The organism is Devosia sp. T2-14 (assembly GCF_055397495.1).
In genome coordinates this window covers 728,455-783,300 of record NZ_AP027921.1, presented here as the reverse complement: position 1 = coordinate 783,300, position 54,846 = coordinate 728,455, and the positions used below count along the sequence as shown (strand labels likewise).

The window sequence follows — 54,846 nt, the reverse complement described above, 5'->3', positions numbered from 1 at the left end:
GCGACGCAACAACAGCTGGCCGTCTTCGTCATGGGCGGCAAACTGCAACCCATTGGGATGGCCAGGCAGGGCGTTCTTCTTGTCGAAGACCAGATCGACCGCCGGGCGGAAGCGATAGGGCGAATGGCCGGGCGGCTGCACCATGCCGCGGCCCTCGACCTCGGCAATCATGCCATCCATCGCGTCGGGATCGACCGTCTTGGGGTCCTGCCCGCACAGGCCCAGGATGACGGCACGGCCGCTGCCATGGCCGATGCCGGTAAAGGCTAGCGAGCCATGCAGGCTGGCGCTCAGCGCTGCGGGACGCGCGCTATGGGCACGGGGCCAGTTATTGGTTTGTAGCTCGTCGAGAAAGCGCCGCGCCGCGGTCATCGGCCCCATCGTGTGGGAACTCGAAGGTCCGATCCCGATCTTGAAGACGTCGAAAACCGATAGAAACATGGGCGTATTCTGCATGAAAGCAGCCGGTCAGCAATCGCAATCGACTGGGCCATTGTTGCCGATTTGGCAACAGTGCGTGGCTGTAGGGTCGATTGTGCGGGGTGGTCGGGTGGCCCTATGTATGGGTAACAAATTCAGGAGACTTCCATGGCCAGCTATCACTATCGCGAGGCACCGGGCGCCGATCCCTCGGCACCGCTCTTTGTGGTCTTCCACGGCACCGGCGGCGACGAAAACCAGTTTTTCGACCTGGCGGGGCAATTGCTGCCCGGCGCGCGGGTTATCGCCCCGCGGGGTGGTATCAGCGAGGGCGGGGCGCTGCGCTATTTCCGGCGTACCGGCGAGGGCGTCTATGACATGGACGATCTGGCCCTGCGCACAAGGCAGATGGTCGATTTCGTCGCCGAGCGCAAAGCCGAAGGCCAGCCGCGCCGCGTTGTTGGTCTGGGCTATTCCAATGGGGCCAACATTCTGGCCTCGATGCAGTTTGCTGCCCCGGACCTGTTCGATGCGACGGTGCTTATGCACCCGCTGATCCCCTTTGCGCCGCCGGCCACCGATTTCTCCGGCCGGCATGTGCTGATCACGGCGGGGCGGCGCGATCCCATCTGCCCGGCGCCCGCATCGCAGGCGCTCGGTGATTACTTCCAGGGCAACGGGGCCGCAACAACCCTGTTCTGGCACGACGGCGGTCATGAACTGCGGCCGGCCGAGTTGCAGGAAACCCAGCGCTTCCTCGCAACGCTGGGCTAGCCGTTTCAGAGCAGGCCGTGCTCCTGCATGGCCTGGTCTTCGTCCGGCGTCACATAGGCGAAGATCTTGGGCGTGCCCTGGGCGATGGTCACGAAGTAGAGGTTGGTGAAGGTGACATGGCCACTTTTGCCGGCCTTGTCGACATAGGCGAAATCCCAATCCACGTCGGCGACGCCATGCATGCGATCCAGTTCCGTCACTTTCAGACCCTTGATCGTCATGTGCTTGCCGCCCACGTCGCGATACCGGGCAAACCCCGAGGGGATCATGTTTCGGAACCGGTCATTGTTGGCGCCGCCCATTACCCCCTTGGGACTGGATTCAACGAAATAGGGTGCGAAGGCGCCGACCACGCCGTCGATATCCAGTTTTGGCGGGTCTTGCAGGGCATCGTCGGACCGTTTCCCATAGGCGTCGAAGAGGGCGCGGATCTTGGTTTCCAGCGGACTCATTGGTGACCTCCTTGCTCGTCGCTGAGACAACGCCCGGCGCGCCACAGAGTTCACCTGTCCGGGCGGATAAGCCCAGCTTTAACCAAACCTAGACTAGTAGCCGCTACATCTGGAGCTCCAGTCCCCACGGGGCAGACCGGATGGACGTTAGGCGCCAAATCACCGGGCTTCGAGCCAAGATCGCCAGCAGCCTGCGTGTTCGCGTGCTGATCCTGGTGGTTTTCGGCTTTGCGGTGGTGGCTGTGCCGGCCTATCTGGCCTTCAACTGGCTGGTTGCTTCTACCGTTGTGCAGCTGGGCACGCTGTTCGCTGAAAAACAGGTGCTCTACGACCGCTACCGGGGTCTGCAGGCACTGATGCGCGAAGTGTCGCTGGCCGAAACCCTGGCGGGATCGCAATCGATCCGCGATTGGGCCAATGACGAAACCAATCAGGATGCCAAGCGGCGCGGTCTCGCCGAGCTCGAGCATTTCCGCCAGTCCTTTGCCGATCACAGCTACTTCTTCGTCATCGGCGCCTCGGGCAATTACTACTTCAACGACGCCTCCAACGCCTATGCCGGCGCGCAATTCCGCTACACGGTCGATGCCGACAATCCGCGCGACAACTGGTATTTCGCCACTGCGGCGCTGGGCGATGGCTGTCACCTCAATGTCGATAACGACGCCAATCTGCGCGTCACCAAGGTGTGGATGAACTGCGTCATCCGCGAGGGCAGGCGGGTGCTGGGCGTGCTGGGTACCGGCATTGATCTCACCGCCTTCATTCAGGACGTGGTCAACGTTCCCCAGGTCGGCATTACCTCGATGTTCGTCGACCGGCAGGGCGCGGTGCAGGCCCATCGCGATCCCGACATGGTCGATCTGCGCAGCCTCACCCGGGAAATGAGCGCCAAGCGCACGGTCTTCTCGCTGGTCGATCGCCCCGAGGATCAGCAGGCCCTGCGCGAACTGATGGCCCAAGTGACTGGGGGCGACGTCATTGCGCAATCGCGCTTCATGCGGGTTGGCGGCAAGCAGACGCTTGTGGGCGTTGGCTATCTCGACCGGCTTGGCTGGTTCAACGTCACCATGATGGATATTGACGCCATCATCGACAAGCGCCTGTTTCTGCCCATCGGCCTGTTGCTGGGGTCGGTGATGGGGCTGGTGACCATCATGCTGGGGCTGGTCTTCAAGCGGCAGGTGCTCGATCGTCTTACCCGGCTCGAGTTCATGGTTCGCCGGGCCCGGGAAGGCGATTACGGCCCGGCGCTTTCGATGGGCGATCAGCCGCGCGACGAAGTGGGGCGGTTATCGACCGCCTTTGCCGAAATGGCGGTGGCGGTGACCGACAATACGCGGCTACTGGAGGCCCGCGTGCGCGAGCGCACCGAAGAGCTGCAAACCCTGGCTTTCCGCGATGGCCCGACGGGCCTCGCCAACCGGCGCGGCTTCATGGAGGCCTTCGTCGACAGCACCGGGGACCAGCGCAATGGCCTGCTGCTCATCGATATCGACCACTTCAAGGCAATCAACGACCGTTATGGCCACGCCGCCGGCGACAGCGTGATTGCCGAACTCGCCCGCCGCATCGCTGCCAGTATCGGCGATGGCAATGTCGCGGCGCGCTGGGGCGGCGACGAGTATCTGGTGCTGCTGCAGAACAGCGCCCCGCACCTGCTACGTTCCGCCGCGTTCGGCGTGATGGCGGCCATCAGCGACAAGCCGGTTATCCTGTCCGACGGGTGCCCGGTCGCGGTCAGCGTCAGCGTCGGCGCGTGCCTGCTCGACGCTGGCGACAGCATCGAGGTGGCGACTGAAATGGCCGACACCGCGCTCTACATGGCCAAGGACGATGGCCGCAACCGCGTCATCATTTTCGATGGCGATCGCCCCGATGGCGCGTCAGCCCGCGCGAACAGTTGATACCCAAAAGCAAGGAATCCACATGGTCATGATCCGCACTCTCGCGCCGGTTTTCGCGCTGGCCTTGCTGTCCGCGTCGGCCGCTGCCGCCAGCTTTGACTGCGCCAAGGCCAGCACGCCCTTCGAAAAGGCGATCTGCGACAATCCCGACCTGTCCAAGGCCGATGACCGCCTCGCCAAGACCTTTGCCACCGCGACTGGCGGGCTGTCGCCGGCGGCGCTCACCCTGGCACGCAACGATCAGCGCGGCTGGCTCGATTTTGCCCGGCGCACCTGCACCGACGACGCCAAGCCCTTGACCCGTGGCAGCTATGACGAGGATGGCGCGGCGTGCCTCGTCGCCACGTTCAACACCCGCAGCACGGCGCTCGAAAGCAGCCGCATGCTGGGCGGACTGCGCTTTTTCGTGCAATCGCATTACGACGTGCTGCCGGACCCCGATGAAGTGGGTAATCCCGATTCCTACTGGAAGCTGGCCAGCCATGTCGTGAACTACCCCCAGCTTGACGGCGACGATCCGCTGGCGGCTGGGTTCAACGCGGTGGTGCGCGCCAGCGCCGCAGAACTGGCGCCGTCGCTTGGCGAAGGCGGCAATAAGACCGATGTCGACGCCTCAGCGGATTCCACGGTCACCCTGGCAATCAAGGAAGTGGTCGGGGCCAACCGCATCACGCTCGATACCAGCACCTACTGGTATGGGCATGGCGCCGCGCATGGCAATTCGTCCGTCGGCTTCCTGCACTACTACGTGCCCGAGCAGCGCGCGCTGGAGGCCAGCGACGTGTTCGCGGGCAAAACCTGGAAGAAGGTGCTGACCGATGCGGCCTGGGACCAGCTGCAGGCCCAGCACGGCGAATGGCTGCAGGTTGATGATCGCAGCGAGATCGTCGAGGCGGTCACCGATCCCACCCGCTGGGACCTCTCCAATGCCTATGGTCTGGTGATCCAGTTCCAGCCCTACGAGGTGGCCGCCTATGCCTATGGCGCGCCCACCATCACCGTTCCCTGGGAAACGCTCGAAGCCATCAAGGCCGATAGCCAGGACAGCGTGCGCTATGGCTGGTAATCATGCGCGCAGGTCGGCCCATTCGGGGTGGCGGCGGAATTGCGCCACCACATAGGAGCAGACCGGGGTGATCTTGAAACCCTCGGCGCGGGCATCGGCGATGGCCTGATTGACCAGCCTGGCGGCGATGCCGCGGCCCTCATATTCGCGGGGCACGCCGGTATGGTCGATGATGATGGTGCCGTTCTCGCCCTTGCGGAACGTCATCTCGGCCTCGTATCCCGGCGCCAGATGGATGACGTAGCGGCCACGCGTGGCGCCATCTTCGCGCGTCACCGTGAGTTCAGTCTCGATCATGTGATTGCTCTCAAACTTGCTGCACCAGCCAATGTGGTCACAGCAGACCCCGCACGCAAGGCAGGGTCAAGGCTCAGATTGACTTGAAGCTTTCCAGCTCGGGGAACAGTGCCCGCTCGACGAGGAACGGATGGATGGCCAATGCCGCCACCATGTCCTTGAGCGCCAGATCGAGCTTGCCCTGGTTGCGGTAGATCACCGCGCGCCCCACCAGCGCACCGAAATGGCGCGGCTCCAGCGCGAGCACCTTGTCGATATCCTCCAGCGACTGCTCGTAGTTGGAGAGCAGGTAATTGATGGTGGCGCGCTGGTTCCAGCCTTCGGCATAATCGGGAAAGTCGGTGACAATGCCATCGAGCAGGGTCATTACGGCGGTGAAGTCGGCGCTCTGGCGCATCGCCATCACCTCGGCCATCCGGGCGGCGAGGGCGGCATCGGTCGGGGTGGTCCAGATCAGCCAGATTTCATTAGTGAGGGTTCGCGCAGTGGCGGCGTCGGGCGCCACGCGCAGCCGGGCAAACAGGGTATCGAGGGCGTCTTCGCGCGGTCCGCTCTGGGCAAAGGCTGGCCCTACGGTGACGGCATTGACCGCCAGCGGGCCCATCAGTGCAGCAGCTATGATCCCGGCAGATATCGAGCGGCGCATGATCGGGCGAGGTTGATCCTCTTTGCGCCGCTCCGCAAGCCCTCTTTCCGGCTTAGCGCGCGTGGTCCTGGTTGCCCCAGCGGGTCTGCAGCGAGCGGCCAAAGCCGCCCATCCAGGGTGCAAAGAACAGAAGGATGCGGCGGTGGTAGTGCAGCAGCACGAATAGCCCCGCCAGGATCAGCGTGCCGACCACGATGACCAGTTCGAGCGACAGGCCGATGGATTTCAGCCAGGCCGTCAGCAGCATGCCGGGCAGGATATGGGCTGCCGCCCAGGCAAAGGCCGAGGTGACGTTGATCAGGGTGAAATGGCCGTAACGCATGCCCATGATGCCGGCGACGCCGGGAATAACGGCTTTGACGCCCGGAATGAACCGGCCGATGAACACCGCCTTGCCGCCATGGCGGGCAAAGAACACCTCGCCCCGCGCGATCAGGTCCTTGTGGTGCTTGAAGGGCCAGACTTCCTTGATGGAATCCTTGAGGAAATGCCCGATCGTATAGGAGAGGGCGTCGCCGATAATGGCGCCGGTCACCGCGGCGAAATAGACCTCCCAGAAGGGCAGGCGCCCCTCGGCAATGATCCCGCCTGCCATCAGCAGCACAGGGGTCGAAGGCACGAACAGTCCGAGGATGAACACGGCCTCGCCGATGGCCACCGCGAAGATGAACCAGAAGGTCAGCCAGAAATTGCCCGAAATGGCGGCGAGAAAACTCTCGAGATAGGCAGAGACAGTATGGAAGACATCGAACATATCAGGCTCGGCCCCGGTCTGCTTGGGGCGTCATAAGCCACCAGCCGTTGACTTATGGCGTTCGGCACGACGATGCTCAAGCATTATCACGCAAGAGTTTTCGATGAGCCAGCTTCTCCACCACATGATCTCGGCCGGCCCGCGCCCGGTCGCCCCGTTTTCTCATGCCGTCGAAGCCGATGGCTTCGTGTTCGTCACGGGCCAGATGCCGACCAATCCGGCGGCCCCCGACGCACCGCTCCCGGCCGGCATCGAAGCGCAGACCCGGCGCGTGGTGGATAATCTGAAGCTGGTTCTGGGCGGCATCGGGCTGGGTCTTGAGCACGTCACCATGGCGCGCATCTACCTCACCGAATTCGAGCGCGATTATTCGGGTCTCAACGCGATCTGGCCAAGCTTCTTCGAGCCCGGAAAACTCCCCGCCCGCACCACAATCGGCGTCACCGCCCTCGCGGTGGGCGCCCTGGTCGAAATCGACCTGATCGCCCGGCGGCCGTAGCCCCAAGCTCGGTGTCACCCCGGCTCAAGGCCGGGATGACAGCGCGTATGCTTAGAGAGCTGTGCGTCCCGGGAATGTTGGGAGCCACCCTCCCTCCCCCTTGTGGGGAGGGAAGCGAGATAGGGCTTGGCGTCAGCCAAGTCCGTTCATCGAGCAGGGTGGGGGGTATGGGAGCCCCGATATCGCGACTGCGCGGGGTAAATTCTCGCCACCCACCGGCCGCTGCCCGCGGACTTGATCCGCGGGCCACTATCAGCACGGCACGGCGCTGCCCACGGATCAAGTCCGTGGGCAGCGCCGTGCGTGGCGGACCTTCGCGGTCCCAAGCGTCACTTAAGCCTGATAGGCCTTCACGTTCTGGGTCTGCTCGCCCATGCCCTCGATGCCGAGGCGCATGACGTTGCCGGGCTTGAGCCAGACCGGCTCGGGCTTGATGCCCATGCCGACGCCCGGCGGGGTGCCGGTGGAGATGATGTCGCCCGGCTGCAGGCTCATGAACTGGCTGACATAGCTTACCACATGGGCCACGCCGAAGATCATCGTCTTGGTCGAGCCGTTCTGGTAGCGCTTGCCGTCAACCTCGAGCCACATGCTCAGGTTCTGCGGGTCGGCAACTTCGTCGCGCGTCACCAGCCAGGGGCCGATCGGGCCGAAGGTGTCGCTGCCCTTGCCCTTGTCCCAGGTGCCGCCGCGCTCGATCTGGAAATGGCGCTCGCTGACGTCGTTGATGACGCAATAGCCGGCCACATAGTCCATGGCGTCGGCCTCGTCGACGTAGCGGGCTTCCTTGCCGATGACTACGCCCAGCTCGACTTCCCAGTCCGGCTTGATCGAGTTCTTGGGAATGATCACGTCGTCATTGGGGCCGATGATGGCGCTGGTGGCCTTCATGAAGATGATCGGCTCGGCCGGGATCGCAGCGCCGGTTTCGGCGGCATGGTCGGCATAGTTGAGGCCGATGCAGATGAACTTGCCGACATTGGCGACGCAGGGGCCGATGCGCTGGCCGGCATCGAGCTTGGGCAGCGCGTTGATGTCGGTTGCGGCGATCTTGGAGAGACCTTCGGCAGACAGCGTTGCGCCACCGATATCGGCAACCACGCCCGAAAGGTCGCGGATCGAGCCGTCTTCAGCCAGGATTGCGGGCTTTTCGGCGCCCTTGTTGCCAATACGAAGCAGTTTCATGTGGTGCGGTTCCCTCTTGCGGTTGCCCAAGGCCATAGAGCTAACATGTTAGCCTGTCGAGGGCGACGTTGGTCCCATGCGTTCGCCTGAAGCAATATTTAGGCGTCGGGGCGGATGACGCCCTTCTTCAGCAGGATATTGCCGTAGAGCCGCCGTTCGCCGGTCTGGATGATGGCGTAGCCGGTCTTGACGCGGGCGTAGAAGGCAAAGCGTTCCATCGAGGACAGGCCCATGGCCGGTTCATGCTGGCGGATAATGGCGTCGAAAGCATCCATCACCGGCTCGCGCTTGCCGGCGTCGCCCACCACCTGCATGCAGATGGCGGCCTCCTCGACGAAATCGTCGAGCGGCATCACGGTGAGGATCGCGTCGAGCACATCCGTGGCGCTGACACCGTCGAGCCGCACCAGCACCGGTCCGGCGGAATCGGCTGGATAGTTGGCGTCCACGATGGCGATTTCGTCGCCATGGCCCATGGCACGCAGAATGGCCAACAGGTCCGGGCCCAGAATGGGCGGGATATTCTTGAGCATGTTTCCTCCTCAGCTCGATCTTGGTGTGAAGGCGGTGGCCAGGCTAGCCGAAGGGGAAGGAATCGTCGTCCGAGCCCAGCGTAGCGCCGTCGGCAAAGGGGGCGGGATATTCGCGCGCAAACGCGAACAGCTCCACCATCACCGCGTCGATATGGGCACGGATGGCCCGCGCCGCCTGGTTCTGGTCGGCGGCCAGAATGCCGTCAAAGATCGCCTGGTGCTCGGCAATGGTCAGCGCCAGCCGGCGTGGGGTGATGATCAGCCGGCGTGCGCGATCGAGATTGGCGCGGGCGGAATCGATGATGCTCTTGATCCGGGTGAAGCCGAGCGAGCGATAGATGATGTCGTGGAATTCCACGTCGATGCGGTGGAAGTTTTCGGCGTCGTCGTGCTCGGCGGCTTCGCGCTGTGCGGCCAGGTTGGCGCGCAAGGCCTCGATCAAGTCAGCGTCGTGGCTGCCGATCAAGACGCGCAGGGCTTCCGATTCGAGCCCTTTGCGGATCAGCATATATTCGCGCACATCGGCGATGCGGATCAGCGAGACGGTCGAGCCGCGTTGCGGGGCGATGTCGACCAGCCCCTCGATCTGCAGGCGCGCCAGCGCCTCGCTCACTGGGAAGCGCGATACGCCGATTTCGGCGCAGATCAGCGACTTGTCGATGGCGCTGCCGGGGGGCAGGGCCAAGGTCACGATCGCATCGCGGATAATATTGGTCACTTCGGTCGTGACCGAGCCACGCGCCAGCGTCGCCGGGCGGACCATAAATGAATAGGGACTTGCTGCGGATGTCATGCTAACATGTTAGTTAGTGCCGTGCTGCTTTACAACGCCCGTCGCTGCCAATTGCGCGGCAATCTGGCGGCAAATGGGCTGGAGGTAAAGCGCCGGCCAGACCCGAGTTGCGAAAGTCCCCTGATCAATGTCCGAAACGATGACCCGCCCGCAGGCCAAGACCCTTGTGCTCAATGCAGCCGATAATATCGGAGTGGCCCTGGCCAACCTTGATGTCGGCACTGATACGCCGCAGGGCGTGGCCATTGTCCGGCGCGTGCCGCGCGGCCACAAGTTTGCCACTCGGCCGATCGCGGCGGGCGAGGCCATCATCAAGTTCGGGCAGATCATCGGCTTTGCCAAGGATGCGATCGTCCCCGGCGACTGGGTGCATGAGCACAATTGCGGCATGGGGGGCGCCGACGGATCGCTGACCCATGACTATGCCTTCACTGAGGGCGCCATCGCGCCCGACATGGTGCCGTTACCAGAGCGCGCCACCTTCGAGGGCTATCGCCGCGCCAATGGCAAGGTGGGCACCCGCAACTATATCGGCATCCTCACTTCGGTGAACTGCTCGGCCACCGTCGCCAAGTTCATGGCCGAGGCGATCACCCGCTCGGGCATTCTCGACGAATATCCCGACATCGATGGCGTCATTCCCTTCGTGCATGGCACGGGCTGCGCCATGGACCTGACCGGCGAAGGCTACCAGATTTTCCGCCGCACCCAGTGGGGCTATACCGCCAATCCCAATCTTGGCGCGGCATTGCTGGTGGGGCTGGGCTGCGAGGCCTTCCAGATCGACAAGATGAAGGAAACCTACGGCCTCAGCGAAACCGACACCTTCCAGACCATGACCATCCAGGAAATTGGCGGCACGCGGAAGATGATCGATTGGGGCGTCGAGCGCATCAAGGAGATGCTGCCGGTGGCCGCTCGCGCCCGCCGCGAAACCGTCGATGCGTCGGAACTGACGCTTGCGCTGCAATGCGGTGGCTCCGATGGCTATTCGGGCATCACCGCCAATCCGGCGCTCGGCGTCGCGGCCGATATTCTGGTGCGCCAGGGCGGCACGGCCGTCCTCAGCGAGACGCCCGAAGTCTATGGCGCCGAACACATGCTGACCCGCCGCGCCGTGTCGCGTGAAGTGGGCGAAAAGCTGATCGAGCGCATCCACTGGTGGGAAAACTACACCCAGCGCAACAACGGCGAGATGAACAACAATCCATCCCCCGGCAACAAGCTGGGCGGGCTGACCACCATTCTCGAAAAGTCGCTGGGCGCGACGGCCAAGGGCGGCACGACGCCGCTGACCGCCGTCTACGAATATGCAGAGCCGATCACCGAAAAGGGCTTCGTGTTCATGGACACGCCCGGCTTCGATCCGGTTTCGGCGACGGGGCAGGTGGCCGGCGGCGCCAATATCCTGGCCTTCACCACCGGGCGCGGCTCGGCCTATGGCTGCAAGCCCGTGCCCTCGATCAAGCTGGCCACCAATTCGGACATGTATGCGCGCATGTCCGAGGACATGGATATCAACTGCGGCGATATCGTCGAGGGCGTCTCCATCGAGGCCAAGGGCCAGGAGATTTTCGACCTGCTGCTGACCGTGGCCTCGGGCGCCCAGACCAAGTCGGAAGCGCTGGGCTATGGCGACAACGAATTCGTGCCGTGGCAGGTAGGGGCGGTGATGTGAGCACCCAGCAGGGCACAGTCGACTACATCCTTGAACAGAGCGCGGCGGCCGGCACGGTCACCGCGCGCAAGATGTTTGGCGAATTTGGCCTCTATTGCGACGGTAAGATCATGGCGCTGGTCTGCGACGACCAGCTGTTCATCAAGCCCACCGAGGCCGGCCACGCCTATCTCGGCACGGTCACCGAGGGCGAGCCCTATCCCGGCGCAAAACCCTATTTCCAGATCGATGGCGACCTTTGGGACGATGCCGACTGGCTGGCGGGCCTCGTGCGGGTAACGGCGGCGGAGCTGCCGCTGCCCAAGCCGAAAAAGCCGAAGAAGTGACGTCATGCGCGGCGCCCACGCCATCATAACCGGTCGGGTGCAGGGGGTGGGCTTCCGCTATTGGGTCGAGGCCGAAGCCGTTTCGCGCGGGCTCGGCGGCTGGGTGCGCAACCGGCGCGACGGGTCCGTCGAAGCGGTCTTTTCCGGTGAGCCTGCCGCCGTCGAGGCGATGCTCGAAGCATGCTGGGATGGCCCCGGTGCCGCGCTGGTCAGCGGCGTGCTGGTTTCGGACAGCGATGAAACCCACGGCGGCTTCGCAATCCGCGCCACTCTCTAGCCTGCGCGCAGCCGATAGACTGACCCCACCCGGCCCGCCTTTTCCCGCGCATCCCCCACGTCGCCCACGGGATAGGACGCCACCAGTTCCAGCCGCTCCAGCGGCAGGTCGCGCCGGTTGGGATCGCCGATCAGCACCGCGATCCCCGCTGCTCGGCACCGCTCGAGAAATGGCAGCATGCGCGCCGCCACTTCGGAATTGTAGAACACGTCGCCCGCCGCGATCAGCTCGATATCAGCCGGTGGTGGCCCGTCGATATCGACATCGACCAGCGCCACAGCTACATTATTGGCCGTCGCGTTGAGCATGATGGCCGCCCGCCCATTGGGGTCGATCTCCGCGGCTTCAACCATCGCTCCGGCTTTGGCCGCGACAATCCCCACCAGCCCTGATCCGGCGCCTAGATCGAGCAGACGCCGGCCCGCCACCAGCGCCGGATGGCTCTCGAAATGCCGCGCCAGCGCCATGCCGCCCGCCCACGGATAGGCCCAATACGGCGCCGGCGGATCGGGGTCATCCTCGCCCGCCAGCTGCGACAGCCGGCTGCCCGGATGGGCGGCATAGAGCACGGTGCCGGGCAGCCCGGGCACCGGGTCGAGCCGCAAATGCCGCCTGATGAAGTCGGATCGATCCAATATCTGCCTCCGCGCCCGGTTCGGGCGCTATCGTGATAACCACCAAAGGAGGGACAGTCACGTGTCCGCACCCGTCAACACAACCACACCCCGCTTCGTCATCCTTTCCGGTTGTTCGGGCGGCGGGAAGTCCACGCTCCTGGCCGAATTGGGCCGACGCGGCTATCCCAGCGTGCCCGAGCCCGGCCGCCGCATCGTGGCCGAAGAACTGGCCACAGGCGGCGCCGCCTTGCCGTGGGTGGATCCCGCCGCCTTCCTGCACCGCGCCATCGCCATGGCGCAAGCCGACTATACAGCCGCCGATCGTGCGGGTTGGGTGTTCTTCGATCGCGCCCTGGTCGATGCCGCTGCCGGGCTGGCCCATCTCGCCGGGCAACCCGTGCCCGCCGAATTGCCGCGGTATCATCACCAGGTGTTCCTGACCCCGCCCTGGCCCGAAATCTACGTTAGGGATGGCGAGCGCCAGCATGGGCTCGATGCCGCCATCGCCGAGTATGAGCGTCTGTTGCAGGACTATCCGGCGCTCGGTTACGCGGTCACCATCGTGCCGCGTCTGCCGGTAGCCGAACGCGCCGATTTCGTGCTGGCCGAGCTGGGCCTTTAGGGGCGTTGCAAGCCGGTCGCGTTGACATAGGTTGCCATCAGATACTCGCTGGCGGTGATGAACAGCCGGTTCCGCCGCGGTCCGCCAAACACCACATTGCTGGTCTTGGCCCCGGTCCTGATGCGGCCGAGCAGGTCTCCGGCCGGGTCGTAGACATTCACCCCCAGCCCGGCGCTGGTCCATACATTGCCCTCGGTATCGAGCCGGAAGCCGTCGGGCAGGCCGGAGTCGATATCAGCGAACACCGTACCATTGCGCAGCTGCGCTCCCGCCACGTCGAAGCGGCGGATATGAGCAGGCCAGTCCGGATCATGGCTTTGCCCGGTGTCGGAGACATAGAGCATGGATTCATCGGGCGAAAAGGCCAGCCCATTGGGCTTGGCGAAATCGTCGGCGACGACGCGCAGCGATCCGTCGGCCGGGTCAAATCGGTAGACGAAACACCCCGCCTGTTCCTGATCGGATTTGTAGCCTTCATAGTCCGACAGAATGCCGTAGCTGGGGTCGGTGAACCAGATCGTGCCGTCCGACTTGACCACAACGTCATTGGGCGAGTTGAGCCGCCGACCCTCGAAACGGTCGACCAGCGTGGTGACGCTGCCGTCCCATTCGGTACGCAGCACGGCCCGCGCACCATGCGAGCACGAAATCAGCCGCCCCTCCCGGTCGCGGGTATTGCCGTTGACATAGTTGGAGGGGCTGCGGAACACGGTAACGCCCAGCTCGGGCACCCATTTCAGCATGCGATTATTGGGAATATCGCTCCAGATCAGGTGGTTGGCGTCGCCAAACCACACCGGCCCTTCTGCCCAGCGGCACTGGTCATACAGCACTTCGAGTGCAGCATTGCCGATGGTCAGGGCATGGAATTTCCTGTCGATATACTCAAGCGCGTCGCCGCCAATAGCCATGTGCTCCTCCGTCGCCACGCATTGGAGATCATGCCCGCCCCCGTTGCAAGCGGCGCGCACCTATCCCGCCACCATGCTCACCGAGTCACCCGGCACCGAGCCGGGTGCAGCCCCCTGCTTATTCATCTTGTCCCCGCCCCAAACGCCCGTGCGACACTCCCCCCATCAGCCATGCGGGGATGGAGTTGCAACGATCAACTGCATGGCGACGGCCGGGAGGGCTGGGGATCGTTACCCGGCCTGGGTCCGCGGAAGGTGGCAAGCCACCAGAGAGTCCGCCCGCCAGAAATCCCGGCGCCCCGGGGCGAGTTGCGCCTCACTAAAATACCAAACCAGGGGCGAAACCCGCCTCGGGGCACCATCTCCTCGACCCGCAACCGCGTCCGGCGGCGCCTGCGCACGTCTCATTGACGACTAACATGTTAGTTGCTAGGCAGGCGTAAATCCGGAGTTTCAGCATGGCCGCGCTCGACAAGATCCTCACTGTTGATGAGATGAAGACCAAGGCGCGCCGCAGCGTGCCCAAGATGTTCTTCGAATATGCCGATAGCGGCAGCTATACCGAGGGCACCTATCGCGACAACGAGAGCGACTTTAACAAGATCAAGCTGCGCCAGAAGGTGGCGGTCAATCTGGAAGGGCGCAATCTCAAGACATCAATGCTGGGCAAGCAGATCACCATGCCGGTGGCCATTGCCCCGGCGGCAACCGGCGGCATGCAGGTGGCCGATGGAGAGATCAAGGCCGCCAAGGCCGCCGAGAAATACGGCATTCCCTTCACGCTTTCGACCATGGCCGTGTGTTCGATCGAGGATATTGCCGAGAACACCACGGCCCCATTCTGGTTCCAGCTCTACGTGATGCGCGATCGCGGCTTCATCGAGCGGCTGATCGACCGCGCCAAGGCGGCCAAGTGCTCGGCGCTGGTGCTCACCATGGATCTGCAGATCCTGGGCCAGCGCCACAAGGATATCCATAACGGGCTCTCCACTCCGCCCAAGTTCAACGCCTATTCAGTCTGGCAGATGATGCAGCACCCGCTGTGGTGCGCGCGCATGCTGGGCACCAAGCGCCACACCTTCCGCAACATTGTCGGCCATGTAAGCGGTGATCACGATCTGGCATCGCTGTCGGCCTGGACGGCCAGCCAGTTTGATCCCACGCTCAACTGGGCCGATATCGCCTGGGTCAAGAAGCGCTTTGGCGGCCCGGTCATCGTCAAGGGCGTGCTCGATCCCGACGATGCGCGCCTGGCGTTGCAGCACGGGGCCGATGCCATCATCGTGTCCAACCATGGCGGCCGCCAGCTCGATGGCGCCCCATCGACCATTCGCGTGCTGCCCGAGATCATTGATGCGGTGGGCGACAAGACCGAGGTCTATCTCGATAGCGGCATTCGCTCGGGGCAGGACGTGCTCAAGGCCATGGCCTATGGCGCCAAGGGCACCTTTATCGGCCGCCCCATGCTCTATGGCCTGGGGGCCGGGGGCGAAGCTGGGGTGACGCGCGTGCTCGATATCATCCGCAAGGAGCTCGACACCACGATGGCGCTGTGTGGCGAACGCGACATTCTCAATGTCGGCCTGCACAACATCTATTCCAACGACCTGCCGCCCCGGAACCCGCCGGTGGCGCGGGCCTAGTCCGGGCCAGCTGACTTATCCCCGATAGGGCCGGCTGGCGGTAACATCACCTTCGGTCAATTGCCGGTAGACGGCCTGCGACAGCACTTTCATCCGGTCAGCCGGCAGGGTGCCGACCACCGTGCAGGTGATGCGGGCATTGGCCCAGTAGAAGGCTTCGGCGCCGTCGTAATTGGTGAACTGATAGGCCGGCTGGCCATCGGGCAGGGCGGCGGTCACATAGATGGTGATGCGCTCCTTGGCCGGGCTTTCATACATCAGCTGGGCAGCGCGCCCCCCGGCATGTTCGGCCCCCGGCAGCAGGCGCCCGCCCAGCAGGGTAAAGCCTTCGGGCACGAGATCGGGCATGCCCAGCCGAGTATCGAGGCGGTTGGATAGCCAGGTGCTCAGATGCTCGGAATCGTCGCTCCCCACTTCGACGGCGTGGCGGTTCTCGGCGACATAGACATTGTGGGCGTTGACCGCATCGGCAATCAGCACGGCGCTGGCCGGCGGGGTATCGAACAGGGGGCGGACGAGCCACCCGGCGCCCAGCCCGAGCCCCACCAGCACGACGGCCGCAGCCCCCCAGCCCCAGGCGCGGTTGCGCCGCTGGCGCAGTTCGGCGGCGATGCGGCGGGGCCTCAGCCGGGCGGGCACGGCCTCGGCGCCGGCCGGGTCGAACAGCGCCTTGATCGCGCCGTTCTGGCGCGCAATCAGCGCGACCTCCGCTGCGGCTTCCGGATTTGACTGCAGATGGGCGTCGACGGCCTCACGCTCGGCATCGCTCAATTGCCCGTCGGCATAGGCCATCAGCATGTCGCGGGTGATGTCACTCATTTGACCGTCCTCAGATAGGGCTCGGAGGGGGTGCCGGTCAGCACCCTCAGGGCGGCGCGGGCCCGGCCGATGCGGCTCATCAGCGTACCCAGGGGAATGTTCAGAATGTCGGCAGCCTCCTTGTAGGCCAGCCCTTCCAGCGCCACGAGCAGCAGGGCTTCCTTCTGCTCCAGCGGCAGCGTGTCGATGGCGCGGGCCATTTCGGCAAGGGCAATGTGACCCGGCTGTGTCGCCGGGGTCGAGGGTTCGGGCACGAGGTCGATATCGACAATCTGCCCCCGCCGCTGCGAGCTGCGCAGCGCATTGCGGTGCAGATTGAGCAGAATCGTGAAGAGCCAGGCGCGGACCGGCCCGGTGGGACGAAACAGGCCGCGTCTGGAGATTGCGCGTTCCAGGCAATCCTGCACGAGGTCATCGGCCAGGTCGGCACTGCGCGTCAGGGCCCTGGCATAGCGCCGCAAGGCCGGCACGCAGGCTTCGATCTGGTCGATGAGGTCGTCCACGGATTGCCTCGGGTCTATTCGATGGCAAGATGCCAGACGCCGCCGACGCCGTCGCCGGTAATATCGCCGGGCGCCTTGTCGTCCTTCCACAGATAGAGCGGCAGGCCCTTATAGGCCCACATCTTGGTGCCGTCGGTGCGGTCCACCAGGGTGAACTCACCATCGGCCTTTGCAGAGGCATCGGCCATCAGCGGCGGCCAGTTGATGGCGCATTGCTCATAGCAATTGGTCACGCCGGGCGCGTCCTTGTCGAAGATATAGAGGGTCATGCCATTGGCATCGGTGAGCACCATCTTGCCGCCGATATCGGCGGATTTGACGGCTCCACCGACATAGTCCTCGGCCAGGGCAGGGGCGGCCAGCAAGGCGATGGCCGCTACACCGGCCAGGATCGAACGAAACTTCATACCATGTTCCCTTCCAAATTCGGGGCCGCCTCGCGGCCCGCAGAAGGGTAAACACCGCAGGCGCATGTTTAATCCCGATCATCACCGAACATTCGTCTCAAGTTGTCGGCAAGCGATCTACTTGCTGTTGCAGCAACCTGCTGGACAGAACTGTTGTGGACTGCTTGTTTACTTCACCGATTGGCGCTGGTCAGGGAGAGGCGGGAGCCGATCGGCATCGCATGCAGCGTGCATGCGACAAGGGAGAGAGTGTATGAAGAGACGTGAATTCTTCAAAACGGCTTCGGTTGCCACGATTGGCGCCGCTGCGGCCACCTCGCTGGCCGCACCCGCTATCGCACAGGGCACCATCAACTGGCGCATGGTCACCACGTGGCCCAAGAATTTCCCCGGCCTCGGCGTGGGTGCGCAGAATTTTGCCGATCGCGTGGGTCGCGCGTCCGGTGGGCGCCTGAATATCCAGGTCTATGCAGCTGGCGAGATGGTGCCCGGCCTGCAGGCGCTGGATGCAGTGATCGACGGCTCGGCCGAACTCAGCCACGGCACCCCCTATTACTGGCAGAACAAGAGCCAGGGCCTCAGCTTCTTCACCGGCGTGCCCTTCGGCATGACCAGCCGCGAACTAACCGCCTGGGTTCGCCACCTGGGCGGCCAGGAAATCTGGGACGAAATCTATGACGGATTTGGCCTGCAGGGGTTCCTGTCGGGCGATACCGGCACGCAGGCTGGCGGCTGGTTCCGCAATGAACTGACCGGCGTTGCCGACGTTCAGGGTCTGCGTTTCCGTACCCCCGGGCTTGGCGGGCAGGTCTGGGGCAAGCTCGGCGCCTCGGTGACCAACCTGGCCGCGGGCGAGATTTTCGCCGCGCTGCAGTCGGGCACGCTCGATGCCGCCGAATTCGTCGGCCCCTATAACGATCTGGCACTGGGCTTTTATCAGATCGCCAAGAACTACTATTTCCCGAGCTTCGTCGAGCCGGGTCTTGCGACTGAAATCGCGGTCGACAAGGCCAAGTTCCAGGAGCTGCCGGAAGACCTGCAGGAAGTCGTGCGCTACTGCGCCCAGGCGTCCTATGATGACGTCGCCGCCGACATGTATGCCAATGACCCGCGCTCGCTGCGGGTTCTGGCCAATGACCATGGCGTTGCCATCCGCCGTTTCCCCGAGGAAATTCTGGAGGCCGGTGCAAAGGCATCAATGGAACTGATCGCTGAAATCCGCGAAGGCGGCGATGCGATGACCAAAAAGACGGCCGAAAGCTTCGTTACAGCGTTCAACCTGTTGCGCGAACGCACCGAGGGCACCGACATGCCCTATCTGGCGGCCCGCGAAAAGTACGTGAAGTACACCTGATCGGGCCTGGCCTGAAAACAGGAAGCCCGGGTGTCATGCACCCGGGCTTTTTTGTTGGCTTGGCGATCCAGGCTTACTTGTAGATCAGGCTGGGCAGCCAGGTGACCAGTTCGGGGAAGATGAAGAGGATGGCCAGCCCCGTCAGCTGCAGCAGCACGAAGGGAATGACGCCCTTGTAGATCATGCCGGTGGTGATCGAAGCCGGCGCGACCCCGCGCAGGTAGAACAGCGAGAAGCCGAAGGGCGGCGTCAGGAAGCTGGTCTGCAGGTTCACGCCCACCGCCACGCCCAGCCAGACAGGGTCGACGCCCAGTGCGAGCAGGATCGGCGCGGTGATCGGGATCACGATGAAGATGATCTCGAACGTGTCGAGGATGAAGCCGAGCAGGAACATGATCGCCATGACGATGATCGTGGCGCCGATGGCCCCGCCCGGCATGTTCGAGAGCAGTTCATGCACGAGGTTGTCGCCGCCCATGACGCGGAACACCACCGAGAACACCGCCGCGCCAAACAGGATGATGAACACCATCGAGGTAATGGTGGCGGTGGAGATCACGGCTTCGCGCAGCACCCGGAAGTTGAGCTGGCGCGACAGCAGGGCCAGCAGCATGGCGCCCACCGAGCCGACCGAGGCGGCCTCGGTCGGGGTGGCGATGCCGCCCAGGATCGAACCGAGCACGGCAACGATCAGCAGCAGCGGCGGCACCAGGGCGACGGCGACTTCCTTGAGCAGGCCCTCTTTTTCCGCCTCGGGAACCGGCGTTGCCGGGCACGATTTGGGATCGGTCACCGCCTTGAAGATCACCCAGAGCGCATAGAGCGCGACCAGCACCATGCCTGGGATGAAGGCCCCGGCGAACAGCGACCCCACCGAAACCGGCTCGGGGGCGAAATTGCCCTTTTCCATCTGCACCTGGGCATTGATGCCCGAGAGCATGTCGCCCATGAAGATCAGCACGGTGGAGGGCGGAATGATTTGGCCCAGCGTGCCCGAGGCGCAGATGACGCCGGTGGCCAGCTTGGGATCATAGCCAGCGCGCATCATGGCCGGCAGGGAGATCAGCCCCATCGTGACCACTGTCGCGCCCACGACGCCCGTCGAAGCGGCCAGCAATGCGCCCACCAGAATGACCGAGAGGCCCAGCCCGCCGCGCATATTGCCGAACAGCTTGCCCATGGTCAGCAGCAGGCGCTCGGCAATGCCGGTGCGTTCCAGCATCACGCCCATGAAGATGAAGAGCGGCACGGCGACCAGCACTTCATTGGTCATGTTGCCGATGAAGCGCGAGGCCAGGAAGCCCAGGTTGGAGGGGTCGAAGACCCCCAGCATAAAGCCGACCAGGCCAAAGATCAGGGCGGTGCCGGCGAGGCTGAAGGCGACGGGAAAGCCCAGCATCAACACGCCGATGATGCCGAAGAACATCAGGCCGGAGAGGATTTCTCCGAGGAGTTTTGGATCCATCAGCCGTGCCCCTTCTCGGCTTCGTAGCGCAGGTTGGGTGGAAGCAGGTCTTGCTTGTTGTTCAGCACGAGAATGGACCGTGCTGCCATGGCCAGACCCTGCAAGGTGACCAGCGCGGCGAAGACGAGAATGAAGCTCTTGAGAACGAACAGGCCCGGCATGCCGCCGATATTGGCGGAGCCCTCCCAGATGCGCCACGAGCGCTGCACATAGGGCAGACCGAACGAGATCACGACATACATGAAGGGCAGTAGGAACAGCACGACGCCGATGAGGTCGGCGGTAGCCTTCCAGCGCAGCGATGCGGGCCTATAGAAAATGTCCACCCGGACGTGGTCCTGCCGCAGCAGGGCAAACCCGGCAACGCCGGTGAACATGGCGCCGTTCACCCACACATAGAGGTCCTGCATCCACAGGTGACTGGTGTGAAAGAAGTAGCGCTGGATGACGACGGTAAAGCACACAAGCACACAGGCAAGGGCCAGCCAGGACAGGGTTTCCCCCACAACCCTGTTCAGGGTGCTGACCCCTTTGATGAAGCCGACAAGCAATCTCAAGTGGTTCCTCCTTCTGACTGGCAGGCGGGGTATCCCCTTGTCCTTCCAATCAATCTCCCTGGCGTTGATTGAACAGGAACAATGGTCGACGTCAACAAAGACTGCGGAAATCCAAGGTGGATGAAGAGCCTTTATTGCAGGTCGACGGGTCTATACTCTGGCGGCGCGTCGGGTAGGTGCATTGGAGGAGTAAAGCCATGATTGATCCTGGCAAACAGGTCATTGTCGATATCGCGATCACCGCTCCGATGGAGGTTGTGTGGGCGGCGATCACCGATCCCGCGCAGATTGCCACCTGGTTTGGCTGGGATGCCCCTTCGCTGGCCGACGAGATCCAGTTCATCTTTGTCGATGGCAGCACCAGCGACCCCGCGGCCCATCGGGTACAGTTCGGCGAGTGGGAGGGGTCGTCCTATGCCATCGAGCTCAGCGCGGCCGGGGCGCAGACCCGCCTGCGTGTGCTGCGCTCGGCGCCAGAACCGCTCGACTGGGCCGGCACCTATGATGCGATCGCCGAAGGCTGGGTGACGTTCTTCCAGCAATTGAAGCTGGCGCTGGAGCAGCATCGCGGTGATACGCGCCGCACCATCTTTCTCTCCGGCGCGACCCGGCCGGGCGGGCAGGCGCCCTCGGTTGCGCTTGGCCTTGCCAATGCGACCAACCGGGCCGTCACCGCCGACTATGCCGCCGAGCTGGGCATGGGCGACACGATTTCGGGCGCGGTCTGGTACCGCACGCATTTCCAGACCGGGCTCACCGTGGCGCAATGGGGCAATGGCCTGCTGGCGGTCACCGATATGGGCGTCTCGCCCGAGCGTCCCGACGGCGGAGGATCGGTGGTGCTTACCACCTATGGCCTCAGCGACGCCGATTTTGCGGCGCTCGAGCAGCGCTGGACCGACTGGTGGACGGAGCGGTACGCGCCCAAGGGCTGAGCATTCGCTCGCGCCGCTGGCGAAAGCGGTACCAATAATGCTATGCCGCTGGCGCTTGCGCCGGGCCGGCGCATCTATCGCCTGGGAGGGCATTGCATGTTCGTGGTTGGTGGGGAAAGCCTGATTGATCTCAAGGCCGAGGTAATTCTGGCCGATGGTTCGGCCATTGGCCGGGACGGCGCCAACCAGATCGTGATGACGGCCCATCCGGGCGGCTCGCCCTATAACTGCGCGATTGCGCTGAGCAAGCTGGGCAATCCCACCGGCTTCCTCTGCCCCATCTCCGCCGACGCTTTTGGTGATTATCTGCTGGGTCCGCTGGCCGAGGCCGGGGTCACCCCGCTGCTGCCCGAGCGCGTTGCCGAATATACCACGCTGGCGGTGATCAATTTCGATGCCAACCACAATGCGCGCTACGGTTTCTATCGGTCCGCCGATGGCGCCATCAATGCCGACAAGGCCATCGCGGCCTTGCCTGAAAAGCTCGATCTCTACCAGATCGGCGGCTTCTGCCCGATCAAGCCCGATGAGTCCACGGCCTGGCACCAAGTCGTGCAGGCGGCAATCTCTCGCGGCGCGACGATTTCCATCGACCCCAATGTGCGGCCGAGCTTGGTCGATGATTTTGAGGGCTACAAGCAGCGCCTGTCCGGCTTTCTTGACCTTGCCCATGTGGTCAAGGTCAGCGAGGAAGACCTCGAGGCGCTGGACAAGTCCATGAGCATCGAAGCGCACGCCGCAGAAATGCTGGCGCGACCAAACTGTGAACTGTTCGTCGTAACGCTCGGCGACAAGGGCTCGCGCGCCTTCACCCGTTCAGGCACGGCGCAGGCGGCCATCTACGCGCCACCGGTCTTCGGTGACACGGTGGGCGCGGGCGACAGCCTGATGGCGGGCATCCTGTCCTGGCTGCACGAGCGCGGCCTGCTCAAGGCGGGCAAGCTCGATGCGCTCGGCGACGGTGCCCTGTCCGACATGCTGCGCTTTGGCGCGGTGGTGGCCGGCATCAATTGCGGCCGCAAGGGTTGCAAGCCCCCGACGCGGGCCGAAGTCGACGCGGTGCTGCTGGCCTAAGCTAAGCGTCCGCCCGGATCGCCAGGGCTTCGGCCAGCGTCATGGTCGTGTGGTGCTCCCAGTTGATGTCGTCGGTTGCCGGGAAGTCGGTGCGGAAATGGCCGCCGCGGCTTTCGGTGCGCTTGAGCGCGGCCGCCGCCACCAGCGTCGCCGAGGTGGTCATGTTGAGATAGGCGCTGGTGACGTGCTCGGCATTGGCTTCGAGGTCGGCGATGTCGCGCAGGGCCTGGTTGAGTCCGGCCGCATTGCGCTCGACGCCCACGAGGTCGGTCATGATGCGGCGCAGGTTCTGCACGGCGGGCAGGTTGCGCAGCACCTGTTCGGCGCGTTCGCCTTCCGCCTCGTTCCAGCCGATGCCCTTGAACGGGGCGAGATCGCCGGCCGGTTCGAGGCCGCCAATGTCCTCGGCGATGCGCGCGCCATAGACGGTGGCTTCCAGCAGCGAGTTGGACGCGAGGCGATTGGCGCCGTGCAGGCCGGTGCAGCTGGCTTCCCCGCACACCCAGAGACCGGGCAGGGATGAGCGACCGCGCTCGTCGACCTTGACGCCGCCCATATGGAAATGCGCCGCCGGGGTCACCGGGATCATCTGCGTCACCGGGTCGATGCCGGCATCAAGGCAATACTTGGCGACGGTAGGAAAGCGGGTCAGGATTTCGGCGCCCAGCACCTGGCGGGTATCAAGAAAAACCTTCCGGCCCGCCTGGATCTGGCGGAAGTTGGCGCGCGCCACCACGTCGCGCGGTGCCAGCTCGGCATCGGGGTGGATGGCCGGCATGAAGCGCTCGCCCAGATCATTGACCAGGATGGCGCCCTCGCCGCGCAGGGCCTCGGTGGCCAGCGGGGCCGGGTCGGCGCCGGTCGCAATCGCGGTGGGGTGGAACTGCACGAATTCGGCGTCGGCGATCAGCGCTCCGGCCCGGGCCGCCATGCCCATGGCGTGGCCCCTGACGCCGGGCGGATTGGTGGTAACGGCATAGAGCCCGCCCAGTCCCCCTGCGGCCAGCACGGTGGCGCGGGCGCGGATGAAGACGGGTTCGGAATAGCGATCGCCCAGGCGCCGGCAGAACACGCCGACGATGCGGCCATTGTCCCGCGCCAGGCTGAGCGCGGTGATCCCCTCCACGACCCGGATCGAGGGCGTGCGCCGCACTTCGGCGATGATGGCCTGCATGATGGCCCAGCCTGCCCGGTCGCCCTCGACCCTGACGATGCGGTTGGCCGAGTGGGCGGCCTCGCGGCCCAGTTCGAAATTGCCGAAATCGTCGCGATCGAACGGAGTGCCCCAGCGCGCCAGGTCTTCGATGCGGGCGGCCGCCTCGGCGGTCACGCTTTCGGCGGTGCCGTGATCGACGATGCCGGCCCCCGCCATTTCGGTATCGACCGCATGGGCATGGCTGCTGTCACCCGCGCCCACGGCTGCGGCGACCCCGCCCTGCGCCCAGGCCGAGGAGGCGCCGGTACCCAGCAGCTTGGGCGACAGCACGGTCACCGGCCGCGGCGCCAGCTTGAGGGCGGTGAACAGCCCCGCCAGCCCGGCCCCCACGATCAGTGCGCCATCGGCATAAAGGGTGTTGTCGAAGGTGGTCATCGCGGTTTTCCTTGCGAGGCCTGGGGTTCTACGTAAGGTAACGCCCGCAGGGGCGAGGGCGGGCAATGGTCGGAACCGATGACGACGGTCTGGGCGAAGAGGCGCAGCGCGGCTTTGCCGCCGATCACTCGATCAATGCCCATACCGATCTCCACGCGATCGTGTTGCTCACCTATGGTTATCGCTGCGCGCTGACCGGAGCGCAATTCGATCGTCCGGTGCTGCATCTGCATCGCGACCTCGACGTGGTGGCGATCCAGCCGCGCGACCAGGGCGGGCCCCTGGCCATCAACAATTACCTGCCCATGCTCTACGCGCTGGTGCGGCCGTTTCGCGATGGCCTGATCACCATCGAAGACGACTATCGCATCACTGCGCCGCATCCCGACCTGCTCGATCGCAGCGTACTGACGGCATTGCGACAGGGCCTCGTGCTGGTCGAGGAGCCGTTCCGGCCCGCCCGCGCACATCTGGCCCATCACCGGCGCTATGCCCTGGGCCGTTAATCGCCCTTCCGGCTCATCTCGATCATGCGCTCCACGGCCAGCCGTGCGGGCGGGATGGTGTCTTCGGGCACCGTGACTTCCTCGGTCATGGTGTGCAGGCTCCACAGCACGTTTTCGAGGTTGATGCGCTTCATGTGCGGGCAGATGTTGCAGCCGCGCAGGAAGTCGACGCCGGTGGTTTCGCTGGCCACATTGTCCGACATCGAGCATTCGGTCACCATCACCACGCGCGGCGGCTTGGTGGTCTTGACCCAGTCGATCATGGCGGCAGTGGAGCCGGCAAAGTCGACCGCGTCGATCACCTCGGGCGGGCATTCGGGATGGGCGATGATCTTGGCCGTCGGATAGGCGTGCCGCAGTTCCGAGATATCCTCGGCGGTAAAGGTCTCGTGCACCTCGCAGGCGCCGGCCCAGGTGATCACCTTCTTGCCGGTCTTCTTGGCGGTGTTCTGCGCCAGATACTGGTCGGGGATCATGATGACGGTATCGCCGTCGACGCGATTGACGATATCGAGCGCGTTGGACGAGGTGCAGCACACATCGGTCACCGCCTTCACGGCGGCAGACGTGTTCACATAGGTCACCACCGGCACGCCCGGATACATTTCGCGCATGGCAATGACGTCCTCGGCGGTGATCGAGGAGGCCAGCGAGCAGCCGGCACGGCTATCGGGGATGAGCACCGTCTTTTCCGGGTTCAGCAGCTTGCTGGTCTCGGCCATGAAGTGCACGCCGCACTGCACAATCACCTGCTGGCGCACCTTGGTCGCCTCAATGGCCAGCTGCAGGCTGTCGCCCACGATATCGGCCACGCCGTGATAGATCTGCGGGGTCTGGTAATTGTGGGCGAGGATGACGGCATCCTTCTCCTTCTTGAGCCGGTTGATCTGGAAGATCAGCGGCGCATAGAAGGCCCATTCGATTTCGGGAATCTGGTGACGGACGCGCTCAAACACCTTTTCGGTGGCGCGTTCGACGGCCTTGGAAAATTTCAGGTCGAAGTGCCCGGACAGGATGGCGCGCGCCTCATCGAGCGGGGTAATCGCGTTGATTGTCTGCACCATGACGTGGTCCTCCGAAGTCGAGGCGGAACCTAAGGATTATTTCCTGTCTTTTCAATGAACGGGGTTGCGGGAATATCGCCAAGCTCCTAACCGTTCCACAGCTCTAACGATGAGGTCTATCCATGCCGCAAGACGCCGCCGCCATTCGTTCCATTCTTTCGCTGGCTCCGGTTGTTCCTGTCATCATTCTCGATGATGTCAGTAAAGCGCGGCCGCTGGCCGAGGCGCTGGTCGCGGGCGGTCTGCCGATCCTGGAAGTGACCCTGCGTACTCCCAACGCGCTCAAGGTCATGGAAGAGATGGGCAAGGTCACCGGCGCCATTGTCGGCTCGGGCACCGTGCGCAACGGCCTGCACATGAAGCAGTCGGTGGATGCCGGTTGCCGCTTCATGGTGTCGCCTGGCATTTCCCCGCGCATCCTCGACGCCGCCGACGATATCGGCATTCCGCTGCTGCCGGGCATCGGCACCACCAGCGAAGCCATGACGGCGGCCGAGCGCGGCTACAGCTTCCTCAAGTTCTTCCCGGCCGAAGCGCTGGGCGGCGCACCGGTGCTCAAGGCCTTTGCCTCGCCGCTGCCCGACATCACCTTCTGCCCCACCGGCGGCATCGATCCGGCCAAGGCCAAGGTCTATCTCGGCCTGCCCAACGTCATCTGCGTCGGTGGCAGCTGGATCATGCCGGCTGATGCACTGGCCGCCAATGACTGGGGCCGCATCGAAGCGCTGGCCCGCGAAGCCTCCCAGCTGCGCGGCTAACGCCATGGCGGGGGTGCCCAGCGACGGTCTCTCCCATCTCAGGGTCACGCTGAGCGAAACGGCCTATATCGGCCCCGGTCGAGCCGACCTGCTGGAACTGATTGCCAGCACCGGCTCGATTTCGGCCGCCGGCAAGGCCATGGGCATGAGCTACAAACGCGCTTGGGGGCTGGTTCAGGCCCTCAATGAGGGCTTTGGAACGCTCTTGGTCGAATCCAGCCGCGGCGGCGCCGCGCAGGGTGGCGCGCAGCTGACCGAGGCCGGCCGCACTGTGCTCGCGCATTATCGTGACATGCAGCGCAAGACCCGTGATGCCATCGCCGATGACGTCACCGCCTTGCGTCGCTTCTTCGATATATCCCAACGGAAATAGCGCTTGCGCCGATGAGGCTGCTGGATATGTTCGTCGGAACATATCGGAGGTCTCCATTCATGCGCGTGCTTTTCGTCGGAACCGTCTTTGCCAGCCTGCTCATGAGCGGGGCGGGCCATGCCGACAGCGTCAATGTCGCTGTCGCGGCCAATTTCACCAAAGTGGCCGAAGAGCTGGCGCCGCTGTTCAAGGCCGAGACCGGTCACGACGTGGTCTATAGCTTTGGCGCCACCGGCCAGCTCTACACCCAGATTTCGCAGGGCGCGCCCTTTGAGGTGCTGCTCGCCGCCGATGACGAGCGCCCCACCAAGGCGGTCGCCGAGGGGCTGGGCGTCGAGGGCTCGGTTTTCACCTATGCCATCGGGGCGCTGGCGCTCTACAGCACCACGCTCGATCTCGCCGATGGCAAGGCCGTGCTCGAGGGCCTTGCCTATGACAAGCTCGCCATCGCCGACCCCACCACCGCGCCCTATGGCCGCGCCGCCGAGGAAACCCTTGCCGCTCTGGACCTGACCGACGCGGTGGCCGGCAAGCTGGTCACCGGCGAAAACATCAGCCAGACCCTGCAGTTCATCGAGACGGGCAACGCCGAGCTGGGCTTTGTCGCGGCCAGCCAGGTGGTCGGCAAATCAAGCGTGTGGCTGGTGCCGGCCGAGCTGTTCGAGCCGATCCGCCAGGACGCCGTCCTGCTCAAGACCGGCGAGGCCAATCCCGCCGCCGCGGCCTATGTCGATTTCCTCAAAGGCGAAAAAGCCGTGGCCGTGATTACGGCGGCAGGCTACGTGGTGGAGTAACGCCGGCCTCGCAGTCGGGCTCCCTCCCCCTTGTGGGGAGGGGAGCGAGATCGGACTTGGCTTTTGCCAAGTCCGTCGAATCGAGCAGGGTGGGGGTGTGGGAGCCCCGGTATCCGGGCCAATCCACCCCCACCCTTGATCCCTCCCCACAAGGGGGAGGGAGACGACTGAGAGGATCGCGCAAGACCATGGGTGCCCAAAGGTGAACCTGGGTGACATCTGGCCTGCCATCAGCCTGACGCTGGCCCTGGCCGCCATCAACACCGTCATATTGCTTGTGGTCGGCACGCCCATCGCCTGGTGGCTGGCGCGCAGCAAGTCGCGCTTTCGCGAGGTCGTCGGCGCGGTGGTGGCCATGCCCTTGGTGCTGCCGCCCACCGTGCTGGGCTTTTACCTGCTGCTGGCACTTGGCCCCAATGGCCCCGGCGGGTGGATTGCGGGCCTCTGGGGCGGGCGCACGCTGGCCTTTTCCTTCACCGGCCTCATCATCGGTTCGTTCTTCTATTCGCTGCCCTTCATGGTGCAGCCGCTGCGCAACGCCTTTGCCGCCATCGGCGACGATCCGCTCGAAGCGGCCCTGTCGCTGGGCGCCAGCTACCGGCAGCGTTTCCTCCGCGTCGCCCTGCCGCTGGCGCGGCCCGGCTATATTACCGGCGCGGTCATGACCTTCGCCCATACGGTGGGGGAATTTGGCGTCGTGCTGATGATCGGCGGCAATATTCCCGGCCAGACCAAGGTTATCGCCATCGCGCTCTACGACTATGTCGAGCGTCTGCAATGGGGCGAGGCCCATGTCGTGGCGCTGGGCATGGTGATCTTTGCCTTCGTGGTGATCGCGGTCACGCTGACCATCGAACGGCGCGTCAATGTCCCTATGCCCTAGACGCCATCGCACCGCGGCTCCGGCATCACTACATATTAGGGGTGCGGCCGCGCGATGTTTCTGCGCGTGCAGACATTGCGTGCCCGCCGGTGCCTCAATATTGTTCGGCCCATGAAGACCAAGGGAGAATCGGCGATGGATTTGTTTGACGGCTTTGCGCTCGACGGCCTGAGCATCACTTTGATCGGCCTTGGCATTCTGCTGATCCTGGTGCTGTTCGCCGGCGCCAAGACGGTGCCGCAGGGCTACAATTTCACCGTCGAGCGTTTCGGCAAATACACGCGGACCCTCAAGCCAGGGCTTAACCTGATCGTGCCGTTCATCGACAGCATCGGCAAGAAGATCAACGTTATGGAGCAGGTGCTCGACGTGCCCCACCAGGAAGTGATCACGCGCGACAACGCTTCCATCACCGCCAATGGCGTGACCTTCTTCCAGATCCTCGATGCAGCCGCAGCGGCCTATGAGGTGTCCAACCTCGAAAACGCCATCCTCAACCTGACCATGACCAATATCCGTACGGTGATGGGCTCGATGGATCTCGATGAGCTGCTGTCCAATCGCGACGAGATCAATCACCGCCTGCTCAAGGTGGTCGATACGGCCGTCTCGCCCTGGGGCGTCAAGATCACCCGCATCGAGATCAAGGACATCGATCCGCCCAAGGACCTGGTGGATTCGATGGGCCGCCAGATGAAGGCCGAGCGCGAAAAGCGCGCCACTATCCTTGAGGCCGAGGGCCGCCGCCAGTCGGCGATCCTGCAGGCGGAAGGTGCCAAGCAGGCGCAGGTTCTCGAAGCCGAAGGCCGCCGCGAGGCTGCATTCCGCGACGCCGAAGCGCGCGAGCGGTCGGCCGAAGCCGAAGCCAAGGCCACCCAGATGGTGTCCGACGCCATTGCCTCGGGCAATGTGCAGGCCATCAACTATTTCGTCGCCAACAACTACATCAAGGCGCTTGAGGGCATTGCCACTTCGCCCAACCAGAAAATCCTGATGCTGCCGGTGGAAGCCGCCAGCGTCATCGGCGCCATCGGCGGCATTGCCGAAATCGCCAAGGAAACCTTTGGTGGTGGCGCACCCGCGCCGGTGCGCTCCAGCCGTCCCCCCTCAGCCGGCCAGCAGTAACGGGAGCAGGCGATGCAGGTCATCGATTTCGTCGCCAGCAACGGCCCCTGGGCCTGGATTGTCGCCGGTCTGATCCTGCTGGCGCTCGAGCTGGTCGTGCCCGGCGGGTTCCTGCTGTGGATGGGCATTTCGGGCATCGTGACCGGGGCGCTGGCCTTTGCGATGCCCAGCATTGGCTGGCCGCTGCAATGGCTGATCTTCGGCGCCCTGTCGCTGGTCAGCATCGTGCTCTGGTTGCGCTGGACTCGTGGCCGCTCCCCAAAGTCCGATCGCCCTTATCTCAACCGACGCGCCGAGCGCTTCATCGGCCAGGATGTCGTCCTGGAACAGGCGATCGAGCAGGGTTTTGGTCGGGTGGTGCTGGGCGATACGGTCTGGCGCGTATCGGGGCCCGACCTGCCCGTCGGGCATCGCGTGCGGGTTATCGGCAGCGAGGGCAACGTCCTCAAGGTCCAACCCCTGAGCTAAGGCTTCATTAACCATAAGCTGGAAGGATCGGCCGGACCCCGCAGTGCTTCGCTGCGGGACAATCCTGTTTGGCGGAGAATGGTTTGCCTTTGCGGTGGCGGCACACAATAGCGGGAGCGGGCGCTGGCGCGCTGTGCTCATTGTGCCTGACCCTGTCCGCACAGGCCGGTTCGCTCGGCGACGGTTCCGGCGCTGACAATGACCGGCTAGAGGCTAATGTCTTTCCCACCAGCCCGGTGCTGGCCAGCGGGGCCGGGGTTGCCGAACCCTATGACCCGTTCTTCGATATCGACTGGTCGGTTGGCCTGCGCGGCAGCTACACCAAATCGACTTCAGGCGAACGCTTCGACATCCGGGTCGTGCCCCAGGTGGGCTTCGAGCATATCGGCTCGCGCTCGGCGATCAGCTTTGATGCTGATGCCGAGATTGGCCGCCCCAGCGATAGCGGCGCCATCGACATTTCGGCGCTGCGCCTGGGCCTCAAGTCCGGCTACAACCTCGATAGCGTCACCCGCCTCACCGCCAATGGCAACCTGTCGCTGACGCAGGCCATTGCGGGTTCACCGGGTCTGGCCAGCAATGTCGCTATCGCTCCGCAGACGCTATCCAGCGGCTTCGACGTCGGGGTCACCCGGCAGTTTGGCAAGTTCAATGTCGGCCTGACCGGCGGCGCCGAACGCAAGATCTATGGCGCGACCACGCTCACCGATGGCAGCGTCACGCAGAATTCCGACAGCAATTACTGGGCTCTGGATACCGGCCTGCGCGTTGGCTTCGCGGCGACACCGATCTTCGAGGTCTTCGCCGAAGCCGGCCTCGGCCGCGATATCTTCGATCACCCGGCGGTCCAGTCCAATGCCACCGATGCCACGCTCAGGGGCGGCGTCACTGGGCGCTGGAACGACAGGCTCGAGGCAACGGCCTCGGCAGGTCTGGGCCTGCGCCGCTTCGATACGGCGGGCCTACCCGACGTCGTTACCCAGCTTTACGACGCAAAGGTCAGTTTCACGCCCGATTCCACCTGGCGCATGACGGCAGGGCTCGAAACCACCGTGGCCCCCTCGGGCCCCACGGGCAGCGGCACGACGCGGGTCGATTATCGCACCAGCGCCGAGGTCGCCTATACGGTCAATTCCTGGCTGGCGCTGCGGGCCATGGCGGATTGGTCGACCACCAGCTTTGCCGGCAGCAGCGCCACCGAAACGGGCCACAGCCTGGGCACGGGCTTTGACTACAAGGTCAACGCCCATACCGCTGTTGCCGCCGACTACCGCTATGGCCAGACCAATAGCAGCGCCGATGGCCAGCAAGACAGCCATCGCGCCACCCTGGGCATCACGCTTTCGCGTTAAGGCGCACGCCCTCATGGTCGGAACCACAAGGGCGTATCACGCGCGCTAGAGGTGTTCGTCAAGGTCGAGCTTGCGCAATTCCTTGAGGAAGCCATCGCGGATGTCTTCCCGGTCGAGCGCATAGACAACGTTGGCTGTGAGGAACCCGATCTTCGAACCGCAGTCGAAGCTGCGGCCTTCATATTTCACGCCGGTGAAGTTCTGCGTCTGCATCAGGGTCTGCATCGCGTCGGTGAGCTGGATTTCTCCGCCCGCGCCGCGCGGCTGATTGGCCAGCAGGCCAAAGATTTCGGGCTGCAGGATGTAGCGACCGGAAATGATCAGGTTGGACGGGGCTTCCTCGCGCTTGGGTTTTTCGACCATGCCGGTGATCTCAAAGCCGGTGTCCGAGCCCTTGCCGCGGGCGATGACGCCATAGGACGAGACCTCCTTTTCGGGCACTTCCTCGACGGCAATCACGTTGCCGGCGGTCTCTTCATAGGCGTCCATCATCTGCTTGAGCACGCCGGGCTGTCCCTTGAACAGCATGTCGGGCAGCAGCAGGGCGAAGGGGTTGTCGCCCACGATATCCCTGGCACACCACACGGCGTGGCCCAGGCCGAGCGGCTCCTGCTGGCGGGTGAAGCTGGTGCGGCCGGCCGAGGGCAGGTCCTTGCGCAGCTCGTCGAGCGCCTGGCTCTTGCCGCGCGATTCCAGCGTGGTTTCCAGTTCGAACTGGCGGTCGAAATGATCTTCGATCACGCCCTTGTTGCGGCCGGTGACGAACACGAAGTGCTCGATGCCGGCTTCGCGTGCCTCATCCACCGCATATTGAATCAGCGGACGATCGACGACGGTGAGCATTTCCTTGGGAAGGGCTTTGGTGGCCGGCAGGAACCGGGTACCAAGGCCGGCGACGGGAAATACGGCCGTTCTAACGCGTTTGGGCAAATCTCTTACTCCATTGCCGAGTTTGGCCGTAAAGCTATCTCAACCTGTCCAAAATATCATCTAGGCTAATAAGCGTTTGAAAATTGGAGTGAAATCATGGCCGTCCTGGTAACCGGAGGCGCGGGCTATATCGGCAGCCATATGGTGCTGAACCTGGCCGATGCCCATGAAAAGGTGGTTGTTCTCGACAATCTGGTGACCGGATTCGATTGGGCAATCGACGGCCGTGCGACCTTCGAAAGCGGCAATGCCGGCGATATCGATCTGGTCCGCCGCCTTATCGACAAGCACCAGATTAGCGAGATCGTGCACTTTGCCGGCTCCATCGTGGTGCCAGAATCGGTCACCGATCCGCTCAAATATTACGGCAACAACACCGCCACCTCGCGCAACCTGATCGAGGCGGCCGTGCTGGGTGGGGTCAAGCACTTCATCTTCTCGTCGACGGCGGCCGTCTACGGCATGACCGGGCTGGCGCCCGTGGTCGAGACCACGCCCCTCAATCCGATGTCGCCCTACGGCCGCTCCAAGCTGATGACCGAATGGATGCTGGCCGACGTGGCTGCCGCCCATCCGATGACCTATGGCGTGCTGCGCTATTTCAACGTTGCCGGTGCCGATCCCGGCAAGCGCAGTGGCCAGTCGACGCCGCTGGCCACCCATCTCATCAAGGTGGCGTGCCAGACCGCGCTCGGCCAGCGCGAGAAGATGGACATTTACGGCACCGACTACGAAACGCCCGATGGCACCTGCGTGCGCGACTATATCCACGTCACCGACCTGATCGCGGCGCATGCCCTGCTGCTCAAGCATCTGCGCAAGGGCGGCCAGAGCACCACGCTCAACTGCGCCTATGGCCAGGGCTATTCCGTGCGCCAGGTGGTCGAGACGGTGCGCGAAGTATCCGGCGTCAATTTCCGCGTCGAAGAAGGCCCGCGCCGCGCCGGCGATCCGGCCTCGATCACCGCAACCGGGGAAAAGGTGCGGAGCCTGCTCGGCTGGGTGCCCCAGCATGACGACCTGCGCGAGATCGTCGATTCCGCCTACAATTGGGAACGCCATCTGATGACGCGCAACCGCTAGGCATTCCAAACGCGATCGTCACCCTCGGGCCGGGCTTGAGGGTGACGGGCGATTGTAAATTCGGGTGGACTCGTCAGATGCGCATTCTGTCTTCATTGCTCGCCATCCTGCTGCTGCTCGTGGCCCCCGCCCATGCCCAGCCCGTCGAGAGCTTTGACAGTTTCATCGCCAATTTCCGCGCCAAGGCCCTGAACGCGGGCGTCAGCGCTGCCACCTATGACAATGCCATGGCGGGCCTCACGCCCGATCCGCGCGTGCCCGACCTCGTGGCGACGCAGCCCGAATTCACCACGCCGATGTGGGACTATATCGAGGGGCGCGTCACCTCCGGCCGCATCCAGCGCGGCAAAGCAGCCATGGAACGCAATACTGACCTATTCACCGCCGTCGGCCGCGCCTATGGGGTCGATCCCAACATTCTGGGCGCCATCTGGGGCATGGAAACCGATTACGGCGCGGTGCTGGGCAACGATAAGCTGATCCGCCCCATCGTGCGCTCGCTGGCCACCGTCGTGCATCAGCGCCGCACGCGGTTGGTTGAGGACGAGGCCGACCTGATCGCAGCGCTCCTCCTGGTCCAGCGCGGTCCGCTCGATGCCCGCGGCCTGGTGGGTTCGTGGGCGGGGGCAATCGGGCACCTGCAGGTCAATCCGAGCAATGTGATCGCCCATGGCACCGATGGCGACGGGGACGGGCGGGTCGACCTGCATAACTCGCTCGCCGACGCCCTGGCGACCAGTGCGCGCTTCCTGCTCGCACTGGGCTACCGGCCGGGCATCGACTGGGGCATGGAGGTGGTGGTGCCGGCTGGGTTCGATTACCTGCTGGCGAGCCGCACCGAGTTGCGGCCGATATCGTTCTTTGCCGAGCGCGGCATTACCCGCGTCGCCGGACGGCAGTTTGCCGACCTGCGCCTGCCGGTCTTTCTCTATGTCCCCGCCGGCAAGGACGGTCCGAAATTCCTGATGACGCAGAACTATCTGGCGCTCAAGGGCTACAATTTCTCCGATAGCTACGCCATGAGCGTCGCCCACATGGCCGACCGGCTGAAGGGCGGCGGCAGCTTCGTCGATGACTGGCCGCGCAACACCGCCTTCCCCAATCTCGCGCAGCGCAAGGCGATCCAGCAGGCGCTGGTGGCTCTGGGGCTCTATACGGGCGCCGTCGATGGCCGGATCGGCCCGATCAGCCAGGAGGCCTATGCACGGTTTCAGGCCGGGCGCGGCGAGGTCGCCGACGGCTTCATCACGCGGCAATCCTTCGAGGCGCTCAGCGCCGCGACGCAGTAACGTCGGGGGGAGGTCGTTGGCTTTATGAGGTCGGTTTTGCTAGGAGACGGGGGTAATTATCCCTTCCGCGGAAGCGCCATGGTCCGGTTCGTCGTTGCTCTGTTGGTCGGCATGCTCGTCTTGATCGACGTGGCGCCGGCCTTCGCCCAGAGCGAGCGTATCGTGGTGGCGCAGCAGGAGCGGCGCCGGACCCTGTTCGATCTCCTGTTTGGCGAGCCCGAGCCCACCCCGGCTCCGGTTCAGCAGCCCAGCCAACCGCGCAAGCAGGCTCCTGCCGCGAGCCTCCCGCCGCCCAAGCCGCAGGTCGCAAAGGCGCCCGACGCCACGCGCCTAGCGGTTTTCGGCGATTCCATGGCGATCGATCTCAGCCGCGCCCTGGAGCGCTTCTACGCCGAAGACCCCAATCTGGTGGTGATCAACCAGGGCGTCAGTTCCTCGGGCTTCGTGCGCGCCGATTTTTTTGACTGGGACAAGGCGATCACCGAGCAGATTGCCGCCGACAGTTTTGACCTGGCGGTTGTCATCATCGGCATCAACGACCGGCAGGAAATCACCGTCAACGGGCAGGCCCAGGCTTCCCTCACCGATCCCTGGAACACTGCTTATCAGGCCCGCATCAACAGCTTCCTCGGCAAGCTGCGGGCCGCGCGCAAGCCGGTCATCTGGGTGGGCTTGCCGCCGATGTCGCGCAGCGAATATTCGGCCGCCATCGCCAAGATCAGCAATATCCAGCGGCTGGCCGCCTTTTCCGGCGGCGCGGAATTTCTCGATGTCTACGAGCGGTTTCTCGGCGACGACGGCAAATACTCGTCCTACGGTCCTGATGTGAACGGACAGAACGCCCTGATGCGCAAGGATGACGGCATTCACTTCTCGGCCGCCGGTGCGGACAAGGTGGCTTTCTATCTCAGCCAGTCGATCTCGACCTTCTATCGGGCCGGGGGCATGACCATTGCCGTGGCCGATCCGCTGCTGGGCACCGACGCTGCGGCCATGCTGCGGCCGCCCTATCAGGGACTGGGGCAGATCAGGCTGCTTGAAGTGGCGGGCGCGGTCATTCCGATCAGCCGGGTGCCGGCGCGGGCCAGCGAGCTCATCACCGCGTCGAGTGCGCCGGTGCCGGCGGCCGGTTTCAGCCTCGAACAATTGGTCACGGCCCCGGTGGGGCGCGTCGATGCCTTTGGCGTCGGCGTCAGGCCGGGCGCCACCAAGATCGAGAATGCTGGTGGGCGTTAGTCGGTAAAGCGCACTGCGCCGATATAGGACAGGTTGCGGTTGCGCTGGGCATAGTCGATGCCATAGCCGACCACGAACTTGTCGGGAATGTCGAAGCCCACCCACTTGGCCTTCACGTCGGTTTCGCGACGGCTGGGCTTGTTGAGCAGCGCACACACTTCCATGCGGCGGGGATGGCGGGTCTCAAGGATTTCGAGCACGTGCTTGAGCGTGTAGCCGGTGTCGACAATGTCCTCCACCACCAGCACGTCGCGCCCGGCGATCTCGCCGCGCAAATCCTTGAGGATGCGCACTTCGCGACTCGACTCGGTGGAGTTGCCATAGGACGAGGCTTCGAGGAAATCGACCTCAACCGGCAGGTCGAGTTCGCGCACCAGGTCGGCGATGAAGATGAACGAGCCTCGCAGCAGGCCGACGACGACGAGTTTGTCGGTGTCGGAATAGTGCGTGGAGATCTCCTTGGCGAGGGCCTCGACGCGCGCGGCGATGGCCTTTGCAGAGATCAGTTCGTCAACGACATAGGGCTTTGCGGTCATGGTGGGTCCTGCCGGGTAACGGGAGGGGTTTTAGTCGCTTCGCGCCCAGCGGGCAACGGGGCAGGGTGGCACACCAGCTCCGATGCAATGGGACCCTTTATGCAACAGCCCTGCAGTCGTTTCCCTCCCCTGAAGGGGGAGGGACTGTCGGCGCCTGCGGGTCTACCTTGGCAAGTCCGTCTTGCCCATCAGGTCGAAGTCGATTGCCCTTGCGGCCTGGCGGCCTTCGCGGATGGCCCAGACCACCAGCGATTGCCCGCGCCGCATGTCACCGGCGGCATAAACGCCATCGACCGTGGTCTTGTAGCTCAGCGTGTCGGCGAAGAGATTGCCGCGCTTGTCGAGCTGGGCGCCCAGTTCGGTCAGCATGCCCTCGTGGATGGGGTGGGCGAAGCCGATGGCCAGCAGCACGAGGTCAGCCTTGATGATGAACTCGCTGCCCGGGATCGGCTGGCGCTTGCGATCCACCCGAGCGCATTCGACGCCGGTGACCTGTCCCTTGGCATTGCCGATGATGCGCATGGTCCCGGCGGCGAATTCGCGGATGGCGCCTTCGGCCTGGCTGGACGAGGTGCGCATCTTCACCGCCCAGTTGGGCCAGTTGGTCAGCTTGTTTTCCAGCTCGGGCGGCATGGGGCGCACGTCGAGCTGGGTCACGGCGATGGCGCCCTGGCGGAAGCTGGTGCCGACGCAGTCGCTGGCGGTATCGCCGCCGCCCACCACCACCACATGCTTGCCGGCAGCAGTCAGCTGGGCCTCACCCGAAACATCCTCGCCGCCGAGGCGACGGTTCTGCTGCACGAGGAAGGGCATGGCGAAACCCACGCCGTCCAGCCGGGTGCCTTCGGCATCGACATCGCGCGGCTTTTCCGAACCGCCGGAGAGCAGGATCGCATCATGCCGCGCCTTGATCTCGGCCAGGGGCGTGGTGACCCCGACATTGACGCCATAGTGGAAGGTGACGCCCTCGGCTTCCATCTGCTCGACGCGGAAGTCGATGTGGTCCTTCTCCATCTTGAAGTCAGGAATGCCATAGCGCATCAGCCCGCCGGCCTTGGGCTCGCGTTCATAGACATGCACGTCATGGCCGGCGCGGGCCAGCTGCTGGGCAGCGGCGAGTCCTGCCGGGCCAGAGCCGATAATGCCCACCGAGCGGCCGGTCTTGTTGAGATTGACCTGCGGCTTGATCCAGCCATTGCGGATGGCCTTGTCAGCAATCGCCTGCTCGACCGTCTTGATGGCGACCGGGCTGTCCTCGAGGTTCAGCGTGCAGGCTTCCTCGCAGGGTGCGGGGCAGATGCGGCCGGTAAACTCGGGGAAGTTGTTGGTGGAGTGCAGGTTCCGCGCCGCCTCTTCCCAGTCATTGTTGAACACCAGATCGTTCCAGTCGGGGATCTGGTTGTGCACGGGGCAGCCGGTATCGCCGTGGCAGAACGGAATGCCGCAATCCATGCAGCGTGCCGCCTGGTCCACCACCCGCGCTTCGGAAAGCGGGATGGTGAACTCGCCGAAGTGACGGATGCGATCGGATGCCGGTGCATAGCGCGGCTCTTCGCGCTCGATTTCGAGAAAGCCTGTGACCTTACCCATTTTGCTCTCCCTTACTCTGCAGCCATCTGGGCGCCCGAGGCGCGCTTCTTTTCCATCTCGCGGATGGCCCGGCGGTATTCGACCGGCATGATCTTCACGAATTTCGGCCGCATCTCGACCCAGTTGTCGAGAATGTGCCGGGCGCGCGTCGAGCCGGTATAGTGCAGGTGGTTGGAGATGAGCTGGTGCAGGCGTTCGTCGTCATGCTTGGTCATGTCGCCGGAGACGTCGACGCGGCCATGCCATTCCAGATCACCACCATGGTGATGAAGCTGCTGCATGAGCGTTTCTTCTTCTTCGACGGGTTCGAGATCGACCATGGCCAGGTTGCAGCGGTCGCGGAACGTGCCGTCTTCGTCGAGCACATAGGCGACGCCGCCGCTCATGCCGGCAGCAAAGTTGCGGCCGGTCTGGCCGATGACGACGACGACGCCACCGGTCATGTATTCGCAGCCATGATCGCCGGTGCCTTCGACGACAGCGACGGCGCCCGAATTGCGGACGGCGAAGCGTTCGCCGGCCACGCCACGGAAATAAGCCTCACCCTCGATGGCGCCATAGAGCACGGTATTGCCGACGATGATCGACTTTTCCGGCACGATGGTGGCCTTCTCCGATGGCCGCACCACGATGCGGCCGCCGCTGAGCCCCTTGCCGACATAATCATTGGCGTCGCCGATCACGTCGATCGAGACGCCGCGCGCCAGGAACGCACCAAAGGCCTGGCCGGCAGTGCCGTTCAGCGTGATGGCGATGGTGTCCTCGGGCAGGCCCTCATGACCATACTTGCGGGCAACGGCGCCCGACAACATGGCCCCGGCCGAGCGGTCGCGGCTGCGGATCGGCAGCTCGATCTGCACCGGGGTGCCATTGTCGAGCGCTGGCTGGGCCAGTTCGATCAGCTTGCGGTCGAGCACGTCCTCCAGGTGATGATCCTGCAGTTCCGAGTGATGGAGCGTATCGCCCCCGATCGCCTCGGGCTTGAAGATCAGCTTGCTGAGATCGACGCCTTCGCTCTTCCAGTGGTCCACCAGCTTCTTCTGGTCGAGCAGGTCCGAGCGGCCGATCAGTTCGACCAGCGTGCGGGCGCCCAACTCGGCCATGAGGCCGCGCAGTTCCTCGGCGATGAAGAAGAAGTAGTTGATGACGTGCTCGGGCGTGCCCTTGAAGCGCTTGCGCAGCACCGGGTCCTGGGTGGCAACGCCAACCGGGCAGGTGTTGAGGTGGCACTTGCGCATCATGATGCAGCCCGCCGCGATCAATGGCGCGGTGGAGAAGCCGAACTCGTCGGCGCCCAAAAGGGCCCCGATAAGCACGTCGCGGCCCGTCTTGAGACCGCCGTCGACCTGCAGCACGACGCGGCTGCGCAGGCGGTTCAGCACCAGCGTCTGATGGGTTTCGGCAAGGCCGATTTCCCACGGGCCGCCGGCATGCTTGAGCGAGGTCAGGGGCGAAGCGCCCGTGCCGCCGTCATAGCCGGAGACGGTGATGTGGTCGGCGCGCGCCTTGGCCACGCCGGCTGCAACCGTACCCACGCCGCCCTCGGACACCAGCTTGACCGAGATATCGGCCTGCTCATTGACGTTCTTGAGGTCGTAGATGAGCTGGGCGAGGTCTTCGATCGAATAGATGTCGTGGTGCGGCGGCGGGCTGATGAGGCCCACGCCGGGCGTCGAATGGCGCGTCTTTGCGACGATCCAGTCGACCTTGTGGCCGGGCAGCTGGCCGCCTTCGCCGGGCTTGGCGCCCTGCGCCACCTTGATCTGCAAGGCATCGGCATTGACCAGATACTCGGTGGTGACGCCGAAGCGGCCCGACGCGACCTGCTTGATGGCCGAACGGAGCGGGTTCTGGCTGCCATCGGGCAGGGGCTTGTAGCGATCGGGCTCTTCGCCGCCCTCACCGGTATTGGACTTGCCGCCGATCCGGTTCATGGCAACGGCGAGCGTGGTATGCGCCTCGCGGCTGATCGAGCCAAAGCTCATCGCGCCGGTGACGAAACGCCTGACGATCTCGCCGGCCGGCTCGACCTCGTCGAGGGGCACTGCAGCGCCCAGCGGGCTGATGTCGAGCAGGTGGCGGATGGCGATATAGCCGTTCTCGCCCGAATTCACCCGTGCCGCGAAGCTGTTGTAACGGTCCTGCGCGTTTTCCGGGCTTTCGTCCTTGAGGCGCACGGCGTGCTGCAGGTCGGCCACCACGTCGGGCGACCAGGCATGCTTTTCGCCGCGGATGCGATAGGCATATTCGCCGCCCACATCGAGCGTCTTGCGCAGCACGGCATCGTCGCCAAAGGCAAGGTCGTGACGCCTTACGGTTTCCTCGGAAACCTCCTTGAGGCCCACGCCCTCGATCGAGGTGGCGGTGCCGAAGAAGTAGCGGTCGACGAAGGCTTGCGACAGGCCCACGGCGTCAAAGATCTGCGCGCCGCAATAGGACTGGTAGGTGGAAATGCCCATCTTGGACATCACCTTGAGCAGGCCCTTACCCACGCTCTTGATGTAGCGGTAGACCACTTCATCGGCCGAGACTTCTTCGGGGTAGTTTCCCTCGGCATGCAGAGCCTGCAGCGTTTCGAAGGCCAGATAGGGGTTGATGGCCTCGGCGCCATAGCCGGCCAGCATCGCGAAATGGTGGATTTCGCGGGCTTCGCCGGTTTCCACCACCAGGCCCGTCGAGGTGCGCAGGCCCTTGCGGATCAGGTGGTGATGCACGGCGGCGAGCGCCAGCAGGGTCGGGATATCCAGCCGGTCGGCGGCAACCGCCCGGTCAGACAGCACGATGATGTTGTAGCCATCATGCACGGCCTGCTCGGCAGCAGCCGACAGCGCGTCGATGGCCGCTTCCATGCCTTCGGCGCCGTTGACCTTGGGATAGGTGATGTCGAGCGTGATCGAGCGGAACTTGTTGGTGTCCATCTCCCCGATCAACCGGATCTTCTGCAGGTCCTCATTGGTCAGGATCGGCTGGCGCACTTCGAGGCGCTTGACCGTGGATAGGCCCTCAAGATCGAACAGGTTCGGCCGCGGCCCGATGAAGGAAACCAGGCTCATCACCGACTCTTCGCGGATCGGATCGATCGGCGGGTTGGTGACCTGGGCGAAGTTCTGCTTGAAATAGGTATAGAGCAGCTTGTGCTTGTCCGAGAGCGCCGAGAGCGGCGTATCGGTGCCCATCGAGCCCACGGCTTCTTGGCCGGTGGTGGCCATGGGGGCCATCAGCAGCTTGATGTCTTCCTGGGTGTAGGCAAATGCCTGCATGCGGTCGAGCAGGCTTTCCGAGGTTTCGGTCTGGCGCGGGGCCACGGCCGGCAGGTCTTCCAGCACGATCTGGGTGCGGGCCAGCCAGTCGGCATAGGGATTGGCCGTTGCCAGCGTCGACTTGATCTCGTCGTCCGAGATGATGCGGCCTTGTTCGAGGTCGATCAGCAGCATGCGGCCGGGCTGCAGGCGCCAGCGTTCGACAATGTCCTCCTCGGGAATGTCGAGCACGCCCGATTCCGAGGCGAGCACAACGTGATCTTCCTTGGTGACGAGGTAACGGGCGGGGCGGAGGCCGTTGCGGTCGAGCGTTGCCACGACGTAGCGGCCGTCCGACAGGCTCATGGCGGCGGGGCCGTCCCACGGCTCCATCAGGGAGGCATGGTACTGGTAAAAGGCCCGGCGCTTTTCATCCATCAGCGGATTGCCGGCCCAGGCTTCGGGGATCAGCATCATGGCCGCGTGAGGCAGGGGATAGCCGCCGCGCACGAGGAATTCGAGCGCGTTGTCAAAGCAGGCGGTGTCGGACTGGCCCTCATAGGAAATGGGCCAGAGCTTGGAGATATCCTCGCCGAAATACTTCGAGTGCACCGAAGCCTGGCGCGCCGCCATCCAGTTGACGTTGCCACGGATGGTGTTGATCTCACCATTGTGGGTGGTCATGCGATATGGATGGGCCAGCTTCCAGCTCGGGAAGGTGTTGGTCGAAAAGCGCTGGTGCACCAGGGCAATGGCGCTTTCGAAATCGGGGTCCGACAGGTCCGGATAGAAGGCGCCGAGCTGGTAGGCCAGGAACATGCCCTTATAGACCAGCGTGCGCGCCGCCATCGACACGACATAGAAGCCGTTATCGGTGTTGCTCTCGGGCACGGTGTTATAGACCGTGTTGGAAATGACCTTGCGGGCGATCAGCAGCTTGCGCTCGAACTCATCGATAGTCAGGTCCGCCGGGCGTTCGACAACAATCTGCTCGATGATCGGCTGGGTGGCGATAACGCCGGCCGAGAGCTTGGAATTGTCGAAGGGCACGACGCGTTCGCCCAGGATTTTGAGGCCTTCGCTGGCAATGCAATGGCGCACCGCTTCCGCGCAACGATCGCGCAGGGCCGCGTCATTGGGATAGAACAGCATGGCCACGGCATAGTGGTGCTTTCCCGGCAGGGGGAAAGGCAGCACCTTGGCGAAGAAATTGTGGGGGGTCTGAACCAGGATGCCGGCGCCATCACCCATCAGGGGATCGGCGCCAACGGCTCCGCGATGTTCAAGGTTTTCAAGAATCTCCAGGCCCTTTTCGACCACTTCGTGGCTGGGCTTGTTCTTGATGTTGGCAATCATGCCGATGCCGCAGGCATCGTGTTCGTTTTTGGGGTCATACAATCCTTGCGCCGCCGGTCGTCCGTTTTGCGAACCGGCGGCTGGAGACCGTGTTGGAACTTGGCACGACCCTACCTGGCTGATGACCATCTGAACTTTCCTCAACTATCATGTGGCGGACGCACCGCCGGTTTGACCACACCGGCAGAAGCCGGCCCGAATTTGCGGACACATCGCGATGCCGGGTCGTACGGGGTACGGCGCGGCCTCACTGACAATGTGTATTCCGTGGGGAGCGGCGCTGCATCCAAATGGCCGCTCAATTCGGGCTTAGGTGATAGTCCATCCATTGACGCCTGCCTGCCAGCGAAGGGGTCTTGCCGTCCGGTGTTGCGCCATAGTGTACGCCGCGCGCCGGTTCAGGCAAACCTCTGCTTTGGGCTGGCCCGAACGGATGTTCGACCCACCTCGTTAGCCCCGCCTGTCCGTTTCCGCTAACGTGTAGCGGTCCAGCCGGACCAGCGTGCGCGCTGGCCGGGGAGACCGGGGCGACGCATAGTTAGGACAGGCTTGCTGCCCTATCTCGATGACATTTGCACAGTTCCAAACCGCGATCAAGCGGCTTTGTAGGGGTTGCAGGCAAATGAATAGGACTTTGCAGTTTTTGCTGTAGGATAGCATAGGAATTAGGCAAAATGCCGCCTAATTCTTGTGCGTATTGGCGCGAAAATGAGCGAATGCAGGACTTTCCGATAAAGTCCTATTCGAGATGGGACTTGATGAACCACAGGTCCTTGTCGAGCTCGCGCGAAAAGGCGGTCAGGATGTCGGCGGCATCGGCATCGCCGGCTTCATCGGTCGCATCGATATCCTCGCGCACCTGGTTGGCCAGCGCCGCATAGCGCTCGGCGAGTGCGGCGAGGTGGTCCGTGGTCTTGCGGATATCGGTGGGATAGGCCGCCAGCTGGCTTTGCTTGGCAACCACCTGGCTGGTGCCCAGCGCAATGCCATCCAGCTGCGCCACGCGCTCGGCAATGGTGTCGACATGCTCGTCAATCGCCGCCCGCATCGGGTCGAGCATTTCATGCACGGCGATGAAATTGGGCCCCTTGAGGTTCCAGTGGACCTGCTTGGTGATCAGCGCCAGGTCGATGGCATCGGCCAGCCGGGCATTGAGAATGTCGATCACCGCCGATTTGGCATTGGCCTTGAGGGCAATGGATGGGGTCTTCATGTGAGCACTCCTGACGGTGGTGGGGATTGTCCCCCATCAACCGGCGTCCCGCCCAGAAGTTCCCGCATGCCTGCTCTATCTCTCCACCCCCACAGTCGCTGCCCGCGGACTTGATCCGCGGGCCGCCCTCAACACGGCAGAAGCGGCGAGCGACCCGCGGATCAAGTCCGCGGGCAGCGATTGTGCGTGGTGCAATTGTCGTGCCCCCGTCTCGCCAAACCACCGGCCCGTCCCGCCCCCTTCAGGGGGAGGTTAGGAGGGGGTGTTGGAAGCCCCGATATCGAGGCCAACCCACCCCCACCCTTGATCCCTCTCCAAAAGGGGGAGGGAGACGACTGCTTGTGTGGTGCCTCCATACCCACCCACAGTCGCTGCCCGCGGACTTGATCCGCGGGCCACTCTCCGTCCGGCAAAAATGCCCGCGAGCCCCCCAAAACCAAAAAAGGCGCAGTTCCTGAGAACTGCGCCCTTCATCGTCACCAGGGGAGGAGTGACTTAGTTGACCGAGTTATCCTCGATCGAGGGGGTGTTGCCGCCACTGATCTGGATGGTGCGCGGCTTCTTGCTCTCGGGCAGTTCGCGCTTCAGTTCCAGATGGAGCAGGCCGTTCTCGAGCGAAGCACCGTGCACCTCGACATAGTCGGCGAGCTGGAAGCGCAGCTCGAAAGCGCGCTCGGCAATGCCGCGATGGAGGAATTCACGGGCCTTGTCGGAGGCCTCGGCAGGCTTGGCACCCTTCACGACCAGGCTGTTCTCCTTGGTCTCGATGGCGATGTCGCCATTGGAGAAACCGGCTACGGCAATCGAGATGCGGTAGGCGTCTTCGCCGGTGCGCTCGATATTGTAGGGAGGATAGGTCTTGGCTTCCTGACCGACCAGGTTGTCCAGGCGGTTGAAGACGCGGTCAAAGCCGACGGTGGAGCGATAGAAGGGGGAAAAATCGATGGTCTGCATAGTCACATTCTCCGTAAAGCAACGTGGATATCCCGGTCTCCGCAAGTGCTCCCAGCATTAGGCGAGCAGGTGATCCGAAGGTCGGGGTTCCCGGACAAACCCGGCGAACGATTGAAATATGGGAGGGGTTTTCGCGGGTTCAAGACCCCGAGGAGGGATTGAATCCTGAACCGAAAATGAACGGTTCCTTCCGCTTCAATTCAGGGGGCGAGGGCTAGAAAGGGGCATGTGCTGAGGGACACCTGGCACTGCCAAGCGGCCCATCACCCGCCCCCCGCATGGGTCGCCAACAGGAAGCCGGTATCTCATCCCGAGATGCCGGCTTTCCCGCTTTCGCGCAGCGATAGGCCGCGTTTTGCCGTCATGCCCCGATGTTTGCGCGGCGTGGATAGTCGGTTAGATTGGCGCTCCCGCAGCCGCCACAAGGGGCCATGATGAACGCCGTTGATCCCGCCGGGCCGAGCCTTGCCAATGTGCCCTCCAATCCGGTGCCCGAGGGCGCCCGGGTGGGTTATTTCACCACCAGCGACAAGGTGCGGCTGCGCTATGCGCTGTGGCCCAAGGGGGAGGGCGCGGCGCGGGGCACGATCTGCCTCGTCCAGGGGCGCACCGAATTCATCGAGAAATATTTCGAGACCATCCAGGATTTCCGCAAGCGCGGCTTTGCCGTGGCGACCTTCGACTGGCGCGGGCAGGGCGGTTCCGACCGGCTGATCGGCAATCGCAAGCTGGGCTATGTCGACCAGTTCGACGATTATTTCACCGACCTCAAGAGCTTTCACGGCGAGATCCTGCTGCCCGACAGCCGGCCTCCCTATTACCTGGTCGGCCATTCCATGGGAGGCCTGGTCAGCATCAATGCAGCGGTCAAGGACCGGCTGATGTTTGACCGCATCTTCCTCAGCTCGCCCATGGTATCGCTGCCGGGATTGCCGCTGTCGATGCGCGGCATGGCGCGGGCGACCGCCGTTGCGAGTTTTCTCGGCCTTGGACGCCTGCCGGTGGGGCGCAGCGCCGACAAGCCCCTGTCGGAAATGGACTTTGCCGGCAACGCGCTGACCTCCGACGCCCCGCGTTTCATGCGCATGGTGGATGTGATCAAGGCGCGGCCTGATCTCGAAATTGGTCAGCCCACTTTGCGCTGGCTGGCGGCGGCGACCAGCGCCATGGCCGACGCGGCCGACGAGCGCTTTCCCGCCCAGATCAAGATTCCCATGCTGATCCTGGCGGCGGCGCGCGACGAGGTGGTGGCGACCTCAGCCACCGAGCAGCTGGGCCTGCGCCTGCGCACCGGCCGGCACATGGTGGTGCCCGGCGCCCGGCACGAGCTCTTCGTCGAAAACGACGCCATCCGCGGCCAGGTCTTTGCGGCCTTCGACGCGTTTATCACCAACCAGAGCAGCTAGCGGTTGGGACTGGGTGGACGAGGCCGTAGGCCCCGGTCCCTTAATGCGCGTTGATCAGTTCCAGCGCCTTGTCCAGCAGCTCCTGGCTGGCGGCGGCGACCACGTTGCCGCCCTTGGTCGGTTCGCTCCCGTCCCAGCAGGCAATAGCGCCACCGGCTTCGCGGATGATCGGCACCAGCGCGGCAATGTCATAGGTGTTGAGCGAGGGCTCGACGACCAGGTCGGCATGGCCGGCTGCCAGCAGCGCATAGCCGTAGCAATCCATGCCATAGCGCTGCAGGCGCGTGGCCCGCACGATAGCATCCCATTTCGGCTGCAGCGCCGGCGCTGCAAAGAGGCTCGGCGTCGTGGTGAAGACCCGGCACGGCGCCAGTTCGGTCTGCCCGCTGGTGCGGATCGCGGTGGTGCTCCCGTTGCGCGCATAGCTCGCGCGGCCGGGCATGCCCAGAAAGGTTTCCCCGATAAACGGCTGGCTCATCACCCCGGCAATGGCCACGCCCTCATGGGCAAAGCCGATCAGCGTGCCCCAGACCGGCGCGCCGGAGATGAAGGCGCGGGTGCCGTCCACCGGGTCGATGATCCAGGTATAGGGGCTGTCGCCGCTGCTGCCCCATTCCTCGCCAATGATGGCATGGTCGGGAAAATGCTCGGCAATTACCGCGCGGATGGCGGTTTCGGCGCCGCGGTCGGCCTCGGTTACCGGGTCGAACCCGGCTTCGAGCTTGTTGTCGATGCCCAGGCTGGTGCGGAACAGGGGCAGGGTGCGCGTCGCGGCGGCGTCGGCTGCGGCAAGCAGGGTGGCTTCGACTTTGGCAAGATCAAGTGTCACGGGGCACTCCTTGTGGCAGGCGCGGCCTTGTTCCCGCGGTGGCGGGACTGGCGCCGATGGTCATTGTGGAATTGCGGATTACTCCGCCGCGGCCTTTTCGGTCATCGGCTGGCTGCCGGCGAGGGCCACCAGGTCAAGTCCGATCAGCGCGAAGGTCAGCCGCTCGATGATGGCGCGCACGGCCTCGAAGCCGTCATGGCGGTTGAGCGTCACCTCGTTCATGTAGAGGTGGCGGCTGATTTCGATCTGGATGGCATGCACGCCATGCTGCGGGCGGCCATAGGTGCGGGTCACGAAGCCCCCGGCATAGGGGCGGTTGCGGGCCACTTTCAGTCCCGCGCTGGTGAAGATGGTTTCCACCAGGTCCACCAGCACCGGCGCGCAGGTGGTGCCATAGCGGTCGCCCAGCACGATATCGGGGGCCGCCTTGTCATTTGAGCGGGTGATGCGCGGCATCGAGTGGCAATCCACCAGCAGCGCCACGCCGAAGGCCCCCAGTGCTTCGCTGAGCAGCTTCTGCAACGCCGCGTGATAGGGGTGGTAGATGCCCTCGATGCGCATTCGCGCATCGTCCAGCGTCAGCCGGTCGCGATAGATCGGCTTGTTCTCGGCCACCACGCGGGCCAGCGTGCCCAGCCCGGCCGCCACGCGCGGCGAAGTGGTGTTGAACCGCTCCGACAGCGGCTCGTCGAACATGGTGGGATCGAGCTCCCAGGGCTCGCGGTTGACGTCGAGATAGGCGCGCGGGAAATGCGCGCGCAGCATCGGGGCGCCCAGATGAGGCGCGCGCTCGAACAGCTCGTCGACAAAGGCATCTTCCGATTGCCGGATCGAGAGGTGATCGAGCCGCGTCATGGCCAGGAACCGTTCGGGATAGACCCTGCCGGAATGGGCAGAGTTGAACACCACGGGCGCGACCAGCCGGCGGGGCCGGATGGTTTCGAATGCCGATCGATCCCAATAGTCGGACCGCACGATGTCTCCCCGGATCAGGCGGGCCGCCCGTTGCGGCCATTGATTTGCACAGCGATTGTCGCCGTTTGCGCCCTTGTTGTCCAGATTGCCGCAAAATAGCCAAGGGGAAACCGCTAGCTGTTGCAGAAGCGCAAAGTTAGCTTAAACATCGCGCGATACAGTGCGACTCACGGCGCGCCGGCAGGGCGCGCGGCTTGTGGCGCCATGGCCCGCGCCGGATCGCATCCGGCGGGGCGGATACGAAGGCCGGAGACCTCAATGAAACGCATTCTGCTTGCGGAAGACGATAACGACATGCGCCAGTTCCTGACGCGTGCGCTCAAGAACGCAGGCTATGAAGTGGTCTCGTTTGATAATGGCCTGTCCGCCTATGAGCGTCTGCGCGAAGAGCCCTTCGCGCTGCTGCTCAGCGATATCGTGATGCCTGAAATGGATGGAATCGAACTGGCGCGCCGCGCCACCGAACTCGATCCAGACCTCAAGGTGATGTTCATCACCGGCTTTGCCGCGGTTGCCCTCAATCCGGACAGCGACGCACCCAAGGAAGCGTCGGTGCTCTCAAAGCCCTTTCACCTCAAGGATTTGGTCAACGAAGTCGAACGTCTTCTGGCCGCTTGAAAAAAGACTATCCACAATCCGCGTTTGGCCTCTTGACCCCTCGGGGGGTTCCATGGTTTATCCGCGCCACTGGCAGGGCTTAGCGCCCTTCCTTCCCGGAGAGATGGGCGTATAGCTCAGCGGGAGAGCACCTCGTTGACATCGAGGGGGTCACAAGTTCGATCCTTGTTACGCCCACCATCTCTCTAAGACTTTCGCCTTTGGCGACGGGAGTATAGCTCAGCGGGAGAGCATTCGCTTCACACGCGAAGGGTCACAAGTTCAATCCTTGTTACTCCCACCATCGGCCTTCCTTTTTCGAGATCTCTGAAAACGGCGATCCTCTGCGCTCCTGGTGCTAACGTACCCCAGTTGCGCCCCTACGCCCCGAAATCCCCGACTGCCGCATTGTGCTTGTGCCCACCGGGCCATTCCGGCGAAGGCTGAAATCTAGGCTATGCCCCCACCGAACATGCGGTGCCGTGATTCGCGCACTTAGTGACCAGGCGATTCGCGCGTTTGATCGTCATCCGACGAATCAGCGCTATGCCCTCATGGTGAGGCGCGCTGCGTGCCCCTCAGGGAATCACCACATCGTCTGCCGGGCGCGTTCCGGCCAGGCCTGGTCATAATCCCGGCCGCCGACCTGATTCTCCGTCATTGCCGCCAGCATTTCGCCCGCGGTCGGCAGCGATTTGGGGTCGAGATGCCGTTCGGGGTTCCACAATTCGCTGCGGATGATGGCGCGGGCGCATTGGAAATACAGCTCGTCGATCGCCATCACGATCACCGAACGCGGCGCCTTGCCCTCCATGGCAAAGCTCTCCAGCAGCTCGGGGTCGACGCTGAGATGGGCCCTTCCGTTGGCGCGGAACGTCGTGCCGCTGCCCGGCAGTAGAAACAGGAACGCGCAGCGCGGGTCCCGCACGATATTGCGCAGCGAATCGATGCGGTTATTGCCGCGCCGGTCGGGCATCATCAATGTGTTGTTATCATGCACCCGCACGAAGCCGGGCTGGTCGCCGCGTGGCGAGCAATCGATCCCCTCCGGCCCCACCGTCGCCAGGGCGGCAAACGGGCTCGCCTCGATCAGGCGCCGGTAATGTGGCGTCATGGCCGTGGCGACCTTGGCGGTGGAGGCGGCGACCGGAGCGGGAGAATACAGCGCTTCGAGCTGTTCGATGGAGGTCACGATGGTCATGGATGGGCCTTGTCTCGCGGTGGGGCCGGTATTGCAGCACCAGACCCTATGGGCTGGCGGTATCTGATCCTATATTCAGCGTTTGTGACAGCGCGAAACAGGAGTGAATCGATGGACACCCATGCCTTCAAGGTGACCCGGACGGATGCCGAATGGCGCGCCATGCTGACCCCGGAACAATATTACATCATGCGCGAGCATGGCACCGAGCGTCCCGGCTCGTGTGCGCTCCTGCATGAAACCCGGCAGGGAGCCTTTTCCTGCGCCGGCTGCGATACGCCGCTGTTCGAATCGACGCTGAAGTTTGAAAGCGGCACCGGCTGGCCCAGCTTCAACGATCCGCTGCCGGGCGCGGTGGAAACCACCACCGACAAGAGCCACGGCATGGTGCGCACCGAGGTGCATTGCGCCACCTGCGGCAGCCATCTCGGCCACGTCTTCCCCGATGGTCCCCCGCCCACCGGCCTGCGCTATTGCATCAATGGCGTGGCGCTCAATTTCACGCCTGCCGCGTGAAGCTCTCGGCCAATCTCTCCATGCTCTATCCAGAGCATGGTTTTCTCGACAGGTTTGGCGCCGCGGCAGCCGATGGCTTCCGCGGCGTCGAATATGTTTCTCCCTATGAGCACGCGCCCGAGACCATTGCCGCCCTGCTCGAGCGCCATGGGCTGGAGCAGGCGCTGTTCAACATGCCGGCGGGCGATTGGGCCGCCGGCGAGCGGGGCCTCGCCTGCCTGCCCGGGCGCGAGGCCGAGTTTGCCGCAGGTATCGACACCGCCATCGCCTATGCGCAGGCGCTGGGCTGCACGCAGGTCAATTGCCTCGCGGGCATCATACCGGCTGGCGAAGCTCGCGACCGTTGCGAGAGCGTGCTGGTCGCCAATCTCGCGCTGGCCGCCGAACTGCTGGGCGAGGTGGGGATCAGAGTGTTGCTGGAGCCGATCAACCAGCACGACATGCCAGGCTATGCCATTTCCGGCACCGCTCAGGCCGAGGCCATCATGGCTCGCGTCGGCTCCGACAATCTCTGGCTGCAATACGATTTCTACCACATGCAGGTGACCCAGGGTGACCTGCTGACCAATTTCGAGCGCCTGCAAACCCGCATCGCCCATGTGCAGGTCGCCGACGTGCCGGGCCGGCACGAACCGGGCACCGGCGAGATCAACTATCCCAATGTCTTCCAAGCCCTTGACCGCCTCGGATACGACGGCTGGATCGGCGCGGAATACAGGCCATTGGCGGGCACGAGCGCAGGGCTAGGCTGGATGCGGTCTTAGCTAAGCACGACCTCCGCAGTCCGCAGTCGTCTCCCTCCCCCTTGCGGGGAGGGATCAAGGGTGGGGGGAGGACTGGCCCCGATATCGCGGCTCTCGCTCCCCCACCCTGCTCGATCAGGGGCTTGGCAAACGCTAAGCCCTATCTCGCTTCCGTGCCCACAAGGTGAAGGGAAGACGACTGAGACATCGCGTGGGTTTGGCTCCCGCATGCTGCCCTAAGCACCGATGCTGCCCGCGGACTTGAGCCGCGGGCCCCTCTCAGCTTTCTCCCCAAATGGTGCCCGTGCCGCGAGGCCCGCGGATCAAGTCCGCGGGCAGCGCCGGTGGGCGGGAAGAGTAGGAGGACCGAGCCCTACGTCCCCCGCGGCTTCGCGCGAGCCGTAGGTTTTGCCTTTGCCGGCTCATCAGGCCAGGGGTGGCGTGGGTAGCGCCCCTTGAGGTCCTTGACCACATCAGCCCATGAACCGCTCCAAAATCCGGGCAAATCACGAGTGGTCTGAATCGGGCGATGGGCCGGGGAGAGTAGGATCAGCAGCAGACGGATACGCCCATTGGCAATGGTGGGGTGGCGCGTCAGACCGAACAATTCCTGCACGCGGATTTCGATCGCCGGGCCGCCCTCGGCCGAATAGTCGATCGGCACGGCATTGCCCGTTGGGGCGGTGAAGTGGCTCGGCAGCAGCGCTTCGATATCCTGCCGGCGCGCATAGGGCAGCAGCAGGTCGAGCGCGGTGCGCAAAACATCGCCTGTTATCTCCGACAGCTTGGTCAGTCCGAACAAGGCCGGCGCCAGCCATTCGGCAACGCTGGGCGCGAGGGCTTCGGCGGTGAGGTCCGGCCATTCGTCGCCCAGCGTGAAGCGCAGGAAATTGGCGCGCGCGCGCCAGGCCTTCTGCTCGCGGCTCCACGGCAGCAGGTCGAGGCCGCGACGGGCGGCGGCTTCGGCGAGCAGCAAGGCGGCGACCTCGGGATCTTCCACGGCCACCGGTTCATCGGCTAGGCGCAGGGCGCCAAGACGGCGGACGCGGCGGGCGCGAACGCTGCCGGAGGGATCGTCGAAGGCCAGCACATTTTCGCTGACGATGTGGGACGCGAAAAGGTTTTCGATGTCGTCCCGCGTCAACGGCGCCGCACCGCGAATACGACCATTGGCGGCAGCGCCGGTCATATCGGTCACGACGAGGAAGGGAGAGGCGGCGAGGGACTCGGTGGCGTCGAGGCTGGCCTGGCGACCATTGGCGAGCCGGAACCGTCCACGCGCGCCAGCGGCCTGCGCAACGCGGTCGGGATAGGCGCGGGCAAGGTGTTGGCCGACCGGCAGATTGCCGCCGGTGCCGCCACCAGCAGATTTTGCCCAGCGAAGTGCCAGCATGCTTGAAGACGATGCATGTTTGCCGCCATCCCGTCTGAAGCGCTCCAGGCGCTGGCTGAGGTCGATGCTGTCGCCCCCGAGGCCGCGTTCGCCGATCAGCAATGCCAGCTCTGCGGCGGTCCGCGCATCATCCTCGGCGGCAGCCGATACCACCATATGGGCAAGGCGCGGATGCAGCGGCAGGCGCGCCAGAGCCTTGCCATCGGCGGTGAGATGCCCGGATGCGTCGAGGGCATCGAGCGATTGCAGCAGGGCAATGGCCTCGTTCCAGGCGGGGCCGGGCGGCGGATCGAGAAAGCCCAGTGTGGTGGGGTCGGTGACGCCCCAGGCGGCCAGGTCGAGCGCGAGCCCGGCAAGGTCGGCGGCCAAAATCTCAGGCGTATCAAAGGGTTCGAGTGCTGCGGTCTGGCCCTCGTTCCACAGGCGGATGGCGATGCCGGGGCTGGTGCGGCCAGCGCGGCCCCGGCGCTGGTCGGCCCCGGCCCGCGATACGCGGCGGGTCGCCAGTGTCGTCAGGCCCGTGCCCGGCTCATAAACCGGAATGCGGCGGAAGCCGCTGTCGACAACGATCCGGACGCCATCGATAGTCAGCGAGGTTTCGGCAATCGAGGTGGCCAGCACCACTTTGCGGCGCCCGTCCTGGGCCGGCCGGATGGCGCGGTCCTGCTCGGCCGGCGTGAGCTGCCCATAGAGTGGCGCGATGTCGGTATTGGCCGGCACGCGTGCAGCCAGTCTTGCAGCAATCCGGGTGATTTCTCCCTGTCCGGGGAGGAAAACCAGCATGGATCCCTCATGCTCGCGCAACCCCGCCAGCACGGCATTGCTCACCTGATCTTCCAGCCGCAACAGCGGATCGGGCTCGCGATAAAACGTTTCCACCGGATAGGCCCGACCGAGGCTTTCGATCACCGGTGCATCGTTCAAAAGCCCGGAAACCCTGGCGCCATCGATGGTTGCCGACATCACCAGCACCCGCAGATCGGGCCGCAAAGCCGCCGCATCGAGCGCCAGCGCCAGCCCCAGATCGCCATCGAGACTGCGTTCGTGGAACTCGTCGAAGAGGATCGCGGCTACGCCGCTCAGCTCGGGATCATCGAGCACCATGCGGGTAAACACCCCTTCGGTGACGATCTCGACCCGGGTGCGGGCGGAAATTTTCGTATCCATACGAACACGATAGCCGATGGTGCCGCCCACCTCGTCGCCGAGCAGGCGCGCCATCTGCCCGGCGGCGGCACGGGCCGCGAGGCGCCGGGGCTCCAACATGATGATGCGGCCTTCGCCCCGCCAGGGGGCATCGAGCAGAGCCAGCGGCACGCGCGTGGTTTTGCCGGCACCGGGCGGTGCCACCAGCACGGCATAGGGCCCGCTCGCCAGCGCCTGTAGCAGGGCCGGCAGGGCATCATCAATGGGCAGGGGCGGCAGCGGGGGCAGGGGCATCGCCGAGCCATACCCCTAGCCCAACCCTGACCACAAGAGAGCAGTTTCCACGCCCCGGCCGGCAAGGCTAGTGTGCAGCTGATTTGGCAGGAGGGCGACATGGGCAATGTGAGCATCGGCAATGAGCAATTGCGGGTCGAGGTTTCGCCCATGGGCTCGGAAATGGCGTCGCTCGTTACCAGCGATGGCAACAACTGGCTGTGGGAGGGGGATTCCGCGTTCTGGTCTGGCCGTTCGCCCGTGCTGTTTCCCATCGTGGGCAAGTCACCGGGCGACCACATCCGCATCGATGGCGTGCGCTACCCGATGGGCCAGCACGGCTTCGCCCGTCGCAGCATGTTCGAGCTGGCGGCCAAAGGCGCGGATTTCTGCCGCTTTGAGCTGCATTCCAGCCCGGCGAGCCGGTCGATCTATCCGTTCGATTTCCTGCTGGCCATCGAGCACAGGGTGAGCGGCAACAGCGTTGCGGTCACGGCCGAGGTCACCAATCTCGACGAGACCGCGATGCCATACGGGATCGGGTTTCATCCCGGCTTTGTCTGGCCGCTGCCGAGCTGCGAGGGGCAGGAGCATAGCGTCACGCTCGACAATGGCGGCGCGCCGGAACTGGTTCGGCTATCGGGCGGGCTGGTGAAGCCGGGCGCGATGCCCTCGCCATTCCAGCGGGGCCGGCTGGTGCTCGATCACGCGCTGTTCGACGCCGATGCCATGCTGTTTCCCGAGGGCGCAGGCTCCGGCGTGCGCTATGCGGCGGGCAGCAAGAGCCTGCATTTCACTTGGGATAACCTGCCCAATTTTGCCATCTGGTCCAAGCCCGGCGCGCCCTTTGTGTGCCTGGAACCCTGGCATGGCACGGCGGCCATGGTGGATGGCAGCGAGGATCTGGCCTCGC

The 54,846-nt window shown here is 64.2% G+C and carries 55 protein-coding genes and 2 tRNA genes (2 of these 57 cut by a window edge); 30 read left to right on the top strand and 27 right to left on the bottom strand.

Going from position 1 to position 54,846, the window contains the following annotated elements; translation table 11 throughout:
• Window positions 1-441, bottom strand: partial view of an L-serine ammonia-lyase gene (locus ACZ5WT_RS03815; protein ID WP_464286064.1) — the 5' end (the start) only. 954 nt of this gene lie to the left of the window's left edge; 441 of the gene's 1,395 nt are visible here — the first part of the coding sequence; it begins with the start codon at window positions 439-441; its stop codon lies beyond the left edge, outside the window.
• 147 nt (window positions 442-588) lie between these two features.
• On the opposite strand from ACZ5WT_RS03815, the gene ACZ5WT_RS03810 reads away from it, so the two are divergent.
• The gene (locus ACZ5WT_RS03810) at window positions 589-1,194 is read left to right on the top strand and encodes an alpha/beta hydrolase (protein WP_464286063.1); all 606 of its coding nucleotides are present in this window, start codon (window positions 589-591) and stop codon (window positions 1,192-1,194) included.
• Window positions 1,195-1,199: 5 nt separating this feature from the next.
• Here ACZ5WT_RS03810 and ACZ5WT_RS03805 read toward each other — a convergent pair whose 3' ends face one another.
• Window positions 1,200-1,646 (bottom strand): hypothetical protein, encoded by a 447-nt coding sequence (locus tag ACZ5WT_RS03805; RefSeq protein ID WP_464286062.1) that lies wholly within the window; start codon window positions 1,644-1,646, stop codon window positions 1,200-1,202.
• A gap of 140 nt (window positions 1,647-1,786) precedes the next feature.
• On the opposite strand from ACZ5WT_RS03805, the gene ACZ5WT_RS03800 reads away from it, so the two are divergent.
• Both ACZ5WT_RS03800 and ACZ5WT_RS03795 read left to right on the top strand, forming a co-directional pair.
• Window positions 1,787-3,553: a sensor domain-containing diguanylate cyclase gene (locus tag ACZ5WT_RS03800; RefSeq protein ID WP_464286061.1), complete on the top strand. Its 1,767-nt coding sequence runs from the start codon at window positions 1,787-1,789 to the stop codon at window positions 3,551-3,553.
• A 28-nt stretch (window positions 3,554-3,581) separates the two neighbouring features.
• Window positions 3,582-4,619: a DUF3298 domain-containing protein gene (locus tag ACZ5WT_RS03795; RefSeq protein WP_464286060.1), complete on the top strand. Its 1,038-nt coding sequence runs from the start codon at window positions 3,582-3,584 to the stop codon at window positions 4,617-4,619.
• Here ACZ5WT_RS03795 and ACZ5WT_RS03790 read toward each other — a convergent pair whose 3' ends face one another.
• From ACZ5WT_RS03790 to ACZ5WT_RS03780, 3 genes are all read right to left on the bottom strand, one after another.
• Window positions 4,620-4,916: a GNAT family N-acetyltransferase gene (locus ACZ5WT_RS03790; protein ID WP_464286059.1), complete on the bottom strand. Its 297-nt coding sequence runs from the start codon at window positions 4,914-4,916 to the stop codon at window positions 4,620-4,622. It lies immediately after the preceding gene.
• A 73-nt stretch (window positions 4,917-4,989) separates the two neighbouring features.
• Window positions 4,990-5,562 (bottom strand): tetratricopeptide repeat protein, encoded by a 573-nt coding sequence (locus ACZ5WT_RS03785; RefSeq protein ID WP_464286058.1) that lies wholly within the window; start codon window positions 5,560-5,562, stop codon window positions 4,990-4,992.
• A gap of 52 nt (window positions 5,563-5,614) precedes the next feature.
• Window positions 5,615-6,316 carry a DedA family protein gene (locus tag ACZ5WT_RS03780; protein ID WP_464286057.1) on the bottom strand — a complete coding sequence of 234 codons (702 nt, stop codon included), beginning with the start codon at window positions 6,314-6,316 and terminating at the stop codon, window positions 5,615-5,617.
• Between the two features lie 124 nt (window positions 6,317-6,440).
• Between ACZ5WT_RS03780 and ACZ5WT_RS03775 the strand changes: the two genes are divergently transcribed.
• Window positions 6,441-6,815 (top strand): RidA family protein, encoded by a 375-nt coding sequence (locus ACZ5WT_RS03775; RefSeq protein WP_464287148.1) that lies wholly within the window; start codon window positions 6,441-6,443, stop codon window positions 6,813-6,815.
• Between the two features lie 333 nt (window positions 6,816-7,148).
• Here the strand turns inward: ACZ5WT_RS03775 and ACZ5WT_RS03770 are convergent, their stop codons facing one another.
• From ACZ5WT_RS03770 to ACZ5WT_RS03760, 3 genes are all read right to left on the bottom strand, one after another.
• Window positions 7,149-8,000, bottom strand: coding sequence for a fumarylacetoacetate hydrolase family protein (locus ACZ5WT_RS03770; protein WP_464286056.1), 852 nt, complete (start codon window positions 7,998-8,000; stop codon window positions 7,149-7,151).
• Between the two features lie 98 nt (window positions 8,001-8,098).
• Window positions 8,099-8,533, bottom strand: coding sequence for an RbsD/FucU family protein (locus tag ACZ5WT_RS03765; RefSeq protein ID WP_464286055.1), 435 nt, complete (start codon window positions 8,531-8,533; stop codon window positions 8,099-8,101).
• A 43-nt stretch (window positions 8,534-8,576) separates the two neighbouring features.
• A complete protein-coding gene (locus ACZ5WT_RS03760) occupies window positions 8,577-9,326 on the bottom strand; it encodes a GntR family transcriptional regulator (protein ID WP_464286054.1) in 750 nt (249 codons plus the stop codon).
• 127 nt (window positions 9,327-9,453) lie between these two features.
• Between ACZ5WT_RS03760 and ACZ5WT_RS03755 the strand changes: the two genes are divergently transcribed.
• The 3 genes from ACZ5WT_RS03755 to ACZ5WT_RS03745 are packed head-to-tail and all read left to right on the top strand — an operon-like array spanning window position 9,454 to window position 11,607.
• Window positions 9,454-11,004: a UxaA family hydrolase gene (locus tag ACZ5WT_RS03755; protein ID WP_464286053.1), complete on the top strand. Its 1,551-nt coding sequence runs from the start codon at window positions 9,454-9,456 to the stop codon at window positions 11,002-11,004.
• Window positions 11,001-11,330, top strand: a complete 330-nt coding sequence (locus tag ACZ5WT_RS03750) for a TfoX/Sxy family protein (protein ID WP_464286052.1) — start codon at window positions 11,001-11,003, stop codon at window positions 11,328-11,330. Before ACZ5WT_RS03755 ends, ACZ5WT_RS03750 begins: the two co-directional genes overlap by 4 nt.
• Window positions 11,331-11,334: 4 nt before the next feature.
• Window positions 11,335-11,607 (top strand): acylphosphatase, encoded by a 273-nt coding sequence (locus ACZ5WT_RS03745; protein ID WP_464286051.1) that lies wholly within the window; start codon window positions 11,335-11,337, stop codon window positions 11,605-11,607.
• Here the strand turns inward: ACZ5WT_RS03745 and ACZ5WT_RS03740 are convergent.
• A complete protein-coding gene (locus tag ACZ5WT_RS03740; protein ID WP_464286050.1) occupies window positions 11,604-12,242 on the bottom strand; it encodes a class I SAM-dependent methyltransferase in 639 nt (212 codons plus the stop codon). The two genes, ACZ5WT_RS03745 and ACZ5WT_RS03740, sit on opposite strands and share 4 nt — an antisense overlap.
• Window positions 12,243-12,303: 61 nt before the next feature.
• Here ACZ5WT_RS03740 and ACZ5WT_RS03735 point away from each other — a divergent pair, with 61 nt between their 5' ends.
• A complete protein-coding gene (locus ACZ5WT_RS03735) occupies window positions 12,304-12,846 on the top strand; it encodes an AAA family ATPase (RefSeq protein WP_464286049.1) in 543 nt (180 codons plus the stop codon).
• Here ACZ5WT_RS03735 and ACZ5WT_RS03730 read toward each other — a convergent pair.
• On the bottom strand, window positions 12,843-13,757 hold the full coding sequence (locus tag ACZ5WT_RS03730) for an SMP-30/gluconolactonase/LRE family protein (RefSeq protein ID WP_464286048.1): 915 nt from the start codon (window positions 13,755-13,757) through the stop codon (window positions 12,843-12,845). The two genes, ACZ5WT_RS03735 and ACZ5WT_RS03730, sit on opposite strands and share 4 nt — an antisense overlap.
• 458 nt (window positions 13,758-14,215) lie before the next feature.
• On the opposite strand from ACZ5WT_RS03730, the gene ACZ5WT_RS03725 reads away from it, so the two are divergent.
• Entirely contained in the window at window positions 14,216-15,400 is a 1,185-nt protein-coding gene (locus ACZ5WT_RS03725; RefSeq protein WP_464286047.1) for an alpha-hydroxy acid oxidase, read from the top strand.
• Between the two features lie 15 nt (window positions 15,401-15,415).
• On the opposite strand, the gene ACZ5WT_RS03720 is transcribed toward ACZ5WT_RS03725, so the two are convergent.
• The 3 genes from ACZ5WT_RS03720 to ACZ5WT_RS03710 are packed head-to-tail and all read right to left on the bottom strand — an operon-like array spanning window position 15,416 to window position 17,129.
• On the bottom strand, window positions 15,416-16,219 hold the full coding sequence (locus ACZ5WT_RS03720; protein WP_464286046.1) for an anti-sigma factor family protein: 804 nt from the start codon (window positions 16,217-16,219) through the stop codon (window positions 15,416-15,418).
• Window positions 16,216-16,722, bottom strand: coding sequence for a sigma-70 family RNA polymerase sigma factor (locus tag ACZ5WT_RS03715; protein ID WP_464286045.1), 507 nt, complete (start codon window positions 16,720-16,722; stop codon window positions 16,216-16,218). The genes ACZ5WT_RS03720 and ACZ5WT_RS03715 overlap by 4 nt, the downstream gene beginning before the upstream one ends.
• 14 nt (window positions 16,723-16,736) lie before the next feature.
• Window positions 16,737-17,129 (bottom strand): COG4315 family predicted lipoprotein, encoded by a 393-nt coding sequence (locus tag ACZ5WT_RS03710; RefSeq protein ID WP_464286044.1) that lies wholly within the window; start codon window positions 17,127-17,129, stop codon window positions 16,737-16,739.
• Between the two features lie 253 nt (window positions 17,130-17,382).
• On the opposite strand from ACZ5WT_RS03710, the gene ACZ5WT_RS03705 reads away from it, so the two are divergent.
• A complete protein-coding gene (locus ACZ5WT_RS03705) occupies window positions 17,383-18,483 on the top strand; it encodes a TRAP transporter substrate-binding protein (protein ID WP_464286043.1) in 1,101 nt (366 codons plus the stop codon).
• A gap of 73 nt (window positions 18,484-18,556) precedes the next feature.
• On the opposite strand, the gene ACZ5WT_RS03700 is transcribed toward ACZ5WT_RS03705, so the two are convergent.
• On the bottom strand, window positions 18,557-19,948 hold the full coding sequence (locus tag ACZ5WT_RS03700) for a TRAP transporter large permease (RefSeq protein ID WP_464286042.1): 1,392 nt from the start codon (window positions 19,946-19,948) through the stop codon (window positions 18,557-18,559).
• Window positions 19,948-20,505 (bottom strand): TRAP transporter small permease subunit, encoded by a 558-nt coding sequence (locus ACZ5WT_RS03695; protein ID WP_464286041.1) that lies wholly within the window; start codon window positions 20,503-20,505, stop codon window positions 19,948-19,950. Before ACZ5WT_RS03695 ends, ACZ5WT_RS03700 begins: the two co-directional genes overlap by 1 nt.
• Before the next feature lie 197 nt (window positions 20,506-20,702).
• On the opposite strand from ACZ5WT_RS03695, the gene ACZ5WT_RS03690 reads away from it, so the two are divergent.
• Together ACZ5WT_RS03690 and ACZ5WT_RS03685 are read left to right on the top strand one after the other, a co-directional pair.
• Window positions 20,703-21,440, top strand: a complete 738-nt coding sequence (locus tag ACZ5WT_RS03690; RefSeq protein ID WP_464286040.1) for an SRPBCC family protein — start codon at window positions 20,703-20,705, stop codon at window positions 21,438-21,440.
• 96 nt (window positions 21,441-21,536) lie between these two features.
• Window positions 21,537-22,514 (top strand): PfkB family carbohydrate kinase, encoded by a 978-nt coding sequence (locus ACZ5WT_RS03685; protein ID WP_464286039.1) that lies wholly within the window; start codon window positions 21,537-21,539, stop codon window positions 22,512-22,514.
• A 1-nt stretch (window position 22,515) separates the two neighbouring features.
• Here ACZ5WT_RS03685 and ACZ5WT_RS03680 read toward each other — a convergent pair whose 3' ends face one another.
• Window positions 22,516-24,105, bottom strand: a complete 1,590-nt coding sequence (locus tag ACZ5WT_RS03680; RefSeq protein ID WP_464286038.1) for an L-aspartate oxidase — start codon at window positions 24,103-24,105, stop codon at window positions 22,516-22,518.
• A 65-nt stretch (window positions 24,106-24,170) separates the two neighbouring features.
• Here ACZ5WT_RS03680 and ACZ5WT_RS03675 point away from each other — a divergent pair, with 65 nt between their 5' ends.
• A complete protein-coding gene (locus ACZ5WT_RS03675; protein WP_464286037.1) occupies window positions 24,171-24,611 on the top strand; it encodes a hypothetical protein in 441 nt (146 codons plus the stop codon).
• Here ACZ5WT_RS03675 and nadA read toward each other — a convergent pair.
• Window positions 24,608-25,675 carry a quinolinate synthase NadA gene (nadA, locus tag ACZ5WT_RS03670; protein ID WP_464286036.1) on the bottom strand — a complete coding sequence of 356 codons (1,068 nt, stop codon included), beginning with the start codon at window positions 25,673-25,675 and terminating at the stop codon, window positions 24,608-24,610. The genes ACZ5WT_RS03675 and nadA overlap by 4 nt on opposite strands.
• Before the next feature lie 122 nt (window positions 25,676-25,797).
• Here nadA and eda point away from each other — a divergent pair, with 122 nt between their 5' ends.
• The 7 genes from eda to ACZ5WT_RS03635 all read left to right on the top strand — a co-directional run bounded on the left by eda (window position 25,798) and on the right by ACZ5WT_RS03635 (window position 31,428).
• Window positions 25,798-26,433, top strand: coding sequence for a bifunctional 4-hydroxy-2-oxoglutarate aldolase/2-dehydro-3-deoxy-phosphogluconate aldolase (gene eda, locus ACZ5WT_RS03665; RefSeq protein ID WP_464286035.1), 636 nt, complete (start codon window positions 25,798-25,800; stop codon window positions 26,431-26,433).
• Between the two features lie 4 nt (window positions 26,434-26,437).
• Window positions 26,438-26,806: a winged helix-turn-helix domain-containing protein gene (locus tag ACZ5WT_RS03660; RefSeq protein WP_464286034.1), complete on the top strand. Its 369-nt coding sequence runs from the start codon at window positions 26,438-26,440 to the stop codon at window positions 26,804-26,806.
• A 59-nt stretch (window positions 26,807-26,865) separates the two neighbouring features.
• Window positions 26,866-27,600, top strand: a complete 735-nt coding sequence (gene modA, locus ACZ5WT_RS03655) for a molybdate ABC transporter substrate-binding protein (protein ID WP_464286033.1) — start codon at window positions 26,866-26,868, stop codon at window positions 27,598-27,600.
• Window positions 27,601-27,802: 202 nt separating this feature from the next.
• Complete coding sequence (gene modB / locus ACZ5WT_RS03650; RefSeq protein ID WP_464286032.1) at window positions 27,803-28,483, top strand: molybdate ABC transporter permease subunit; 681 nt, start codon at window positions 27,803-27,805, stop codon at window positions 28,481-28,483.
• A 135-nt stretch (window positions 28,484-28,618) separates the two neighbouring features.
• Window positions 28,619-29,608 carry an SPFH domain-containing protein gene (locus ACZ5WT_RS03645; RefSeq protein ID WP_464286031.1) on the top strand — a complete coding sequence of 330 codons (990 nt, stop codon included), beginning with the start codon at window positions 28,619-28,621 and terminating at the stop codon, window positions 29,606-29,608.
• 12 nt (window positions 29,609-29,620) lie between these two features.
• Entirely contained in the window at window positions 29,621-30,076 is a 456-nt protein-coding gene (locus ACZ5WT_RS03640; protein WP_464286030.1) for an NfeD family protein, read from the top strand.
• A 140-nt stretch (window positions 30,077-30,216) separates the two neighbouring features.
• Window positions 30,217-31,428, top strand: a complete 1,212-nt coding sequence (locus ACZ5WT_RS03635) for an outer membrane beta-barrel protein (RefSeq protein WP_464286029.1) — start codon at window positions 30,217-30,219, stop codon at window positions 31,426-31,428.
• A 45-nt stretch (window positions 31,429-31,473) separates the two neighbouring features.
• Here ACZ5WT_RS03635 and galU read toward each other — a convergent pair whose 3' ends face one another.
• Complete coding sequence (gene galU / locus ACZ5WT_RS03630) at window positions 31,474-32,358, bottom strand: UTP--glucose-1-phosphate uridylyltransferase GalU (protein WP_464286028.1); 885 nt, start codon at window positions 32,356-32,358, stop codon at window positions 31,474-31,476.
• A 96-nt stretch (window positions 32,359-32,454) separates the two neighbouring features.
• Between galU and galE the strand changes: the two genes are divergently transcribed.
• The 3 genes from galE (at window position 32,455) to ACZ5WT_RS03615 (ending at window position 35,966) form a co-directional block, all read left to right on the top strand.
• Entirely contained in the window at window positions 32,455-33,441 is a 987-nt protein-coding gene (gene galE / locus ACZ5WT_RS03625) for a UDP-glucose 4-epimerase GalE (protein WP_464286027.1), read from the top strand.
• Between the two features lie 77 nt (window positions 33,442-33,518).
• Complete coding sequence (locus ACZ5WT_RS03620) at window positions 33,519-34,730, top strand: lytic murein transglycosylase (RefSeq protein WP_464286026.1); 1,212 nt, start codon at window positions 33,519-33,521, stop codon at window positions 34,728-34,730.
• Window positions 34,731-34,808: 78 nt separating this feature from the next.
• A complete protein-coding gene (locus ACZ5WT_RS03615) occupies window positions 34,809-35,966 on the top strand; it encodes an SGNH/GDSL hydrolase family protein (protein WP_464286025.1) in 1,158 nt (385 codons plus the stop codon).
• On the opposite strand, the gene hpt is transcribed toward ACZ5WT_RS03615, so the two are convergent.
• From hpt to ACZ5WT_RS03590, 5 genes are all read right to left on the bottom strand, one after another.
• Entirely contained in the window at window positions 35,963-36,502 is a 540-nt protein-coding gene (gene hpt, locus ACZ5WT_RS03610) for a hypoxanthine phosphoribosyltransferase (protein ID WP_464286024.1), read from the bottom strand. The two genes, ACZ5WT_RS03615 and hpt, sit on opposite strands and share 4 nt — an antisense overlap.
• 162 nt (window positions 36,503-36,664) lie before the next feature.
• Window positions 36,665-38,092: a glutamate synthase subunit beta gene (locus tag ACZ5WT_RS03605; RefSeq protein WP_464286023.1), complete on the bottom strand. Its 1,428-nt coding sequence runs from the start codon at window positions 38,090-38,092 to the stop codon at window positions 36,665-36,667.
• 11 nt (window positions 38,093-38,103) lie between these two features.
• Window positions 38,104-42,816 (bottom strand): glutamate synthase large subunit, encoded by a 4,713-nt coding sequence (gene gltB / locus ACZ5WT_RS03600; protein WP_464286022.1) that lies wholly within the window; start codon window positions 42,814-42,816, stop codon window positions 38,104-38,106.
• 610 nt (window positions 42,817-43,426) lie between these two features.
• Complete coding sequence (gene dps, locus ACZ5WT_RS03595; RefSeq protein WP_464286021.1) at window positions 43,427-43,900, bottom strand: DNA starvation/stationary phase protection protein Dps; 474 nt, start codon at window positions 43,898-43,900, stop codon at window positions 43,427-43,429.
• A 495-nt stretch (window positions 43,901-44,395) separates the two neighbouring features.
• Complete coding sequence (locus ACZ5WT_RS03590; protein ID WP_464286020.1) at window positions 44,396-44,854, bottom strand: Hsp20 family protein; 459 nt, start codon at window positions 44,852-44,854, stop codon at window positions 44,396-44,398.
• 431 nt (window positions 44,855-45,285) lie between these two features.
• Between ACZ5WT_RS03590 and ACZ5WT_RS03585 the strand changes: the two genes are divergently transcribed.
• Window positions 45,286-46,260, top strand: coding sequence for an alpha/beta hydrolase (locus ACZ5WT_RS03585; protein WP_464286019.1), 975 nt, complete (start codon window positions 45,286-45,288; stop codon window positions 46,258-46,260).
• Window positions 46,261-46,300: 40 nt separating this feature from the next.
• On the opposite strand, the gene hisN is transcribed toward ACZ5WT_RS03585, so the two are convergent.
• Entirely contained in the window at window positions 46,301-47,089 is a 789-nt protein-coding gene (hisN, locus tag ACZ5WT_RS03580) for a histidinol-phosphatase (protein WP_464286018.1), read from the bottom strand.
• Between the two features lie 78 nt (window positions 47,090-47,167).
• Entirely contained in the window at window positions 47,168-48,064 is an 897-nt protein-coding gene (locus tag ACZ5WT_RS03575; protein WP_464286017.1) for an N-formylglutamate amidohydrolase, read from the bottom strand.
• Window positions 48,065-48,322: 258 nt separating this feature from the next.
• Between ACZ5WT_RS03575 and cpdR the strand changes: the two genes are divergently transcribed.
• From cpdR to ACZ5WT_RS03560, 3 genes are all read left to right on the top strand, one after another.
• On the top strand, window positions 48,323-48,682 hold the full coding sequence (cpdR, locus tag ACZ5WT_RS03570) for a cell cycle two-component system response regulator CpdR (protein ID WP_464286016.1): 360 nt from the start codon (window positions 48,323-48,325) through the stop codon (window positions 48,680-48,682).
• 105 nt (window positions 48,683-48,787) lie between these two features.
• Window positions 48,788-48,862: transfer RNA gene (locus ACZ5WT_RS03565), tRNA-Val, on the top strand.
• Between the two features lie 28 nt (window positions 48,863-48,890).
• Window positions 48,891-48,965, top strand: a tRNA-Val gene (locus ACZ5WT_RS03560).
• A gap of 282 nt (window positions 48,966-49,247) precedes the next feature.
• Here the strand turns inward: ACZ5WT_RS03560 and ACZ5WT_RS03555 are convergent.
• Window positions 49,248-49,862: a pyridoxamine 5'-phosphate oxidase family protein gene (locus ACZ5WT_RS03555; RefSeq protein WP_464286015.1), complete on the bottom strand. Its 615-nt coding sequence runs from the start codon at window positions 49,860-49,862 to the stop codon at window positions 49,248-49,250.
• A 111-nt stretch (window positions 49,863-49,973) separates the two neighbouring features.
• On the opposite strand from ACZ5WT_RS03555, the gene msrB reads away from it, so the two are divergent.
• Together msrB and otnI are read left to right on the top strand one after the other, a co-directional pair.
• Window positions 49,974-50,378, top strand: a complete 405-nt coding sequence (gene msrB, locus ACZ5WT_RS03550) for a peptide-methionine (R)-S-oxide reductase MsrB (RefSeq protein ID WP_464286014.1) — start codon at window positions 49,974-49,976, stop codon at window positions 50,376-50,378.
• A 20-nt stretch (window positions 50,379-50,398) separates the two neighbouring features.
• On the top strand, window positions 50,399-51,142 hold the full coding sequence (gene otnI / locus ACZ5WT_RS03545; RefSeq protein WP_464287147.1) for a 2-oxo-tetronate isomerase: 744 nt from the start codon (window positions 50,399-50,401) through the stop codon (window positions 51,140-51,142).
• Window positions 51,143-51,494: 352 nt separating this feature from the next.
• Here otnI and hrpB read toward each other — a convergent pair whose 3' ends face one another.
• On the bottom strand, window positions 51,495-53,954 hold the full coding sequence (hrpB, locus tag ACZ5WT_RS03540) for an ATP-dependent helicase HrpB (protein WP_464286013.1): 2,460 nt from the start codon (window positions 53,952-53,954) through the stop codon (window positions 51,495-51,497).
• A gap of 99 nt (window positions 53,955-54,053) precedes the next feature.
• Here hrpB and ACZ5WT_RS03535 point away from each other — a divergent pair, with 99 nt between their 5' ends.
• Window positions 54,054-54,846: the 5' portion of an aldose 1-epimerase family protein gene (locus tag ACZ5WT_RS03535; protein WP_464286012.1), read on the top strand. Its footprint extends 71 nt past the window's final position; only the first 793 of its 864 coding nucleotides appear in the window; the start codon lies at window positions 54,054-54,056; its stop codon lies off the right edge, out of view.

What these genes read in the sequence shown, in the direction of transcription:
- ACZ5WT_RS03720 (WP_464286046.1), bottom strand. Translation starts at nt 16,219, where the DNA reads ATGAGTGACATCACCCGCGACATGCTGATGGCCTATGCCGACGGGCAA.
- otnI (WP_464287147.1), top strand. Translation starts at nt 50,399, where the DNA reads ATGCTCTATCCAGAGCATGGTTTTCTCGACAGGTTTGGCGCCGCGGCA.
- ACZ5WT_RS03590 (WP_464286020.1), bottom strand. Translation starts at nt 44,854, where the DNA reads ATGCAGACCATCGATTTTTCCCCCTTCTATCGCTCCACCGTCGGCTTT.
- ACZ5WT_RS03685 (WP_464286039.1), top strand. Translation starts at nt 21,537, where the DNA reads ATGTTCGTGGTTGGTGGGGAAAGCCTGATTGATCTCAAGGCCGAGGTA.
- hrpB (WP_464286013.1), bottom strand. Translation starts at nt 53,954, where the DNA reads ATGCCCCTGCCCCCGCTGCCGCCCCTGCCCATTGATGATGCCCTGCCG.
- ACZ5WT_RS03810 (WP_464286063.1), top strand. Translation starts at nt 589, where the DNA reads ATGGCCAGCTATCACTATCGCGAGGCACCGGGCGCCGATCCCTCGGCA.
- ACZ5WT_RS03690 (WP_464286040.1), top strand. Translation starts at nt 20,703, where the DNA reads ATGATTGATCCTGGCAAACAGGTCATTGTCGATATCGCGATCACCGCT.
- ACZ5WT_RS03605 (WP_464286023.1), bottom strand. Translation starts at nt 38,092, where the DNA reads ATGGGTAAGGTCACAGGCTTTCTCGAAATCGAGCGCGAAGAGCCGCGC.
- gltB (WP_464286022.1), bottom strand. Translation starts at nt 42,816, where the DNA reads ATGGTCATCAGCCAGGTAGGGTCGTGCCAAGTTCCAACACGGTCTCCA.
- ACZ5WT_RS03795 (WP_464286060.1), top strand. Translation starts at nt 3,582, where the DNA reads ATGATCCGCACTCTCGCGCCGGTTTTCGCGCTGGCCTTGCTGTCCGCG.
- ACZ5WT_RS03770 (WP_464286056.1), bottom strand. Translation starts at nt 8,000, where the DNA reads ATGAAACTGCTTCGTATTGGCAACAAGGGCGCCGAAAAGCCCGCAATC.
- ACZ5WT_RS03745 (WP_464286051.1), top strand. Translation starts at nt 11,335, where the DNA reads ATGCGCGGCGCCCACGCCATCATAACCGGTCGGGTGCAGGGGGTGGGC.
- ACZ5WT_RS03680 (WP_464286038.1), bottom strand. Translation starts at nt 24,105, where the DNA reads ATGACCACCTTCGACAACACCCTTTATGCCGATGGCGCACTGATCGTG.
- ACZ5WT_RS03640 (WP_464286030.1), top strand. Translation starts at nt 29,621, where the DNA reads ATGCAGGTCATCGATTTCGTCGCCAGCAACGGCCCCTGGGCCTGGATT.
- ACZ5WT_RS03660 (WP_464286034.1), top strand. Translation starts at nt 26,438, where the DNA reads ATGGCGGGGGTGCCCAGCGACGGTCTCTCCCATCTCAGGGTCACGCTG.
- ACZ5WT_RS03615 (WP_464286025.1), top strand. Translation starts at nt 34,809, where the DNA reads ATGGTCCGGTTCGTCGTTGCTCTGTTGGTCGGCATGCTCGTCTTGATC.
- ACZ5WT_RS03760 (WP_464286054.1), bottom strand. Translation starts at nt 9,326, where the DNA reads ATGACATCCGCAGCAAGTCCCTATTCATTTATGGTCCGCCCGGCGACG.
- cpdR (WP_464286016.1), top strand. Translation starts at nt 48,323, where the DNA reads ATGAAACGCATTCTGCTTGCGGAAGACGATAACGACATGCGCCAGTTC.
- ACZ5WT_RS03755 (WP_464286053.1), top strand. Translation starts at nt 9,454, where the DNA reads ATGTCCGAAACGATGACCCGCCCGCAGGCCAAGACCCTTGTGCTCAAT.
- galE (WP_464286027.1), top strand. Translation starts at nt 32,455, where the DNA reads ATGGCCGTCCTGGTAACCGGAGGCGCGGGCTATATCGGCAGCCATATG.
- modA (WP_464286033.1), top strand. Translation starts at nt 26,866, where the DNA reads ATGCGCGTGCTTTTCGTCGGAACCGTCTTTGCCAGCCTGCTCATGAGC.
- hpt (WP_464286024.1), bottom strand. Translation starts at nt 36,502, where the DNA reads ATGACCGCAAAGCCCTATGTCGTTGACGAACTGATCTCTGCAAAGGCC.
- ACZ5WT_RS03730 (WP_464286048.1), bottom strand. Translation starts at nt 13,757, where the DNA reads ATGGCTATTGGCGGCGACGCGCTTGAGTATATCGACAGGAAATTCCAT.
- ACZ5WT_RS03620 (WP_464286026.1), top strand. Translation starts at nt 33,519, where the DNA reads ATGCGCATTCTGTCTTCATTGCTCGCCATCCTGCTGCTGCTCGTGGCC.
- ACZ5WT_RS03645 (WP_464286031.1), top strand. Translation starts at nt 28,619, where the DNA reads ATGGATTTGTTTGACGGCTTTGCGCTCGACGGCCTGAGCATCACTTTG.
- ACZ5WT_RS03700 (WP_464286042.1), bottom strand. Translation starts at nt 19,948, where the DNA reads ATGGATCCAAAACTCCTCGGAGAAATCCTCTCCGGCCTGATGTTCTTC.
- ACZ5WT_RS03780 (WP_464286057.1), bottom strand. Translation starts at nt 6,316, where the DNA reads ATGTTCGATGTCTTCCATACTGTCTCTGCCTATCTCGAGAGTTTTCTC.
- ACZ5WT_RS03675 (WP_464286037.1), top strand. Translation starts at nt 24,171, where the DNA reads ATGGTCGGAACCGATGACGACGGTCTGGGCGAAGAGGCGCAGCGCGGC.
- ACZ5WT_RS03775 (WP_464287148.1), top strand. Translation starts at nt 6,441, where the DNA reads ATGATCTCGGCCGGCCCGCGCCCGGTCGCCCCGTTTTCTCATGCCGTC.
- nadA (WP_464286036.1), bottom strand. Translation starts at nt 25,675, where the DNA reads ATGGTGCAGACAATCAACGCGATTACCCCGCTCGATGAGGCGCGCGCC.
- ACZ5WT_RS03710 (WP_464286044.1), bottom strand. Translation starts at nt 17,129, where the DNA reads ATGAAGTTTCGTTCGATCCTGGCCGGTGTAGCGGCCATCGCCTTGCTG.
- eda (WP_464286035.1), top strand. Translation starts at nt 25,798, where the DNA reads ATGCCGCAAGACGCCGCCGCCATTCGTTCCATTCTTTCGCTGGCTCCG.
- ACZ5WT_RS03585 (WP_464286019.1), top strand. Translation starts at nt 45,286, where the DNA reads ATGATGAACGCCGTTGATCCCGCCGGGCCGAGCCTTGCCAATGTGCCC.
- ACZ5WT_RS03725 (WP_464286047.1), top strand. Translation starts at nt 14,216, where the DNA reads ATGGCCGCGCTCGACAAGATCCTCACTGTTGATGAGATGAAGACCAAG.
- ACZ5WT_RS03765 (WP_464286055.1), bottom strand. Translation starts at nt 8,533, where the DNA reads ATGCTCAAGAATATCCCGCCCATTCTGGGCCCGGACCTGTTGGCCATT.
- msrB (WP_464286014.1), top strand. Translation starts at nt 49,974, where the DNA reads ATGGACACCCATGCCTTCAAGGTGACCCGGACGGATGCCGAATGGCGC.
- dps (WP_464286021.1), bottom strand. Translation starts at nt 43,900, where the DNA reads ATGAAGACCCCATCCATTGCCCTCAAGGCCAATGCCAAATCGGCGGTG.
- ACZ5WT_RS03555 (WP_464286015.1), bottom strand. Translation starts at nt 49,862, where the DNA reads ATGACCATCGTGACCTCCATCGAACAGCTCGAAGCGCTGTATTCTCCC.
- ACZ5WT_RS03705 (WP_464286043.1), top strand. Translation starts at nt 17,383, where the DNA reads ATGAAGAGACGTGAATTCTTCAAAACGGCTTCGGTTGCCACGATTGGC.
- ACZ5WT_RS03800 (WP_464286061.1), top strand. Translation starts at nt 1,787, where the DNA reads ATGGACGTTAGGCGCCAAATCACCGGGCTTCGAGCCAAGATCGCCAGC.
- ACZ5WT_RS03790 (WP_464286059.1), bottom strand. Translation starts at nt 4,916, where the DNA reads ATGATCGAGACTGAACTCACGGTGACGCGCGAAGATGGCGCCACGCGT.
- ACZ5WT_RS03785 (WP_464286058.1), bottom strand. Translation starts at nt 5,562, where the DNA reads ATGCGCCGCTCGATATCTGCCGGGATCATAGCTGCTGCACTGATGGGC.
- ACZ5WT_RS03805 (WP_464286062.1), bottom strand. Translation starts at nt 1,646, where the DNA reads ATGAGTCCGCTGGAAACCAAGATCCGCGCCCTCTTCGACGCCTATGGG.